At 37.1% G+C, this 56525-nt stretch carries 54 protein-coding genes, 3 tRNA genes and 1 riboswitch; of the genes, 52 read left to right on the top strand and 5 right to left on the bottom strand.

What is annotated here, in order from left to right:
• The first annotated feature begins 529 nt into the window (after positions 1 to 529).
• From C7390_RS08755 to gatB, 21 genes are all read left to right on the top strand, one after another.
• Positions 530 to 1132 (top strand): class I SAM-dependent methyltransferase, encoded by a 603-nt coding sequence (locus C7390_RS08755; RefSeq protein ID WP_116444014.1) that lies wholly within the window; start codon positions 530 to 532, stop codon positions 1130 to 1132.
• Entirely contained in the window at positions 1093 to 2280 is a 1188-nt protein-coding gene (locus C7390_RS13740; protein ID WP_172677793.1) for an HNH endonuclease domain-containing protein, read from the top strand. Before C7390_RS08755 ends, C7390_RS13740 begins: the two co-directional genes overlap by 40 nt.
• A gap of 138 nt (positions 2281 to 2418) precedes the next feature.
• Positions 2419 to 2874 (top strand): YaiI/YqxD family protein, encoded by a 456-nt coding sequence (locus C7390_RS08745; RefSeq protein ID WP_055176437.1) that lies wholly within the window; start codon positions 2419 to 2421, stop codon positions 2872 to 2874.
• A gap of 5 nt (positions 2875 to 2879) precedes the next feature.
• Positions 2880 to 3098 carry a hypothetical protein gene (locus tag C7390_RS08740; RefSeq protein ID WP_055176434.1) on the top strand — a complete coding sequence of 73 codons (219 nt, stop codon included), beginning with the start codon at positions 2880 to 2882 and terminating at the stop codon, positions 3096 to 3098.
• Between the two features lies 1 nt (position 3099).
• A complete protein-coding gene (locus C7390_RS13735; RefSeq protein WP_318295633.1) occupies positions 3100 to 3213 on the top strand; it encodes an arsenate reductase family protein in 114 nt (37 codons plus the stop codon).
• Positions 3214 to 3495: an arsenate reductase family protein gene (locus C7390_RS13915; RefSeq protein ID WP_456362882.1), complete on the top strand. Its 282-nt coding sequence runs from the start codon at positions 3214 to 3216 to the stop codon at positions 3493 to 3495.
• Positions 3496 to 4023: a GNAT family N-acetyltransferase gene (locus C7390_RS08730; protein ID WP_116444013.1), complete on the top strand. Its 528-nt coding sequence runs from the start codon at positions 3496 to 3498 to the stop codon at positions 4021 to 4023.
• Positions 4024 to 4195: 172 nt separating this feature from the next.
• A complete protein-coding gene (locus C7390_RS08725; protein WP_116444012.1) occupies positions 4196 to 5137 on the top strand; it encodes a DUF1848 domain-containing protein in 942 nt (313 codons plus the stop codon).
• 61 nt (positions 5138 to 5198) lie between these two features.
• Complete coding sequence (locus C7390_RS08720; RefSeq protein ID WP_090140241.1) at positions 5199 to 5789, top strand: nitroreductase family protein; 591 nt, start codon at positions 5199 to 5201, stop codon at positions 5787 to 5789.
• A 142-nt stretch (positions 5790 to 5931) separates the two neighbouring features.
• Positions 5932 to 6747 carry a class I SAM-dependent methyltransferase gene (locus C7390_RS08715; protein ID WP_116444011.1) on the top strand — a complete coding sequence of 272 codons (816 nt, stop codon included), beginning with the start codon at positions 5932 to 5934 and terminating at the stop codon, positions 6745 to 6747.
• A 70-nt stretch (positions 6748 to 6817) separates the two neighbouring features.
• Positions 6818 to 7261: a GNAT family N-acetyltransferase gene (locus tag C7390_RS08710; protein WP_116444010.1), complete on the top strand. Its 444-nt coding sequence runs from the start codon at positions 6818 to 6820 to the stop codon at positions 7259 to 7261.
• A gap of 444 nt (positions 7262 to 7705) precedes the next feature.
• Positions 7706 to 7781: riboswitch (cyclic di-GMP riboswitch) on the top strand.
• Between the two features lie 141 nt (positions 7782 to 7922).
• Positions 7923 to 8183, top strand: a complete 261-nt coding sequence (locus C7390_RS13725) for a hypothetical protein (protein WP_318295631.1) — start codon at positions 7923 to 7925, stop codon at positions 8181 to 8183.
• A gap of 81 nt (positions 8184 to 8264) precedes the next feature.
• The gene (locus C7390_RS08700) at positions 8265 to 11117 is read left to right on the top strand and encodes a transporter substrate-binding domain-containing protein (RefSeq protein WP_318295630.1); all 2853 of its coding nucleotides are present in this window, start codon (positions 8265 to 8267) and stop codon (positions 11115 to 11117) included.
• Positions 11118 to 11135: 18 nt separating this feature from the next.
• On the top strand, positions 11136 to 11564 hold the full coding sequence (locus C7390_RS08695) for a GNAT family N-acetyltransferase (protein ID WP_116444008.1): 429 nt from the start codon (positions 11136 to 11138) through the stop codon (positions 11562 to 11564).
• A gap of 747 nt (positions 11565 to 12311) precedes the next feature.
• A complete protein-coding gene (gene mgtE / locus C7390_RS08685) occupies positions 12312 to 13730 on the top strand; it encodes a magnesium transporter (RefSeq protein WP_116444007.1) in 1419 nt (472 codons plus the stop codon).
• Positions 13731 to 13851: 121 nt separating this feature from the next.
• The gene (locus C7390_RS08680; RefSeq protein ID WP_116444006.1) at positions 13852 to 14376 is read left to right on the top strand and encodes a nitroreductase; all 525 of its coding nucleotides are present in this window, start codon (positions 13852 to 13854) and stop codon (positions 14374 to 14376) included.
• A gap of 121 nt (positions 14377 to 14497) precedes the next feature.
• Complete coding sequence (locus C7390_RS08675; RefSeq protein ID WP_055306774.1) at positions 14498 to 14800, top strand: Dabb family protein; 303 nt, start codon at positions 14498 to 14500, stop codon at positions 14798 to 14800.
• Positions 14801 to 15424: 624 nt separating this feature from the next.
• Entirely contained in the window at positions 15425 to 17170 is a 1746-nt protein-coding gene (aspS, locus tag C7390_RS08670; protein WP_055176409.1) for an aspartate--tRNA ligase, read from the top strand.
• 101 nt (positions 17171 to 17271) lie between these two features.
• The gene (gene gatC / locus C7390_RS08665; RefSeq protein WP_022502781.1) at positions 17272 to 17565 is read left to right on the top strand and encodes an Asp-tRNA(Asn)/Glu-tRNA(Gln) amidotransferase subunit GatC; all 294 of its coding nucleotides are present in this window, start codon (positions 17272 to 17274) and stop codon (positions 17563 to 17565) included.
• 14 nt (positions 17566 to 17579) lie between these two features.
• Positions 17580 to 19025, top strand: coding sequence for an Asp-tRNA(Asn)/Glu-tRNA(Gln) amidotransferase subunit GatA (gene gatA / locus C7390_RS08660; protein WP_116444005.1), 1446 nt, complete (start codon positions 17580 to 17582; stop codon positions 19023 to 19025).
• 15 nt (positions 19026 to 19040) lie between these two features.
• Positions 19041 to 20471: an Asp-tRNA(Asn)/Glu-tRNA(Gln) amidotransferase subunit GatB gene (gene gatB, locus C7390_RS08655; RefSeq protein WP_116444004.1), complete on the top strand. Its 1431-nt coding sequence runs from the start codon at positions 19041 to 19043 to the stop codon at positions 20469 to 20471.
• Between the two features lie 424 nt (positions 20472 to 20895).
• Here the strand turns inward: gatB and C7390_RS08650 are convergent, their stop codons facing one another.
• A complete protein-coding gene (locus C7390_RS08650) occupies positions 20896 to 21267 on the bottom strand; it encodes a PilZ domain-containing protein (protein ID WP_318295629.1) in 372 nt (123 codons plus the stop codon).
• Between the two features lie 224 nt (positions 21268 to 21491).
• Here C7390_RS08650 and C7390_RS08645 point away from each other — a divergent pair, with 224 nt between their 5' ends.
• The 17 genes from C7390_RS08645 to C7390_RS08565 all read left to right on the top strand — a co-directional run bounded on the left by C7390_RS08645 (position 21492) and on the right by C7390_RS08565 (position 36861).
• Positions 21492 to 22361: a phosphoribosylaminoimidazolesuccinocarboxamide synthase gene (locus C7390_RS08645; RefSeq protein ID WP_022502777.1), complete on the top strand. Its 870-nt coding sequence runs from the start codon at positions 21492 to 21494 to the stop codon at positions 22359 to 22361.
• Positions 22362 to 22403: 42 nt separating this feature from the next.
• Positions 22404 to 23831, top strand: a complete 1428-nt coding sequence (gene purF, locus C7390_RS08640; RefSeq protein WP_116444002.1) for an amidophosphoribosyltransferase — start codon at positions 22404 to 22406, stop codon at positions 23829 to 23831.
• Between the two features lie 204 nt (positions 23832 to 24035).
• Complete coding sequence (locus C7390_RS08635) at positions 24036 to 24710, top strand: HD domain-containing protein (RefSeq protein WP_116444001.1); 675 nt, start codon at positions 24036 to 24038, stop codon at positions 24708 to 24710.
• A gap of 142 nt (positions 24711 to 24852) precedes the next feature.
• Entirely contained in the window at positions 24853 to 26283 is a 1431-nt protein-coding gene (gene purB, locus C7390_RS08630) for an adenylosuccinate lyase (protein WP_055176397.1), read from the top strand.
• Between the two features lie 306 nt (positions 26284 to 26589).
• A tRNA-Val gene (locus C7390_RS08625) sits at positions 26590 to 26662 on the top strand.
• A 50-nt stretch (positions 26663 to 26712) separates the two neighbouring features.
• A tRNA-Met gene (locus C7390_RS08620) sits at positions 26713 to 26786 on the top strand.
• 578 nt (positions 26787 to 27364) lie between these two features.
• Positions 27365 to 29140, top strand: coding sequence for an ABC transporter ATP-binding protein/permease (locus tag C7390_RS08615; protein ID WP_116444000.1), 1776 nt, complete (start codon positions 27365 to 27367; stop codon positions 29138 to 29140).
• A gap of 2 nt (positions 29141 to 29142) precedes the next feature.
• Entirely contained in the window at positions 29143 to 30849 is a 1707-nt protein-coding gene (gene cydC, locus C7390_RS08610; RefSeq protein WP_318295628.1) for a thiol reductant ABC exporter subunit CydC, read from the top strand.
• Positions 30850 to 30854: 5 nt separating this feature from the next.
• Positions 30855 to 31232, top strand: a complete 378-nt coding sequence (locus C7390_RS08605) for a nitrous oxide-stimulated promoter family protein (RefSeq protein ID WP_022502772.1) — start codon at positions 30855 to 30857, stop codon at positions 31230 to 31232.
• Positions 31233 to 31234: 2 nt separating this feature from the next.
• On the top strand, positions 31235 to 32017 hold the full coding sequence (locus C7390_RS08600; RefSeq protein ID WP_116443999.1) for a ZIP family metal transporter: 783 nt from the start codon (positions 31235 to 31237) through the stop codon (positions 32015 to 32017).
• A 99-nt stretch (positions 32018 to 32116) separates the two neighbouring features.
• Positions 32117 to 32671, top strand: coding sequence for a 2-C-methyl-D-erythritol 2,4-cyclodiphosphate synthase (gene ispF / locus C7390_RS08595; RefSeq protein ID WP_022502770.1), 555 nt, complete (start codon positions 32117 to 32119; stop codon positions 32669 to 32671).
• Between the two features lie 108 nt (positions 32672 to 32779).
• The gene (gene epsC, locus C7390_RS08590) at positions 32780 to 33448 is read left to right on the top strand and encodes a serine O-acetyltransferase EpsC (protein WP_022502769.1); all 669 of its coding nucleotides are present in this window, start codon (positions 32780 to 32782) and stop codon (positions 33446 to 33448) included.
• A gap of 41 nt (positions 33449 to 33489) precedes the next feature.
• Positions 33490 to 34908 carry a cysteine--tRNA ligase gene (cysS, locus tag C7390_RS08585; RefSeq protein ID WP_090140256.1) on the top strand — a complete coding sequence of 473 codons (1419 nt, stop codon included), beginning with the start codon at positions 33490 to 33492 and terminating at the stop codon, positions 34906 to 34908.
• The gene (locus C7390_RS08580) at positions 34893 to 35348 is read left to right on the top strand and encodes a Mini-ribonuclease 3 (protein ID WP_022502767.1); all 456 of its coding nucleotides are present in this window, start codon (positions 34893 to 34895) and stop codon (positions 35346 to 35348) included. The genes cysS and C7390_RS08580 overlap by 16 nt, the downstream gene beginning before the upstream one ends.
• A gap of 23 nt (positions 35349 to 35371) precedes the next feature.
• Complete coding sequence (gene rlmB / locus C7390_RS08575) at positions 35372 to 36112, top strand: 23S rRNA (guanosine(2251)-2'-O)-methyltransferase RlmB (protein ID WP_022502766.1); 741 nt, start codon at positions 35372 to 35374, stop codon at positions 36110 to 36112.
• The gene (locus C7390_RS08570; protein WP_022502765.1) at positions 36109 to 36720 is read left to right on the top strand and encodes a sigma-70 family RNA polymerase sigma factor; all 612 of its coding nucleotides are present in this window, start codon (positions 36109 to 36111) and stop codon (positions 36718 to 36720) included. The genes rlmB and C7390_RS08570 overlap by 4 nt, the downstream gene beginning before the upstream one ends.
• 69 nt (positions 36721 to 36789) lie before the next feature.
• Positions 36790 to 36861: transfer RNA gene (locus C7390_RS08565), tRNA-Thr, on the top strand.
• 296 nt (positions 36862 to 37157) lie between these two features.
• Here the strand turns inward: C7390_RS08565 and C7390_RS08560 are convergent.
• Positions 37158 to 38024 carry a C39 family peptidase gene (locus tag C7390_RS08560; RefSeq protein ID WP_022502764.1) on the bottom strand — a complete coding sequence of 289 codons (867 nt, stop codon included), beginning with the start codon at positions 38022 to 38024 and terminating at the stop codon, positions 37158 to 37160.
• Between the two features lie 68 nt (positions 38025 to 38092).
• Positions 38093 to 38326, bottom strand: a complete 234-nt coding sequence (locus tag C7390_RS08555) for a hypothetical protein (RefSeq protein WP_116443998.1) — start codon at positions 38324 to 38326, stop codon at positions 38093 to 38095.
• A 532-nt stretch (positions 38327 to 38858) separates the two neighbouring features.
• Here C7390_RS08555 and C7390_RS08550 point away from each other — a divergent pair.
• Positions 38859 to 40154: an adenylosuccinate synthase gene (locus tag C7390_RS08550; protein WP_116444030.1), complete on the top strand. Its 1296-nt coding sequence runs from the start codon at positions 38859 to 38861 to the stop codon at positions 40152 to 40154.
• An 85-nt stretch (positions 40155 to 40239) separates the two neighbouring features.
• On the opposite strand, the gene C7390_RS08545 is transcribed toward C7390_RS08550, so the two are convergent.
• Positions 40240 to 40443, bottom strand: a complete 204-nt coding sequence (locus C7390_RS08545) for a hypothetical protein (RefSeq protein WP_116443997.1) — start codon at positions 40441 to 40443, stop codon at positions 40240 to 40242.
• Positions 40444 to 40625: 182 nt separating this feature from the next.
• Between C7390_RS08545 and C7390_RS08540 the strand changes: the two genes are divergently transcribed.
• The 13 genes from C7390_RS08540 (at position 40626) to C7390_RS08480 (ending at position 55311) form a co-directional block, all read left to right on the top strand.
• Complete coding sequence (locus tag C7390_RS08540) at positions 40626 to 42152, top strand: amino acid adenylation domain-containing protein (RefSeq protein WP_116443996.1); 1527 nt, start codon at positions 40626 to 40628, stop codon at positions 42150 to 42152.
• Positions 42145 to 43377: an alanine racemase gene (locus C7390_RS08535; RefSeq protein WP_116443995.1), complete on the top strand. Its 1233-nt coding sequence runs from the start codon at positions 42145 to 42147 to the stop codon at positions 43375 to 43377. The genes C7390_RS08540 and C7390_RS08535 overlap by 8 nt, the downstream gene beginning before the upstream one ends.
• A 268-nt stretch (positions 43378 to 43645) precedes the next feature.
• A complete protein-coding gene (locus C7390_RS08530) occupies positions 43646 to 43870 on the top strand; it encodes a phosphopantetheine-binding protein (RefSeq protein WP_022501495.1) in 225 nt (74 codons plus the stop codon).
• Positions 43871 to 43993: 123 nt separating this feature from the next.
• On the top strand, positions 43994 to 44761 hold the full coding sequence (locus tag C7390_RS08525) for a hypothetical protein (protein WP_022501494.1): 768 nt from the start codon (positions 43994 to 43996) through the stop codon (positions 44759 to 44761).
• A gap of 17 nt (positions 44762 to 44778) precedes the next feature.
• Complete coding sequence (locus C7390_RS08520; RefSeq protein WP_022501493.1) at positions 44779 to 45285, top strand: SEC-C metal-binding domain-containing protein; 507 nt, start codon at positions 44779 to 44781, stop codon at positions 45283 to 45285.
• An 86-nt stretch (positions 45286 to 45371) separates the two neighbouring features.
• Complete coding sequence (locus C7390_RS08515; protein ID WP_022501492.1) at positions 45372 to 46118, top strand: class I SAM-dependent DNA methyltransferase; 747 nt, start codon at positions 45372 to 45374, stop codon at positions 46116 to 46118.
• 120 nt (positions 46119 to 46238) lie between these two features.
• Entirely contained in the window at positions 46239 to 47114 is an 876-nt protein-coding gene (hslO, locus tag C7390_RS08510; RefSeq protein WP_022501491.1) for an Hsp33 family molecular chaperone HslO, read from the top strand.
• Between the two features lie 100 nt (positions 47115 to 47214).
• A complete protein-coding gene (locus C7390_RS08505) occupies positions 47215 to 48888 on the top strand; it encodes a glutamine--tRNA ligase/YqeY domain fusion protein (protein WP_116443994.1) in 1674 nt (557 codons plus the stop codon).
• Between the two features lie 34 nt (positions 48889 to 48922).
• Entirely contained in the window at positions 48923 to 49648 is a 726-nt protein-coding gene (locus C7390_RS08500) for a DUF2225 domain-containing protein (RefSeq protein ID WP_172677792.1), read from the top strand.
• On the top strand, positions 49641 to 51626 hold the full coding sequence (locus C7390_RS08495; protein ID WP_022501488.1) for an LTA synthase family protein: 1986 nt from the start codon (positions 49641 to 49643) through the stop codon (positions 51624 to 51626). Before C7390_RS08500 ends, C7390_RS08495 begins: the two co-directional genes overlap by 8 nt.
• Positions 51627 to 51719: 93 nt before the next feature.
• Positions 51720 to 51917, top strand: coding sequence for a cold-shock protein (locus C7390_RS08490; protein ID WP_022501487.1), 198 nt, complete (start codon positions 51720 to 51722; stop codon positions 51915 to 51917).
• A gap of 180 nt (positions 51918 to 52097) precedes the next feature.
• Positions 52098 to 52967, top strand: coding sequence for a YhfC family glutamic-type intramembrane protease (locus C7390_RS08485; protein ID WP_022501486.1), 870 nt, complete (start codon positions 52098 to 52100; stop codon positions 52965 to 52967).
• Positions 52960 to 55311 (top strand): HAD-IC family P-type ATPase, encoded by a 2352-nt coding sequence (locus C7390_RS08480; RefSeq protein ID WP_116443993.1) that lies wholly within the window; start codon positions 52960 to 52962, stop codon positions 55309 to 55311. The genes C7390_RS08485 and C7390_RS08480 overlap by 8 nt, the downstream gene beginning before the upstream one ends.
• 174 nt (positions 55312 to 55485) lie before the next feature.
• Here C7390_RS08480 and C7390_RS08475 read toward each other — a convergent pair whose 3' ends face one another.
• Positions 55486 to 56490 (bottom strand): ABC transporter substrate-binding protein, encoded by a 1005-nt coding sequence (locus C7390_RS08475; protein WP_318295627.1) that lies wholly within the window; start codon positions 56488 to 56490, stop codon positions 55486 to 55488.
• Between the last annotated feature and the right edge of the window lie 35 nt (positions 56491 to 56525).

The following is a 56525-nucleotide window of genomic DNA, read 5'->3' as shown; positions in this document are numbered from 1 at the left end:
GATGTAAACACAGTAAACCAGCTATTGACATATTCAAAGCAGGCAGAGGCAGGAATACACCAAAAAGCAATACAGATGTTGCTTGGAGCAGGAAAACACACTTATTACAACAGTATCCATTTCAAGTGCATTTTTGGGGAATATGAAGCAGGGACATAAAAGATAGTAAATGTGATATGTAACATATAGTGTATTTAATACATATACAGCAGTATTGTAGATATTATCAGAATAAAGAGAAATAACTGAAATCCTATGTTTATAAATTGAGAGATGTCTTAATTATAAACATAGGATTTTGTTATATGGCAATACAATAGAAGAGTGTCAGGAAATACTTAGTGAGCAGGGGTGTAATGCTGATGAAAATAGCATCATGGAAATGTAGTAGTACTTTTAAATTAAAAAGGCTCTAAGATTTGATGTGAATTTTATAATGAATTATGTTTCCATATTTTTAAAGCAGCCTTTAGTGTAACTGGTATTTGTGTTATAGTAATGATAACAAAACATCAGGAAGTAAGAAAAAATGAGTGATAATAATACATTAGATTACTACAACCAGCATACAGCAGATTTTGTCAATACAACTCAAAATGTGGATTTCCATGAAATACAGGAACCTTTCCTATCGTTTTTGCCTGCGAAAGCAAAAATATTGGATTTTGGATGCGGTTCAGGAAGAGATACTAAGTATTTTATAGATAATGGATATGAAGTTGATGCAATGGATGGTTCAAAAGAATTATGTAAGGCAGCAACAAAGTACACAGGTATTCAGGTACAGTATATGCTTTTCGAGAATTTTAATGACAGTAATATATATGATGGTATATGGGCATGTGCATCAATTCTTCATTTAAAGAAATGTGAATTGTCGGATATGATAAAAAGATTATATAAGGCACTTAAGGAAGATGGTGTGATATATATGTCTTTTAAGTATGGCGATTTTGAGGGCGTAAGAAATGGAAGGTATTTCACATATCTTACAGAGGAAAGTTTTGATATGTTGATGGAGCCTATAAATGGATTTAAGAAAGAAAAAATCTGGGCAACAGGTGATGTAAGAGAAAACAGGGGTACGGAGCAATGGCTGAATATTATACTTCGCAAGGTGACAACCATTTAATAGTTGAACAAAAATATTACAACATGCTGGATATAGAAGGATTTTCACAGATGATGAAAGATCCGTCATATTGTTATAAGTTCTACTGGCTTGAGGCTATTGTTCATCTGATTTCAGAAAATGTTTATCAGACAACATTTGATGAGATAATAGATGAAATGATATCAAATGCATGGTATTCAGTAAGAGAGTTCCATATACATCTTAGTGGAATACAATCTGATGGAATGGTAAGGGACGGGCTTGAAAGGGCAGTAAATTTGTTATCTGAATACAGCAGCTTACCTGCTAATGCATCAAAAGTAGAAATAAAAAATGCAATCAAAGAATACAATAATGAACTTAAGGCGGTAAAGGAACAGCTTACAAATATGGTTCCTTACAGGGCTTTGTCAGGATTCTTTTCAAAAAGTGATGAGCCTGCGGACTGGGGAAGTGTAAAAAGACTGACTGCATATATTAAAAAGATCAATCAGATGATTGTGCCATTACCTTATATTCTTGGAGACAGCAGCAAATTAAAAAAAGAAGTATATTTTAATCCTGACTGGGTTTTAATGATACAGGATAATACAGTAAATATACTTGGCTGGATTCAGTATGAAAAGGTTAAATGGCTGCAAAACAACAATCCGGAAGTACCGGGATTAGTATATAAACTGGCACCTATGGATGAAAAGATGCGAAAGTTACCGCATGTAAGAAAACTTTGGGAAGGAATACTTGATGTATGTGAGGTAAGAGATGTATTTACAGGTAAACTGGTAGATGAAAAACAATATGACATAGATCACTTTATACCATGGTCATTTGTAATGAATGATGAGTTGTGGAATCTGATGCCAATGGACTCTTCACTCAATTCCTCTAAGAATAACAAGCTTCCTAAGTGGGAACCTTTCTTTGAAGTATTTGCTGGCAATCAGTTTATTATGTATGAAAAAATATATGAAAAGCCGGAATTACATAAACTCTTTGAAGCTTGCTACAGAGATAATCTGCATTCTATATGGGCTGTAAGGGAACTGTATACTGCAGGAAAAGGTAAACCGGAATTTTGCCACATATTAGAAAAGAATATGCAGCCGGTATATGATTCTGCGAGACGTCAGGGATATGAAATTTGGAATAGGGACAAAGTACAATAATATTTGAAAGTACGAGATAGACCAAATTACAGATGAAGAAATCAATATAGTTTTGAGTTATTTGAGGATGCTTATATTAAGAGATGGTATAAGCTGTCAACTGATTTAAAAATCGATTAATTGTTAAAAGAGGTAATAATGCACATATATGTAGATGCGGATGCATGTCCTGTCATACGGATAGTAGAGAACATAGCTAGAAAATACAATATAGAAACAACGCTTATATGTGATACTAATCATATGCTTACATCCGATTATAGTGATGTAGTAACAGTAAGCGCAGGGGCTGATGCAGTTGATTTTAAGCTGGTTAACTTATGTACGCGTGATGACATAGTTGTTACACAGGATTATGGGGTTGCAGCTATGGCGTTGAGTAAGGGTGCATATGCAATTCATCAGTCAGGAAAGTGGTATACTACCGACAACATAGATCAGATGCTTATGCAGAGGCACATAACTAAATGTGCGAAAAGAGCAAGCAGTAAAAACCATATAAAGAGACATAAAAAGAGGTCAAATGAGGATAATATTCATTTTGCAGAGTCGTTTGAAAAACTTGTGCTGTTGGCACAGACAAAGAAAGGGTAATGTAAATGGGATTATTTAGTAAGAAAAAGATAGTGCATTCTTATGATAAAGATAGCAAAAGACCAGTAATTAAGGCCAGTATATGCACTGGTGAACAGGTAGCTGGATTTAAGGATATTCATACAGGTAAGATAGAAGAGGTTATGCTGATTAGGAGTGAGGCAGACCTTGATAATTTCAAGAAAATGTATGGAATTAACGAAAAAATAGAAAAGGAATATTAAGATGAACATTCAGATATTTGGAACTAAGAAATGTAATGATACAAAAAAGGCAGAGCGTTTCTTTAAGGAGAGAGGTATTAAGTACCAGTTTATTGATATGAAAGAAAAAGGGTGAGTGTCGTCCGGTGGACGACTTGCTACGAACCGACCGAGCCGGAAGGCGAGACTGAGCAAGGGCGAATTTAATTCAGTTGCTCAGGTTAATGGTGGACTGGAAAATATGATTAACTGGGAAAGTAAGGATAAAGATACCCTTGCACTTATCAAATACACGGCAGATGAGGATAAATTAGAAAAGGTGCTTGAAAATCCACAGGTTATAAAAACGCCGGTAGTAAGAAATGGCAGGGCATCAACTCTTGGATATCATCCTGATATCTGGAAAGTGTGGGAATAAATGGAATTTGGGTTAGCAGATATAGAAGATTTTAATGAAATACAGAAACTTTACTGGAATCTTATTAATAAAAGCAGTAATGAGCCTTCATTTCCTGGCTGGAAATGCGGTGAACATCCGTCAGATGATTTTATAATGGCAAGTATTGTGCAAAAGGAAATGTATGTAATAAGAGATGAAGGACAAATAAAAGCATGTGCGGTATGTAACTGTATATCAAATGATGAATATGAAAAGGTAAAGTGGCAGGTTACTGACAGAGGAAGCAATGTCTTAGTTATACATGCACTTGCGGTAGGATATGAGTATCGTGGCTGTGGTACAGGCAGTAGGCTGCTAAAAGATATACTTGCTGTGGCAAGGAATAATAAATATGAAGCGATACATTTAGATGTCATTGACAATAACGAAGCTGCCAAGAGATTTTATAAAAAGGCAGGATTTAAGTATATTTGTACTCAGAACATTTTCTATGAAGTAGTAGGAAACAGGAATTTTGAGATGTATGAATATGTGATTATTGTATGAATTTTAGAAGTTCATATAACAGGAAGTTGTGTGGTGAGGATATATGGTATTGAAGAATGATATATGAACAGCAGAGCAATATTCTGTATATTGAATGAAAAACAGAGCGTATATAAATAAGAGGGCAATGTGCAGAGAAGAGATACAGATAGAATATTAAGAGGTTACTGAAATGATTATTCAGACAGGAATGAGAACAGATATTCCAGCATTTTATCCAGATTGGCTGATGAACAGAATACAGGAAGGATATGTCTTAGTTAGGAATCCGTACAATCCTGTGCAGGTGACAAAATATAGTCTTTCTAAAGAGGTTGTAGATCTGATTGCTTTTTGCACGAAGAATCCGGAGCCTATGCTTATACATATGGATACATTGAAGCAGTATGGGCAGTACTGGTTCGTTACAATTACACCATATGGAAAAGAGATAGAGCCTAATGTACCAGATAAAAAAATAGTGATGGATAGTTTTAGGCGCTTATCAGACATCGTAGGGATAGACAGCATCGGCTGGAGATATGATCCAATTATGGTTGATGCCACACATACGGTAGAATGGCATATTTCTGAGTTTGAAAAAATGGCAGCGACATTGAGTGGATATACAAGAACATGTGTAATAAGTTTTATAGATATTTATAAAAAGGTGGAACGCAATTTCCCAGAGGCAATGGAAGTAAGTCATAATGATAAAATCACGATTGGAAAAGCCTTTATTGAGATTGCGTCACGATATGGTATGACTATAAAACCTTGTGCAGAGGGAAATGAACTGGCAACATATGGAGCAGATTGTTCTGGCTGTATGACAGTGGATACCTTTGAGAAAGCACTTCATAACAGATTAGAGATTCCAAAGGGAAAGGTTAATCAGAGGAATGGGGCTTGTGTCTGTGTGCTTGGTGTGGACATAGGTGCGTATGATACATGTGGACATTTATGTAAATATTGTTATGCAAATGCAGATAAAGCATTAGTGAGAGCAAACATGAAAAAACATAATCCGGAATCTCCATTCTTAATCGGTGAGAGTATGCCAGGAGATGTTATACACGAAGCGATACAGAAAAGCTGGATTGACAGGCAGCTACGGTTTGATTATTTTTATTAGATTAAGTGTCCTTACAGGATACAGATATTCATATAGAATAAGTGAGAAAGAGTAAAAAATTATGATAAAGGAAATAGAAGATAGAAGAAGCATAAGAAAATATAAACCAGATAGAGTTAATAAAACCATGATTGAAGATATGATATACAGCGCTACACTTGCTCCATCTGCTAAGAACAGACAGCCATGGAAATTTATCGTATATCAGGGAGATGAAAAAGACAAATTGGTTGAAGTAATGCAGCAAGGTATTAATGCAGAAAAGATCAGCCATGAACTAATGCCAGAATGGGTATTTGCAATACCAGATGCTGAGAATACTGTAAGAATCATGCAGGAGGCACCATGTCTAATTGCTGTGCTTAATACTAATCAGAAGACACCATTTTCTGGCATAGAAAATGAAAAGAGAATTGTAGAAATCTGTGACTCATTATCTATAGGTGCTGCCATTCAAAATATGATACTTACAGCAACAGGGTATGGATTAGGTACTTTGTGGATTGCAAATACATGCTTTGCATACAATGATCTTGTTGATTTTATTGGAACTGACTGCCAACTGACTGGATTGGTTGCGGTTGGAATTGCGGATGAATCTCCAGATAAAAGACCAAGAAAACCATTTGAAGATATAATTGAATTCAGGTAGATGAGAGATTTCTCAGTTTAAGAAGTTTATGGGGTCTGTCTCCAAGACACTCCAAGACACGTTAATTTGAATTGTTTATTTTCATAAAATGTGTTACAATCAAGTTAGTCGCAACTAATTGTATTGTAAAAAAGGTAAATGTATGAGTGAAAGAATAAAACCTACTATCAGTGGCAGTGCTGAGACAATGCTCCAGAGCTTTTATGCCAGAGCCCAATATTCCAAAAGTAAACATAATAAATTCTATGATGCAAAGGCGGTAGAATTAGTCGACAAAATTGATTATGATTTTTCTACAGCGGCTAGGGATTCTACGATGGGGAAAGGGGTAATTGCCAGAACGGTAGTTTTTGATGAATTAGTAAAGAATTTTATAGAGAAAAATCCTGATTGTACGGTGGTTAATATTGCCTGTGGTCTGGATACGAGATTTTATCGCATGGATAATGGTAAAATCACCTGGTACAATCTGGACCTGCCAGAAACGATAGCAATCCGCAATCAGATTTTCGAGGAATCAGGACGTGTTTCTACGATAGGAATTTCTGCACTTGACCCTGCATGGTCAAAAGAAGTAAAAGTGCGGGGGAAAATGCTTTTTATCATTGAAGGATTATCAATGTATCTGACAGCAGAAGAAAACGGTAAGATATTAAAAATAATAAAGGACAACTTTGATAATGCATGTATTCTTATGGAATGTCTGGCAAAGGCATGGGTAAAGAAAGAAGGAATAGAAAAATCCATACAGCAAACAGGCTCAAAATTTGTCTTCGGTGCAGATCATTTTGAAGACCTTGGGAATATGACAACAGGGTATCATAAAATAAAAGATGATAATATTCTTCGTGGCATGGAGTTATTTTCATCTGCATACAGACTTTTGGCGTTATTACCTATTGCAAAAAAGGTTACGCAGAAGATTCTGGTATTTGAAAAGGACGAACAAAGCCTGTGAAAGAGTCTTTATACGTGAATGTAAAACCACACGTCTGATGTTAAAATTGAAATTTGACGGAGTAATAGATATGAAAATCCGAGAAGTGAATGAGAATAAAAAGCAATTTATAGCATTATTGTTATTAGCTGATGAGCAGGAAAATATGATTGATCACTATCTTGAAAAAGGTACTATGTATGTACTTGAAGATGGTAATGTAAAAGCTGAATGTGTCGTTACTGATGAAGATAATGGAATACTTGAAATTAAAAATATTGCAGTTGATCCTCAGAATCAAGGACAGGGCTATGGGAAAGCATTGATTGACTTCCTTGTAAGTAAATATGCAGATGAATATTCTATTTTGCAGGTTGGAACAGGTGACAGCCCGTTGACCATACCGTTTTATGAAAAATGCGGATTTGTCCGATCTCACAATATTCCGAATTTCTTTACGGACAATTATGACCACTCAATTTATGAGTGTGGTGTACAGTTAATAGATATGGTATATTTGCAAAGATGTTTATAACTTCCAGTTTACCAAGCCCTTTGAGAGAGGAGAAATCCTTTTCTCAAAGGGCTTTTTAATTTTACCGACATTCGTAAACTACAAGTAAAAGCCAAAACTTCATATACTCTAATCACAGAGGAAGTGGAGGTTTTGATATGAGTAACAGCTTAGCGGAAGTACATCCCGAATTGATTGCCTATTGGTCGGAAAAGAATTTGCCGTTGACTGTTGTTTAGCACATTAAATGTTACTCCATTCCTCATATTAAATGGGGTAAATATTGTCTAAGTAAGAGAAGCTATGTCACTTTCGTCCTGAATTATCCTGAAGTTATCCGGCTTTTTATATGCGGGTTCATTCCCCAGCTCCTTAACAAGTTAAAACGGTAATGTTTTTCTTGTGCACAGTAGAGCACTATAGTATAATGAAACCAGTTTTTTTGCATAAGTTTAAAAGCTATAATAAGGAAATCGGCAAACCAGATGAAAGTCTGGGACGCAAAGCTACAGGGCCTTTAAAATGGCAGCCAGTTGTATGAAATGACGTGCACTGTCTGTTTGACAGTGTTTTTTTTACGGAGTTATTTCACAGACGTAACAATAATGATTTTATCAGGAAAGAAATAGGCAAAGTATGAAAAAGGCAAAACGTTGTCTGATAGCAGTGGTGTCAGTATTCCATGGATCTTGGTGAAGACTGGTCTAATAATGAAATCATCCAGGCTGTGGCAATCGGTGAGTTTACAAACCTGGATGGTATTGAATGGCGAAACGGTGCAGAGACTGAAGCGGATGAATTTTTGATGCGTTTACCCGTGCGGAAAGTTCCATTACAAACAAAATACAGGGAACCGGACTTGGTATGGCTATTACTAAGAATCTGGTTGAGGAAATGGGAGGTACCATTGATGTGGTCACTGAACAGTGACAAATGGATTTGATGCGGCAGTGCAATTTTATTAAACCAGGAGGTTGACAGGGAGATGTATAGAGAAATATATTTGACAGACAGGAGATTTAATATGATTTCGAGAGCAAAGAAATATGTGGCAGTATTACTGGCTTTTGTATGCGTGTGTATGATATTTTCTCCACAGACTGCATATGCAGCCGAGGACAGTTCGCAGCATGAAACTGTCAAAGTCGGTTTCTTTGCCATGGATGGTTATCATGTGGTGGATGAAGAAGGCAACCGCAGCGGGTATGGCTATGATTTTCTTCGGCTGATGGCCCGTTATTGGGATGTAGATTACGAATATGTCGGATATGATAAGAGCTGGGATGATATGCAGCAGATGCTTGAAGATGGCGAGATTGATATGGTAACATCTCCCAGCAAAACACCGGAAAGAGAAGAAAAGTTTGATTTTTCACGTCCGATCGGAACCAATAATGGGATTCTGACCGTGCGCAGTGACAACAGCACGATTGTGGATGGCAATTACAGTACTTACAACGGTATGCGTGTGGCACTTTTTAATGGAAGCTCCGAGATAAAGAGTTTTGCGGATTTTGCAGGCAACAAAGGATTTACATATGATCCATTTTATTTTGATACGACAGCAGAGATGGAGGAAGCTCTTCAGAGTGGAAATGTTGATGCTATTGCTGCTAGTTCTCTGAGAAAAACAAACAATGAGCGTATCGTGGATAAATTTGACAGCAGCGATTTCTATGTCATGGTTAAAAAAGGTAATACAGAATTGCTGAATGAGATCAATTATGCAATCGACCAGATGAATGCAGTTGAGGGCGACTGGAAAACGACACTTTATAATAAAAATTATGAAAGCATAGAAACTAAGAATCTGGAATATACCAAGAAAGAAAAAAGTATTATTTCACAGTATTCCAAGGACAATCCGCTTCATGTTCTGTGTGATCCGACCCGTTATCCATATTCTTATAATGAAAATGGTGAGATGAAGGGTATTATCCCGGATCACTTCCGTAAAATTGCAGACTATGCCGGGATTTCCTATGAGTTTCTTACACCTGCCACCAGAGATGAGTATATTGCCTATCAGAAAAATAAGGATATTACAGATATTAGCATCGATGCACGCCTGGAAACAGATAACTATGCTGAGACGAAAAAATGGGGGATTACTGCACCTTTCATTACGATGCAGCTGGCAAGGGTGACACGGCGTGACTTTGATGGAAAAATTAATGTTGTTGCTACTGTTGACCAGACAGTAGCAAATTCAATTGCAGATGCAATGGCACCCGATGCAGAAAAACTGATGTGCAGTACCCGACAGGAAATGATGGAAGCTGTCCGTAAGGGTAAAGCAGATGCTGCCTTCGTCTACTATTACATGGCACAGGCGTTTGTGAACAGTGACACTACGGGAACCATGACATATACTATGCTGGAACAGCCTACATTCACCTACCGTATGGTAATTTCATCAAATGAGAACCATGCGCTGGCTGGTATTCTGACGAAAGCAATGTATGCCATGCCCAAAAATCTTGTTGAAGATCTTGCAGCACAGTATACCACATACAAAGCAACAGATCTGACATTTGTTGACTGGATCCGTCTGTATCCTGTTGTTACTGTTTTGGTTCTTCTTATTTTTGGATTGCTGCTGACTACTATGGCTGTGACAATGGCGCATCTTAGTGCAAGAAAAAAAGCTCAGAAGGCGGAACAGAAGAAAACTGAGGAAATGGCGGAACTGGCAGAGCATGCACAGGCTGCAAACAAGGCAAAAACAGCATTTCTGTCACATATGTCCCATGATATGAGGACACCGATGAATGCAATCATAGGATTTACCGGTATTGCAATGAAAAACAATCCGTCAGACGAAGTGAAAAATTGTCTGGAAAAGATTGACGAAAGCTCAGAGCATTTACTGTCGCTGATCAATGATATATTAGATCTGACCAGCATCGAAAGTGGAAAAGTGAATTACAATCCGGTACCGGCGGATGTGAAAAACATTACAGATTCTGTATTGGATATTACAAAAGGCTTTCTTACGAACAGGGATATCAACTTTAAGATTCAGCGTGAAGAAGCAAAGATTCCAAATGTACTTGCGGATCCTGCACGCCTGCGTGATGTGCTGGTCAATATTCTGAGCAATGCCGTGAAATTCACTCCGGATGGAGGGACGATTACATTTGAAGCCCAGTGTCAGGAAAAGGGTGGGGATGGATATATAAATATGCGTTACCGCATTTCGGATACTGGTATTGGCATGAGTGAGGAATTTACAAAAGAAGTTTTTGAGGAGTTTGCACAGGAAGATTCCGATGTGAGAACGCAGTACCATGGAGTTGGACTGGGGATGGCTATCGTAAAGAAGTATATATATATGATGGGTGGAACCATTTCCGTGCAGAGTAAAAAGCATAAGGGAACTACATTTACTGTCGATATTCCTTTGGAAATTACAGATAAGGAATGTAATAAGTCAGACACAGGTTTTTCTGAAAAGGTAAATCTTACAGGTGTGAATGTCCTTCTTGCAGAGGATAATGAACTGAATGCAGAGATTGCTACCGTGCAGTTGGAAGAGTTCGGGATGAATGTAGAAAGAGCTGTGGATGGAAAGAATGCCGTTGAGATTTTCAGAAATCATCCGGAAGGCACATTTGATGTAATCCTGATGGATATCATGATGCCTGAAATGAATGGTTATGAAGCTGTAAAAGTAATCAGGGCAATGAATGACAGACCGGATGGAAAAAACATTCCTATTATAGCAATGACAGCTAATTCATTTGCAGAAGATGTTCAGGCATCACTGGATGCAGGAATGAACGCGCATTTGTCAAAGCCGATTGTGATTGGTGAAGTTATAAAAACGATTTTAAGGTATGTAGATACTTCCACTTTTGGAACAAGAAATAAGTAGTAGTTAGGAGATAGAGAATTGGTAAGACAATACAGCGATAACGATATAGACGCAGTGATGCAGATATGGCTTGATACGAATATTCAAGCACATCATTTCATACCGTCCGATTACTGGCGTACTAACTGCAATATGGTAAGAGAAATGCTTCCTCACGCAGAAATATATGTACATGAGGATGACTGTACAAAGCAGATAGATGGCTTCATTGGATTGAATGATGACTATATCGAAGGTGTTTTTGTAAAAGAAACAATGCAATCAAAAGGTATCGGAAAACAACTTCTAAATCATGCAAAGGAATTCAAATCAAAATTAAAATTAAGTGTCTATCAGGAAAATGAGAAAGCAATCAAATTTTATTTACGTGAGAAATTTAGTATTCAATCCGAAAGTGTAGACGATAACACAGGCGAAAAGGAATTTATAATGGTATGGAATCGGTAGATTCATATTTGTCTGATTCGCAATAATTTAATAAAGTAAACCTCCAAACTGATGTAAGATAAAATTAATCAGTTTATTGGCCACATAATGGTTTACAGATGCATCAATAGCGCCAGCCCCTAAACCATATGGAACTGCAAAATGGTTTTGGTTACAGAATGCTTGCTGAGGCAATCAAAGCAGACCTGCAATATCGTATCAGTTGTCCGGTACTTCTTATCTGTGGCGAAAAGTATAAAGCGGGTTCAGCAAAAAGATATAATAGAAAATGGCATCAGAGGTTTCATTTCCGGCATTATTGCAGTCATATCGGTATTGGTAATATTAGCAGGAACCTATATGACGTCAAGTGAAATTAAAAACTGTAAATGAATAATGCTTGCAAAGAATGTAAGTATGTCCTGGTTGATTGTAACTAGTATATGAGAGGTATATGATAATATTTTACAATGATTTTAGTTGACAGTCAGAAAATGAGATTATACAATTAATTCGACAAATGTTAAGAGTATATATTGGGTATATTAGATTGGTGTGTTCAATATATTTTCTTAATATACAATATATTAAAAGTGAGGTGACGATAATGGACGGGCATGATAGTCCTCGAATAGGGAACAATGACATAGATTATAAGCCGACAAAGCTATTGTCTGCGTTTCTTAAGGGACGTGTGCAATAGTCTGTTAAAGTCGCGTATTTTCTAATCTTAGTCATTGTTCTTGCCATAATGAAAGGAGAATAATGATGAATAAGATTCTATCAAATGTAGTTATACATAAGGATTATAGCAAGGATATTGTTAGAGTCCTTAGAAGTAGTAAATCTGATGAATTAATCCGCAGGAAGTTATCTAAATATCACGAGAATGATATAGCAGATGCAATTAAGCTTTTGGACAAAGATACAAGAATAAGGCTTTACAAGATTCTTGGTGTAGACTGGACGGCAGAGATTTTCTCATATCTGGAAGATACACCTGAATACATTGAAGAATTTATGACAGAATTATCTGTAGATGAGGCGGCAGATGTCCTTGAAAAAATGGATGCTGATGATGCTGTAGATATTCTTGATAATGTATCAGAAGAAGAAAGACAGGCACTTATATCACATATGGAAAAGGATGCCAAAGATGATGTGTGTCTGATTTATTCATATGACGATGATGAGATTGGTAGTAAGATGACTACTAATTTCATATGCATAAACAATAAGCTTACAATAAAGGAAGCTATGAAAGAGCTTGTTGCACAGGCAGAAGAAAATGATAACGTCAATACAATATATGTGGTTGATGATAATAACATATATTATGGTGCAATAGATTTAAAAGATCTTATTGTAGCAAGAGATTACCAGAAGCTTGAGGATATAATAAGTACATCATATCCATATGTATATGCTCACGAAAAGATGAGCGAATGTATCGAAGATTTAAAGGATTACAGCGAAGATTCAATTCCAGTATTAAATAAAGACAAAGAAATAATAGGTGCTATCACATCTTCTGATATCATAGAAGCGGTAGATGAAGAGATGAGCGATGATTATGCAAAGCTTGCCGGTTTGACAGAGGAGAATGACCTTACAGAGGGGCTTTTTGCAAGTATGAAGAAAAGGCTTCCATGGCTTATTCTGTTACTGTTACTTGGTATGGGAGTATCATCTGTAGTTGGCATATTTGAAAATGTAGTGTCACAGCTTGCGATTATTGTATGCTTCCAGTCACTCATACTTGATATGGCAGGAAATGTTGGAACACAGTCACTTGCCGTTACAATCAGAGTTCTTATGGACGAAGATATATCAGCTAAGCAGAAGCTTGAATTTGTGTTAAAAGAGATGAGAATTGGTTTTGCTAATGGCTTACTGCTTGGTTCTATGGCATTTATATTACTTGGAATATATATTACCCTTGTTAAGGGCAAGCCAGTACATTATGCATTTGCAATATCGGGTTGTGTAGGTGTATCATTACTGCTAGCAATGCTTATATCAAGCCTTATTGGCGTGCTTACACCAATGTTCTTCCATAAGATAAAGATAGACCCTGCTGTAGCTTCTGGTCCACTTATAACAACAATTAATGATCTTGTTGCAGTTGTTACATATTATGGACTGGCTGCGGTTGTGCTTATCGGTATGCTTCATATAACAGGATAAATGATATATAAATGATACCAGAATTGTGGAAGTGCGTAGCACGGAACAATTCGTAGGTATCAAAGTCGGGGGCTTTTGACCCCGACATCATATAAATATAATTATAGAAAGGAAGCGCACTATGAGTGATATATTAGATGTTATTAAGACAAGAAGAAGCGTAAGAAAGTATAAAAATGATATGGTTCCTGCGGAGATTATAGATAAAATTATTGAAGCGGGAACATATGCGGCTACAGGAATGGACAGACAGTCGCCAATTATACTTGCAGTTACTGACAAGGAATTAAGAGATAAGCTTTCTAAGATGAATTCTAGAATAATGGGAAAGTCAGAAGATTTTGATCCATTTTATGGTGCACCAGTTGTGCTTGTTGTTCTTGCTGATAAGAGTATGCCTACATATATATATGATGGTACTCTGGTTATGGGGAATCTTATGCTTGAGGCACACGCACTTGGTGTGGATAGCTGCTGGATACATAGAGCTAAGGAAGAATTTGAGAGCGAAGAAGGCAGAGAGATACTTAAATCACTCGGCATAGAAGGTGATTATGAAGGAATCGGACATTGTATACTTGGTTATGTAGATGGAGAAGAACCTCAGTGTCACCCAAGAAAAGATAACTGGGTATACAGAGCATAGTTTTTAATATTTTGATGAAATTATACATTTAATAGTTTTGCAAATTGATATTTAACAGATAAAAATGCAGGAAAAAGAAATGGAAGAATAAAGAAACTGATAGAAAAGGAGATTAAGATATATGGTTAAACACGTTATATTGTGGAAGTTAAAGGAAGAACTTACAGCAGAAGAGAAGGAAAATGTAAAGGCAGGTATTAAGGAAGGTCTTGAAGGACTTGCAGGAAATATACCGGGTCTTGTAGATATAAAGGTTAATATCAATGGTTTAGCAACATCAACAGTAGATGTTATGCTTGATACAACATTTACAGATGCAGATGCTCTTAAGGCATACAGCACTAATCCGCTTCACGTTGCCATAGCAGATGGAAAGGTACGTCCATATACGGCAGTAAGATCCTGCCTTGATTATGAAGTGTAGAATTAATTATTGAATAGACTTCAGAAATTGAATCATAATAATTTTTAAAAATGGAAAAATAAAGTTATAGATTGACATGATTCATAAGGATATGCTATTATTTATCTATATGAATATATTAAAGACTGGGAAAGAGACTTCTTTTCATGGAACCTGACAGGAAAGTGATGCCACCGACTGAAAGCATACACAGGGAATTGTCAAGAGGAACACTCTGGAGTTGAATATCTGAATTATATCAATGCCCTTGGAATATGTTATGAAATGCGTATGCATGCAGCTGTTATAGACAGGCAGGTGATATATGTAGGTTATTACGTTGTACGCGTTAAGTACTTAAAGAGGAATGATAAGAAGCCTGAGTGGTTAAGTTATTGAAGACAAGTTTCTAGATGACAGCTATTCAGAGGCGGATTTCGTTCAATGCGGGTGGTACCGCGGATAATTATGTATTATTCGTCCCGGAATGCTGGTAAGGCATTCCGGGATTTTTTGCGTGCAGATAACGATTGCCACTAAGTTATATCGTTACAGCCTTTGCAGAAAGCAGGAACAATATATTTATCAGCTGCAACAAGACACACATTAACAATATAAAGCAATCAGAAAGGAGCTATTATCAAGATGGCAAACATTTACAGAGATGTCACATTACAGAATGTAAGTGAGAACGACATTGGAAAGCAGATGAAGGTATCAGGATGGGTTGAGAACATTCGTGATCACGGTGGAGTTTCATTCATCGATTTAAGAGATATGTACGGAGTATTACAGGTAGTTATCCGTGAACCAGAACTCTTAAAGGGTATTAAGAAGGAAGAATGTATCAGTATCGATGGTATTATGGAGCAGAGAGATGAGGAAACTTACAATCCTAAAATTCCATCAGGAACTATTGAACTTGAAGCTAAGAAGATTACAGTATTAGGACAGGTTTACCAGCAGGTTCCATTTGAAATCCAGACATCTAAGGAAGTAAGAGAGGATGTAAGACTTAAGTACAGATACTTAGACTTAAGAAACCCTAAGGTTAAGGATAATATGGTATTCCGTTCAAAGGTTATCTCATTCCTTCGTCAGAAGATGACAGATATGGGCTTCCTTGAAATCCAGACACCTATTCTTTGTGCTTCATCACCAGAAGGCGCAAGAGATTATATCGTTCCATCAAGAAAATATAAGGGCAAGTTCTATGCACTTCCACAGGCACCACAGCAGTACAAGCAGCTTCTTATGGTATCTGGTTTTGATAAGTATTTCCAGATAGCTCCTTGCTTCAGAGATGAAGATGCAAGAGCTGACCGTTCACCAGGAGAATTCTATCAGCTTGACTTCGAGATGAGCTTTGCTACTCAGGAAGAAGTATTTGCAGTTGGTGAAGAAGTGCTTACAGAGACATTTGCAAAGTTTGCACCAGAGGGTTCAGTTGTAACACAGGCTCCTTATCCAATTATAAGCTACAAGCAGGCTATGCTTGAATTCGGTTCAGATAAGCCAGACCTTAGAAACCCACTTAGAATTATAGATTTGTCCGATTTCTTCAATAAATGTACATTCAAGCCATTCCAGAATAAGACTGTAAGAGCTATCAATGTTCACGCTAAGCTTTCAAAGGGCCAGCACGAGAAGCTTCTTAAGTTCGCTACAGGAATTGGTATGGGTGGACTTGGTTACCTTGAGGTTCTTGAAGACCTTTCATATAAGGGACCAATTGATAAGTTCATTCCAGAAGAACTTAAAGGCGAAATCAGGGAACTTGCAGGACTTCAGGCAGGAGATACTATTTTCTTTATCGCTGATAAGGAAGATAAGGCTGCATTCTTTGCAGGACAGATTCGTAACGAACTTGGCACACGTCTTGATTTAATAGAGAAAAATGCATACAGATTCTGTTATGTAAATGACTTCCCTATGTTTGAAAGAGACCCAGAAACTAAGAAGATTGGTTTCACACACAATCCATTCTCTATGCCACAGGGTGGTCTTGAAGCACTTAATACTATGGATCCACTTGATATTCTTGCTTATCAGTATGATATCGTATGTAATGGTGTTGAATTATCATCAGGTGCTGTGCGTAACCATGATATGCAGATTATGGTTAAGGCATTTGAAATTGCCGGATATGATGAAGAAGTACTTAAGGCTAAGTTTGGAGCACTTTACAACGCATTCCAGTTCGGTGCACCACCACATGCAGGTATGGCACCAGGTGTTGACCGTATGATTATGCTTCTTAGAAATGAAGAGAATATCCGTGAGGTTATTCCATTCCCAATGAGTGGTACAGCACAGGATCTTATGTGTGGAGCACCTAATGAGGTAACAGAACAGCAGTTAAGAGAGGTTCATATTAAGGTCAGGGACTAATGGAAAAAATCCACTAATAAAAACAAAACAAAGATTTTTCCATACAGGATTTGCGCGTGAGGGCACAAACCTGTCTGACATAATAGAAAGGATGATATGTTATGGCTAATGTGATTAGTGATGAAACTATCGAATATGTAGGTATTCTTGCTAAGCTTGAGCTTTCTGAGTCGGAAAAAGAGGATGCCAAGAAGGATATGGCAAGTATGCTTGATTATATAGATAAGCTTGGCGAGCTTGATACAACAGGCGTTGAGCCTATGTCACACGTATTCCCTGTTAATAATGTTATGAGGGAAGATGTTGTTACTAACGGCGATGGAAGCAAGGCTACACTTGCCAATGCACCAGAAGCTAACGAATATGGATTTATAGTTCCAAAGACTGTTGAATAAGAAAGGGAAATGCTATGAGTTTATTAGATTGTACAGCCGTTGAACTTGCTGCAAAGATTAAGGCAGGTGAAGTGACAGCGGTAGAAGCTATGCAGGCTGTTGTTGCCCAGATTGAAAAGTCTGAAGACAAGCTTAACTGCTATGTGACATTTGACAAGGAAAAAGCATTACAGGCAGCAGCTAAGGCTGACGATGATATCAAGGCTGGAAAGCTTACGGGACCTTTAGCTGGTGTACCTTTTGCTATTAAGGATAATATGTGTACAGAAGGCATGCTTACAACATGTTCTTCTAAAATACTTGGTAACTTTGTTCCAACATTTTCTTCTGAAGCAGTTATAAGACTTCAGGAGGCAGGTGCAGTTATTATCGGTAAGACTAATATGGATGAGTTCGCCATGGGCTCAACAACAGAAACAAGTGCATTCGGAGCAACTAAGAATCCAAGAAATACAGAGCACGTTCCTGGTGGTTCATCAGGTGGTTCAGCTGCAGCAGTTGCAGCAAATGAATGCTTTGCGGCACTTGGTTCAGATACAGGTGGTTCTATAAGACAGCCTGCATCTTACTGTGGTGTTGTAGGTATGAAGCCTACTTATGGTACTGTCTCAAGATATGGACTTATAGCTTATGGTTCATCACTTGATCAGATAGGACCATTATGTAAGGATGTAACAGACTGTGCTACTATTATGGAGGTAATAGCAGCAAAGGATGATAAGGATTCTACATCAGTAAAGAGAGAAGATACAGCATTTACAAAGGCTTTAGTAGATGATGTTAAGGGACTTAAGATAGGTATTCCAAGAGATTACTTTGGAGATGGACTTGATCCTGAGGTTAAGGAAGCTGTTATGTCGGCAGCTAAGGTGCTTGAAGAAAAGGGTGCCATAGTTGAAGAATTCGACTTAAGCCTTGTAGAGTACGCTATACCTACTTATTATACAATAGCTGCCGCTGAGGCAAGCTCTAACCTTGAAAGATTCGATGGCGTTAAGTATGGTTACAGGACAAGTGAGTATGAAGGTCTTCACAATATGTATAAGAAGACACGTTCAGAGGGCTTTGGACCTGAGGTTAAGAGAAGAATAATGCTTGGTTCATTCGTACTCAGCTCAGGCTATTATGATGCTTACTATTTAAAAGCATTAAGAGTAAAGGCTCTTATTAAGAAAGCATTTGATGAAGCATTTGCAAAGTATGATGTAATACTTGGACCTGTTGCACCAACAACTGCACCTAAGATAGGCTCATCTTTAGCAGACCCTATCAAGATGTATCTTGGCGATATATATACAATATCAGTTAACCTTGCAGGTCTTCCAGGAATAAGTGTACCTTGTGGAAAGGACTCTAAGGGGCTTCCAATAGGTGTACAGCTTATAGGTGACTGCTTTAAGGAAAATAATATAATACGTGCTGCATACTCATATGAGCAGGCACGAGGAAGATTTGAATAAGGAGGAGGTCAGGCAATGAAAGATTATGAAGTAGTTATTGGTCTTGAAGTTCACGTTGAGCTTGCTACAAAGACTAAGATATTCTGCGGCTGTTCAACAGCATTTGGTGGAGCACCTAATACACACACATGCCCTGTTTGTACAGGTATGCCAGGCTCTCTTCCAGTTCTTAACAAGAAGGTAGTAGAGTATGCTATGGCGGTTGGTCTTGCAACTAACTGCTCTATAACAAGAGACTGCAAGTTTGATAGAAAGAATTATTTCTATCCTGATAATCCACAGAATTATCAGATATCACAGCTTTATCTGCCTATATGCCGTGATGGACATGTAGACGTAAAGCTTGAAGATGGAACAGAAAAGTCTATAAGAATCCACGAGATTCATATGGAAGAGGATGCAGGTAAGCTTATACATGATGAGTGGGAGGATGTATCCTATGTAGACTATAACCGTTCAGGTGTGCCTCTTATAGAAATCGTATCTGAGCCAGATATGAGAAATGCAGAAGAGGTTATTGCTTATCTTACTAAGTTAAGAAATACTATCCAGTATCTTGGAGCATCTGACTGCAAGTTACAGGAAGGTTCCATGAGAGCTGATGTCAATCTTTCTGTAAGAGAAAAAGGCAGCACTGAATTCGGTACAAGAACAGAAACTAAGAATCTTAACTCATTTTCAGCTATCCAGAGAGCTATTGAGGCTGAAACAGCCAGACAGATAGATATAATTGAAGCTGGTGGACAGGTTGTTCAGGAAACAAGAAGATGGAATGATGATAAGGAATATTCTTATGCTATGCGTTCTAAAGAGGATGCACAGGATTACAGATATTTCCCAGATCCAGACCTTGTACCAATCCACATAAGCGAAGAATGGCTTGATACTATTAAGGAAGCACAGCCAGAGTTTAAGGATGAGAAAATGCTTCGTTATAAGGAAGAGTTCGGAATTCCTGATTATGATATCAATATGATTACAGATTCTAAGAAGCTTGCTGATATATTTGAAGAAACAACAGCCTTATGCAATAAGCCAAAGAAAGTATCTAACTGGCTTATTACAGAGACTATGCGTATTTTAAAGGAAAAGAATATGGATCCTGAGGATATCACATTCTCACCTAAGAGTCTTGCAAGAATTATTGAGCTTGCAGATGAGGGCTCTATTAACAGTAATGTTGCTAAGGAAATATTCGAGAAGATATTTGACGAGGACATTGATCCAGATAAGTATATTGATGAAAATGGACTTAAGCAGGTTAATGACGAAGGTGCACTTAAGGCAACAGTTGAGAAGGTTATAGCTGATAATCCACAGTCAGTAGCTGATTACAGAGCAGGTAAGGAGAAGGCTATTGGATTCCTTGTAGGCCAGACTATGAAGGCTATGCAGGGTAAGGCTAATCCGGGTATGGTTAATAAGCTTTTAAAAGAGTTGCTGTAGATTTTGGGAATATGTTTAACAAAGACGATGTGGGAAGAGGCAAGGTGCAGAGTGCGGCGGACGGCGGACGGACGATTTGAGAAATCGGCGGAAGCAACAAAGACACGTTTGCACTGAGTGTCGCTCGCAGCGGTACTAAAGCGCTAAAGGACAGCGCTTAAGTGCCGGCGGCTCCCCATCGTCTTTTTATGCTTCCGCCGGTTTCTCCAATCTGTGTGTTGGCGGACTGCGATGTTGCGGGGCTGGAGTGGTGAACATATTTTGTTAAATGTATTTGGAGATAGACAGATAAACAGAAAGAGAGGGGTGTACCGCCTCTCTTTTTTGATGAAAATATACTAAAATATATATTTGGATTTATATGTTTGGGGTTATTCTGTGTGGGTTATTCCACTGTTTAGTGTGAATTATTTCACTTGGGTTATTAGGCTTGTGGGGGCTCGGTGTGTGAGCTGTAGTTGTCTACAGTGTCACCTGTGACGGGTGACATTCCTACGAATTCACAGCCGTATGCGTAGAGGTCTGAGTTATCTACTGGCTGACAGCGGATGATTTTGACAACACAGTTTATTGGGTCTTTTTCATCATCTAACTGTAACACAGCATCAAAATAGAAATCTAAAGGTAAAATGCTTTTTGAGCGAAAGCCGATTCCACCTTTTGATATATCAGTTATATTTATAGGTGAGTCGAGATTTCTTATATTGATGTAATCCTGCTTAAAAAGCTTAGACACATTTAATGTTAAATTCGCCTTGTGGCGGTTATAGCGTCTTTTTTCAATTCCATCATTCATAGTACAATCCTCCATCTACAATTGCGTATAATAATAATCTGAATACATAAAAAAGTTGAATAAATAAAACATATTGTATAAAGATTTTCTATAATAATACAATTTTTAAGAATAATATGCAAGTATTGTCTATTGATTTTGGTAGTGTACTGTTATATAATTTTTAGTTGTTGAGTGTATAATTAAATTCACTATTACTATAATTTAAAAGGATGGATGCGATCATGGAAAAGTTTAAGTTACTTTATGAAGGCAAAGTAAGAGAAGTGTATGATATAGGAGATAAGCTTGTTATAGCGGCAACAGATCGTATATCAGCATTTGACCACATTTTAAAGAATAAGGTCACAGATAAGGGTGCAATTCTTACTCAGATGTCTAAATTCTGGTTTGATTATACTAAGGATGTTATTCCTAATCATATGATATCTGTTGATGTTAATGATATGCCGGAATTCTTCCAGAATGAAAAGTATGCAAGAAGAAGTATGATGTGCAAGAAGTTAACTATGCTTCCAATCGAGTGCATCGTCAGAGGATATATAACAGGAAGTGGCTGGGCAAGCTATCAGAAGAATGGTACAGTCTGTGGAATTAAGCTTCCGGAAGGTCTTGAAGAGTCAGAGAAGCTTCCTGAGCCAATCTATACACCAAGTACTAAGGCTGAGGTTGGTGACCATGATGAGAATATCTCATTTGAGCAGAGTATTGAAGTGTTAGAGAAGAAGTTCCCAGGTAGGGGGCTTGAATATGCAACTAAGATTAAGGATGCTACAATAGCACTTTATAAGAAGTGTGCAGAATATGCTTTAAGCAAGGGAATTATTATTGCTGATACTAAGTTTGAATTTGGTCTTGATGAGAATGGCGAAGTTGTAATCGGTGATGAAATGCTTACACCAGACAGCTCACGTTTCTGGCCATTAGAAGGATACAAGAAAGGACAGGGACAGCCATCTTACGATAAGCAGTTCGTTAGAAACTGGCTTCTTGCTAACCCTGATAGTGATTATCTTCTTCCAGATGATATCATTAACAAGACAGTAGAAAAGTACAAAGAGGCATATAAGCTTCTTACAGGTGAAGATTTCTAATTTAATTACATTGCTAATACGAATACTAAGACAGAGGTATATATGAACGACAGTTATATTGATGACAGAAAGCTTCACGAAGAATGTGGAGTGTTTGGCGCATATGACTTCGATTGCGGAGATGTTGCGTCAACGATATATTATGGCTTGTTTGCATTACAGCACAGAGGACAGGAAAGTTGTGGTATCGCTGTGAGTGATACAGAAGGCCCTAAGGGAAAGGTCCTTTCCCACAAGGATATGGGACTTGTGAATGAAGTGTTTAATTCTGAGAATTTAGAGAAGTTAAAGGGTAACATCGGTGTTGGACACGTCCGTTATTCTACAGCAGGAAGTTCTACAAGAGAAAATGCACAGCCACTTGTATTAAATTATGTTAAGGGTACGCTTGGAATGGCACATAATGGTAATCTTCTTAATGCGGTTGAGTTAAGGGAAGAACTTTCATATACAGGTGCTATATTCCAGACTACAATTGATTCAGAAGTTATTGCGTATTTAATAGCGAGAGAAAGACTTAATACACCTACGGTAGAAGAAGCTGTTAAAAATGCTATGAAGAAGATTAAGGGTGCATACTCGCTTATAGTGATGAGTCCTAGAAAGCTTATCGGAGCAAGAGATCCATTTGGTTTCAAGCCTCTTTGTATAGGAAAGAGAGACAATACATATTTCTTATCATCAGAGACCTGTGCACTTGATACAGTAGGTGCTGAGTTTATAAGAGATGTATTACCAGGAGAGATAGTTACAATAACTAAAGATGGGATACATTCAGATACATCACTCTGCCAGAAGAATACAGCAAGGTGTATATTTGAATATATATATTTTGCAAGACCTGACAGCAGGATAGATGGTATGGGAGTATATGAATCAAGAGTTAATGCTGGTCGTATACTTGCAAAGACACATCCAGTAGAAGCAGATTTGGTTGTCGGTGTTCCAGAATCAGGAAATCCAGCAGCACTTGGTTATTCTATGGAGTCAGGTATTCCTTATGGTAATGCTTTTATAAAGAATAATTATGTCGGAAGAACATTTATTAAGCCAAAGCAGGAGCAGAGAGAGTCTAGCGTTAAGGTTAAACTTAACGTGTTGAAAGAGGAAGTCGCAGGCAAGAGAGTGGTTATGATAGATGATTCTATTGTAAGAGGAACAACAAGCCGCAGAATTGTTAATCTTTTAAGACAGGCGGGGGCTAAGGAGGTACATGTAAGAATAAGTTCTCCAGCATTCCTTCATCCTTGCTATTTTGGTACTGATATACCATCAGAGGATCAGCTTGTAGCATCAGGAAGAACGGTTGATGAAATCTGCAAGTACATAGAAGCAGATTCTCTTGGCTATCTTGAAACAGATAAATTAAGTGAAATGATATGTAATCAGACAGGCTTCTGCGATGCCTGCTTTACAGGTAATTATCCAATTGAACCACCAGAAATAGATATTCGTGGCGAGATGGGTTAAAATAACCGGATTGGGAGGGTAAAGCCCTCCCTTTTTGTGTAATAGGGAATCACGGTAGAATTTACTGTTACGTAAAAAAGCACTATATGCCGATGATATACATTCATGCGATGATATGGTTTGTCACAAACGACTATGCTTGCTATTGGAATATGCTTTGCACGTTTTTTAAAATTTCAATATTAATACCGGGGAGAATAATTAATGAAGAATAGCGGTCAGGATAATAATTACAAGATTAATAATAATCAAGACGATAAACAGAATAATAATCAAGAGAATAATAATCAGGACAGATTAATTAAACAGATTAAATTTATAGAGGAGATTGATAAAGAGAAACTTATAGGAAGACAGACATATCTTGCAGATGCTTCAAGGAAAGAAAATGATGCTGAACACGCGTGGCATATGGCAATTATGGCGGTGCTGTTAAGCGAGTATTCTAATGAAAAGATTGATGTGTTAAAGACTATGACAATGCTTCTTATACACGATATAGTAGAGATTGATGCTGGTGATACTTACGCATATGATGAGGATGGCAAGAAGACACAGAGACAGAGAGAATTAACTGCTGCAGATAGAATATTCGGGCTTCTTCCAAGTGACCAGGCTGAATATATGAGAGGGCTTTGGGACGAATTCGAGGAAAGAAAGACACCTGAGGCAAAGTTTGCAAGGACACTTGATAATATACAGCCTGTAATGCTTAATAATGCTTCTGGTGGAAGAAGCTGGGAAGAAAAGTGTGTCCATTTAAATCAGATACTTAAAAGGAATGAGAATACTAAAGATGGTTCAGAGACTTTGTGGGATTATGCGTATAACAATTTTATCAAGCCAAATGTTGAAAAGGGAAAAATAAAAGAGGACTGACATCATATTGAATGAATAGAATATATATGGTACAATCTAATAAGTAGTGTTCAGTATATTCTATATATGCTGTATTGATGGTTAATAATAGCCGGCTACAATTATAAGAATTATGACAATTTAAGAAAGGCGGATTGCAGGAATGAACGACAGATATCAGACACCACTTGCAGAAAGATACGCAAGCAAAGAGATGCAGTACATTTTCTCTCCAGATATGAAGTTTAAGACATGGAGAAAGTTATGGATTGCATTAGCTGAAACAGAGGCAGAATTAGGACTTCCAATCACACAGGAGCAGATTGATGAACTTAAGGCTCATCAGGATGACATTAACTATGAAGATGCGAAGAAGCGTGAGAAGGAAGTACGTCACGATGTTATGTCACATGTATATGCTTATGGTCTTCAGTGTCCTAAGGCTAAGGGAATAATTCATCTTGGTGCTACATCTTGTTATGTTGGTGATAATACAGATATCATAATTATGACAGAGGGCTTAAAGCTTGTTCGTAAGAAGCTTGTTAATGTTATTAACGAACTTTCTAAGTTTGCTGACAAATATAAAGCACAGCCTACACTTGCTTTCACACATTTTCAGCCAGCACAGCCAACAACAGTTGGAAAGAGAGCGACATTATGGCTTAATGAATTAGTTATGGATTTAGAAGATCTTGACTATGTATTATCAACAATGAAGCTTTTAGGCTGTAAGGGAACAACAGGTACACAGGCTTCATTCCTTGAATTATTCAATGGAGATCAGGATAAGATTCGTCAGATAGATAAGAAGATTGCCACAAAGATGGGCTTTGAGGCGTGTGTTCCAGTATCAGGACAGACATATTCAAGAAAGGTTGATACAAGAGTTCTTAATGTTCTTGCAGGCATTGCTGCATCAGCACATAAGTTCTCTAATGATATAAGATTATTACAGCACCTTAAGGAAGTTGAAGAACCATTTGAGAAGTCACAGATAGGTTCATCAGCTATGGCATATAAGAGAAATCCTATGAGAAGTGAACGTATGGCTTCACTTGCAGATTATGTACTTTGTGATGCCCTTAACCCAGCTATAGTATCAAGCACACAGTGGTTTGAAAGAACACTTGACGACTCAGCTAATAAAAGACTTTCTGTACCAGAAGGCTTCCTTGCAGTTGATGGAATACTTGATCTTTACCTTAATGTTGTTGATGGACTTGTTGTATATGACAAGGTTATTATTAAGCATATGATGGCAGAGCTTCCATTTATGGCTACAGAGAACATTATGATGGATGCAGTTAAGGCTGGTGGAGACAGACAGGAACTTCACGAAAGAATAAGAGAACTTTCAATGATAGCTGGCAAGAGAGTTAAGCAGGAAGGTCTTGATAATAATCTTCTTGAGCTTATTGCAGATGATCCAATGTTTGGAGTTACTCTTGAAGAGCTTCAGGCTAAGCTTGACCCAATTAAGTATGTTGGACGTTCAAGAGAGCAGGTTGATGAATACCTTGCAGATGTTATTAAGCCAATACTTGATGATAACTCAGATATACTTGGTCTTACGGCTCAGATTAATGTATAAATCGTATATATCAGATAAATGTGTATATAAGTAACATTGTCAGATTAAATAAGAACTATAATTATAATAATGACTGCCACATTAAATGTATATGAATATGTGGCAGTTATTATTTTGTATATTGAATGCACTGGTATAAAAGTCTGTAAGTGCCGCAAAACAAGCCATTTTTTCTACAGATAATAAAAAAAGAAAAAAATGTATTTTTTTTGCGTTTTTTTGAAAAAAGTAGTTGACAAATAGTGCATTTTAATATTATAATAGCGAAGCAGTGTTCGTGAGACACGAAACACTAACAAAGCGAACGGGATCTTAGCTCAGCTGGGAGAGCATCTGCCTTACAAGCAGAGGGTCACAGGTTCGAGCCCTGTAGGTCCCACTTAGGACATTAAGTCCTAATGTATGTGGTTTGCATACAATATAATATATGGCGAGATAGCTCAGTTGGCTAGAGCACACGGTTCATACCCGTGGTGTCGTGGGTTCAAATCCCTCTCTCGCTACTACTGTAAAAGAACGCGTTTGCGTTCTTTTTTTTATGTAATTTTATTACAAAAATAGTGGTTTAATTGTGTAGTATCTGTGGACTGATTGTGAAATGTGCACAAGTAAAATACGTTGTTATTGTAAATATCGGTGAAATTACATAAAACATCTTGAAAAATCAAATACAATATGCTATTTTAAATACACCATTACAAATACTTTTTACAAGATTATTTTTTTTCATATCGAATTCATCAATTATTTTAATTATAGGTGAATTCTCCCTCCTTTCATCATAGCATAAGCAGCTATGAATTTTGCCCCTTATGAGAGAACGGCTCATAAGGGGATTTTTTTATGTAATAGGAAATTCTATTAGAATTTCCTATTACATAAAAGGCACTATGTGCCGATGATGAGCACTCGCACGAAGAAGTAGTTTGCCGCAAGCGACTATGCTCGGCGCAGGAATGTGCTTTGCACATTCCTTTTATTTATAAAATGGTAATACTTTGCATCTTGACATAATGCGTGATATTAAGATAAATTATAATTAAGTTTAATAACACTAACTGTAATTAGAGAGGACGTATCGATGATAAAGAAACAATTAATTCAGACAATACCTGAGAGTAAAAAATATATAGCAGGAAATGTCATATTCCAATGGCTGGCTCTGGTTTCTAATATTGTGCTTATGACGATAATAACAACATTTATTGCGGGCCTTATAGACGGTGGCAGTGGAATAGGAAAATATAATTTTTCTAGTATGGCAGCTATGGTGATAAGTCTTATAGTATGCGTTATTGTAAGGGCAGTTTGTAATATTGGTTCATCAAAGATGAGCTATCTGTCATCTAAGACAGTAAAGAGAAATTTAAGACAGATGATATATGAAAAGCTTCTTCGTATGGGAGCATCATATAATGAGAAGGTTAAGACATCAGAACTTGTACAGGTTACAGTTGAAGGTGTAGACCAGCTTGAAACATATTTTGGAGCATATATGCCCCAGTTTTTTTATGCTATGCTTGCACCGCTTACATTATTTGTTTGCATATGCACTATAAATGTGGTTTCGGCAGTAGTTCTGCTTATATGCGTACCACTTATACCAATATCAATTGCATTTGTGCAGACCTGGGCCAAGAAGCTTTTATCTAAATACTGGTCACAATATACAGCTCTTGGCGACACATTTTTGGAAAATCTTGAAGGGCTTACAACTTTAAAGATATATCAGGCAGATGATTATAAGAACATACAGATGAACGAGGAGTCAGAAAAGTTCAGAAAGATAACAATGAAAGTGCTTACAATGCAGCTTAATTCTATTACAATAATGGATTTTGTTGCATATGGAGGAGCAGCTCTTGGAATTATTCTTTCTGTGACGCAGTTTAGTGATGGTAATATTAATCTGGCAGGCTGTCTTCTGATTATACTTTTATCAGCGGATTTTTTTATTCCAATGCGACAGCTTGGCTCATTCTTTCATATAGCTATGAATGGAATGGCGGCAAGTGATAAGATATTTAATTTTCTTGCACTTGAGGAAGAGGATAAAGGAAGCAATGAGTTTCCGGCCAATGAAAATATAGAATTAAAAAATGTACATTTTTCGTATGAGAAAGACAGGGAAATTCTTAAAGGTGTTGATATGACATTTTCTGATAAGAGCTTTACAGCGATTGTCGGTGAGAGCGGCTGTGGTAAATCAACGCTTGCAGGAATACTTATGCACCGCAATAAGGGTTATATAGGAGATATCAGGATTGGAAGTGAGAAGCTTTCTGATATAAGCGAGGCTTCACTAATGCAAAATGTTACATATATAAGCCATCAGAGCTATCTGTTTAAAGGTACGATAAGGGATAACCTTATTGTTGCTTATCCGGAAGCGACAGATGAGCATATGTTAGATGTTCTTAAAAGAGTTAATCTATATGACTTTGTTATGTCTGAGGGCGGACTTGATATGAAGCTTAATGAACAGGCTTCTAATCTTTCGGGTGGACAAAGGCAAAGACTTGCACTTGCAAGGGCACTTATGCATGACAGAAATATATATATATTTGATGAGGCAACTTCTAACATTGATATGGAGAGCGAAGACGATATTATGAGAGAGGTGCTTAATCTTGCAAAGACTAAAACAGTGATTCTTATATCTCACAGACTTGCTAATGTAGTTAATGCAGACAATATATATGTGCTTGAAGCTGGCAGAGTTGCAGAGGCTGGAAAGCATAATGAGCTTTTAGCAAAAAATGGAGTATATTCAAGATTATGGAATGTACAGTATGAGCTTGAGAATTATGGTTTTAAAGATGATGTTGAAAAAAGAACATCAGGAAATGAGGCATAAATATGGGCAAGGTGGATAATAATAAGCATATTGTTAATAGTTCAGACGGAAAATCCGGACGTAGTGGATTAAATGTAATGTTAAGGCTTATAGGTCTTGTAAAACCGCTTGCTGGTTATATGGCGGTGGCAATTCTTATGGGACTTGCAGGACATTTATGTGCTTCTTTTATAACAATATTCGGTGGTTATGCAATACTCGATGTATCAGGGTATGATACAGGACTCACACTTGGTGTGATATTCGTGTGCGTAATTGTGTTCGCACTTGTAAGGGCAGGTTTCAGATATGCAGAACAGTCGTGTAATCATTTTATAGCATTTAAGTTACTTGCAATAATAAGAGATAAAGTATTCAGGGCATTAAGAAAGCTTTGTCCAGCAAGGCTTGAGGGCAGGGACAGAGGCGACCTTATATCTATAATAACTTCGGATATAGAGCTTCTTGAGGTGTTCTACGCACATACAATATCACCTATTGCGATAGCTGTATTGTATACAATAATTATGTGTTGTTATATAGGCTCATTTCACTGGTCGCTGGCACTTATTGCACTTATAGCATATATATGTGTAGGTGTTGCGATACCGCTTATTGCATCTAAGGCAAGCGGAGATGATGGTTTAAGATACAGAACTAAGTCGGGAGAACTCAGCAGCTTCGTGCTTGAAAGCCTAAGAGGTGCTTCTGAGACAATACAGTATGGCAATGGTGCTAAACGACTTGAACTTATGAATGGCAGGTCGGATGATTTATCAGAAGATGCAAGAAGAATGAAGAATGTGTCTGGTGTTAATACAGCGGTTACTAATGTGTGTATACTGGTATTTGACATAATTATGCTTCTTGCAGGTGTTAAGCTTTATTATGCCGGTATTATAGGCTTTGATGGTGTACTCCTTACTACTATTGCATTATTCTCATCATTTGGACCGGCAGTGGCGCTGGCGGCGTTAGGAAGTACATTGCAGAGTACATTTGCGGCAGGTAACAGAGTTCTTGATATATTAGATGAAGAACCGGTTATAGAGGAACTTACGGGTAATAAAGAAATTGAATTTGAAGGTATTAATGCGGAAGATGTTACATTTGCCTATGGAGAAGAAACTATACTTGATAATTTCAGTATTGATATTAAGAAGGGTGAAATAACTGGAATAATAGGAAAGAGCGGAAGCGGAAAGTCAACGCTTCTTAAGCTGTTTATGCGTTTCTGGGATACAGATAAAGGAAGAATAAGTATTTCAGGCAGTGATATTAAGAATATTAACACTTCTAACTTAAGGGATATGGAAGGTTTTATGACACAGGATACACATCTGTTTCACGACAGCATAAAGAACAATATAAGAATTGCAAAGCTTGATGCGACAGATGAAGAAATTGTGAATGCCTGCAAGAAAGCTTCCATACACGATTTTATACAGTCGCTTCCACAGGGCTATGATACACCTGTAGGAGAATTGGGAGATACACTTTCGGGAGGAGAGAAACAGCGTATAGGACTTGCGAGGGTATTTCTTCATAATGCACCTTTAATACTCTTAGATGAGCCTACAAGCAATCTTGACAGTCTTAACGAGGCGGCTATCCTTAAATCGCTTAATGAGGAAAGACAGAATAAGACGGTTGTGCTGGTGTCACACAGACAGTCAACTATGAGAATTACGGATAAGATATATTCCGTAGAGAATGGGCGAATGAGTTAATAATTATGAAAAAGACAGATATTAATAAAAAGAGAGAAAAAGAGAAGCAGATGGTTTCTTATATGATAGCGTTATATTGTAAGAAAAATCATCATAATAAATATAATAAGGGCAGTATCAATAAAAATGGCTTGTGTGCTGAGTGTCAGGAGCTTGCTGAGTATGCAGGATTAAGAAGTGATAAATGCCCATTTATGGAAACTAAGACATTCTGTGCTAACTGCAAGGTACATTGCTATAATCAGGAGATGAGGGGAAAGATAAAAGCAGTAATGAGATTTTCAGGACCGAGAATGATGTTTCATCATCCGGTTGCGGCTATTCATCACATTGTTTCAACAATGCGTGAGAAGAAAAGGCTAAGAAAGGAAAGTGAATATTAAATATGAGAATTGAGGCGGTATATGGGGTGTTAATTCCTTTATTGGGAACAACACTAGGAGCAGCTTGTGTGTTTTTTATGAGGAAGAATATGAAAGATGGGATACAAAGAAGCCTTACAGGCTTTGCATCCGGAGTTATGGTTGCAGCTTCTGTATGGAGTCTGCTTATTCCGTCAATTGAACAGTCAGAAGGTATGGGAAGATTTGCGTTCGTGCCGGCACTTGTCGGTTTATGGGCTGGTATGCTGTTCTTGCTGCTGCTTGATAATATAACGCCTCATCTGCATATTAATAGTGAGGTTTCGGAAGGACCAAGAACTAATCTAAAAAAAACGACTATGCTTGTCCTTGCAGTGACAATTCATAATATACCTGAGGGGATGGCAGTTGGTGTTGTGTATGCGGGCTTTCTGCTTGGCAATTCAGGAATTACAGCAATGGCGGCACTTGTGCTGTCGGTTGGAATAGCAATTCAGAATTTCCCAGAGGGAGCTATTATATCAATGCCGCTAAGAGCTAACGGGCTTGGCAGGGGAAAGTCATTTCTGTATGGATTTCTGTCAGGCGTGGTTGAACCTGTAGCTGCATTCGTAACGATACTGGCAGCAGGAATAATTACACCTGCAATGCCATATCTTTTAAGCTTTGCGGCAGGAGCTATGATATATGTTGTAGTAGAAGAACTTATTCCGGAGATGTCACAGGGGAGGCATTCTAATATTGGAGTAATTGCATTTGCGATAGGTTTTGGAATAATGATGATGTTAGATGTGGCATTAGGATAAATGTGTATTAGGAACTTGTAAATGTTACTAAAATGTGGTTTACTTATAAGGATATGATATTGATAGGCTTATGCGTACTGAGAAAGGTATGGTTATTAGATGAGAGTTGGATTAGGTTATGATGTTCATAAGTTAGTTGAAGATAGAAAGCTTATAATCGGTGGAGTAGAGATTCCTTATGAGAAAGGATTGTTAGGCCATTCAGATGCAGATGTATTATTACACGCAATTATGGATGCACTTTTAGGTGCTGCGGCACTTGGAGATATAGGAAAGCATTTTCCAGATACAGATGATGCTTACAAGGGCATATCAAGCATTAAGCTTTTAGAGGAAGTTGGTGTGCTTCTTGATAAGAATAATTATATAATCGAGAATATAGATGCTACAATTATTGCACAGAAGCCTAAAATGCGTCCTTATATAGATACTATGAGAGAGAATATTGCAAAGGCATTAAAGATTGATGTCAACTGTGTTAATGTAAAGGCGACAACAGAAGAAGGTCTTGGCTTTACAGGAACAGGTGAGGGCATATCCTCACAGGCTATATGCAGTCTTGTGTCAGTGTCTAATTATATATATGGTGATTCGGATATGACTAACTGTTGCAGCGGCTGTAATGGATGTGCTGCAAGAAGAACACAGGAGTAAGTCTGGTCACAGGATTACAATTGAGTAATTATTAGGAATTCAGCATATCTGATTGTGATTAAATATCATATAATAGATTAAGATTAATTAGTTAGGAAGTTATCAGATATGAAATATTTAGATTTTATAAAGCAGGAAATGGCTGTCATTATGGATAGGGATCCTGCGATTAAAAGTAAAATGGAAGTGTTCCTTTATCCAAGCTTCTGGGCATTGTTAAAGTACAGAAAAGCCCATAAGCTTTATAAGAAAGGGCATTTCTACAGAGCAAGAAAGCTGTCACAAAGAACAGCAAGAAAGACAGGAATAGAAATCCACCCAGGTGCAACTATTGGCGAAGGGTTATTTATTGACCACGGACATGGTGTTGTCATCGGTGAAACTGCTATTATAGGAGATAATGTAACACTCTATCAGGGAGTTACGCTTGGTGGAACAGGCAAAGAGCAGGGCAAACGTCATCCGACACTTGGAAGCAACATAATGGTTGGTGCAGGTGCTAAGGTATTAGGTTCTGTGACTATAGGTGATAATTGTAAGATAGGTGCAGGTTCAGTAGTGTTAAAAAATGTGCCACCTAACTCAACAGTTGTAGGTGTCCCTGGCAGAGTTGTTATGAGAGGTGATGTAAGAGTGCTTGAAGATCTTGACCAGATACATCTTCCAGACCCGGTTATGAGCGATATAGAATATCTTAAGGAGCAGAATAAGAAGCTTAAGAAACGTATCGCACATCTTGAAAATCTTGTTAATGAGCCAAGAAATATAGAAGAATAGAAGATTAATTTTACCGACATAAAGAAAGGATCAAAGTTATTATGAAGATTTATAATACACTTTCAAGAAGTAAAGAAGAATTCGTGCCATTAGAAGAAGGCAAAGTTAAAATGTATGTATGCGGACCAACAGTGTATAACCTTATACATATTGGTAATGCAAGACCTATGATAGTGTTTGATACAGTAAGGAGATATCTTGAGTACAAGGGATATGATGTTAATTATGTATCTAACTTTACAGATGTGGATGATAAGATTATTAAGAAGGCTATAGAAGAAGGAGTTACAGCAGAAGAAATCTCTAAGCGTTATATTAAGGAATGTAAAAAGGATATGGCTGGAATGAATATTAAGCCAGCAACAACACATCCTCTTGCTACACAGGAAATTGACGGTATGATTGATATGATAAAGACACTTATCGATAAAGGTTATGCCTATGAGAAGAATGGTACTGTATATTACAGAACAAGACGTTTTGAGGGTTATGGAAAGCTTTCTAAGAAGAATATAGATGATTTAGAGGCTGGACATAGAGATGATGCACACAAGCTTAAGGTATCAGGTGAAGATGAGAAGGAAGATCCACTTGATTTCGTATTATGGAAGCCAAAGAAGGACGGAGAGCCTTATTGGGAGTCACCTTGGAGTGAAGGACGTCCGGGCTGGCATATAGAGTGTTCTGTAATGTCTAAGAAGTATCTTGCAGATGAGATAGATATTCACGCAGGCGGTGAGGATTTAATATTCCCGCATCACGAGAATGAAATTGCACAGTCAGAAGCTGCTAACGGAGTTCCGTTTGCCAAGTACTGGATGCACAATGCATTCCTTAATATTGATAATAAGAAAATGTCTAAGTCATTAGGTAATTTCTTTACAGTAAGAGATATTTCAAAGGAATATGATTTACAGGTATTAAGATTTTTTATGCTTTCAGCACATTACAGGAATCCTATTAATTTCAGCCATGACCTTATGGAGGCAGCCAAGAACGGTCTTGACAGAATAATCACAGCAGTTACTAATCTTACACATCTTGAAAAGAGTGCTAAAGATAGTGCTATGACAGAAGATGAGAAGAAGGTAATAGATTCAACTAAAGACATTTATGGTAAATTTGAAGCTGCTATGGATGACGACTTTAATACAGCTGATGCAATATCAGCAGTATTTGAATTAGTTAAGCTTGCTAATTCTAATTCATCAGAGGACAATACTAAGGAATATATAACAGCACTAAAGGAAAGTATTGTTACACTTGCGGATATATTAGGACTTAAGGTTATTAAGGAAGAAGAACTTCTTGATGAAGATATAGAAGCACTTATCGCTGAAAGACAGCAGGCAAGAAAAGATAAGAATTTTGCAAGAGCTGACGAGATAAGAGATGAACTTATGGCTAAGGGGATTATTCTTGAGGATACAAGAGAAGGTGTCAGATGGAAGAGAGCATAAAAGATAACCTGACAAGTGATATATGGGATGTACTTGGACTAAAAAGTGTAAGTCCAAGACAGCTTTCCCCACTTGTTCTTGCGTATATAGGTGACAGTATATTTGACTTAGTAGTAAAGACTAAGATAGTTACTGCTGGCAATACACAGGTTAATAAGATGAACAGGGCTGCAAGCAGTATTGTCAAGGCTGAGTCACAGTCTAAGATGATAGGTTATCTTGAAGATAAGCTTACTGAGGAAGAAGGAAGTGTATACAAGAGAGGCAGAAATGCCAAATCCTACACATCAGCCAAGAATGCTTCCATAAGTGATTATAGAAGGGCGACAGGCTTTGAGGCACTTATGGGTTATCTGTATTTGTCAGGACAGTATGAAAGAATGTGCGAGCTTATTAAAGATGCACTTGACTGGCTTGAAAATGATAATAAACAGGCATAAAAGAAAGGTTAGAATTCATAAATATGAGATATAAGGAATTAACATTTGAGGGGCGTAATGCAGTCATTGAGGCATTTCGTTCTGGAAAGACAATTGATAAGCTGTTTATTCTTGATGGTTGTCAGGACGGTCCTATAAAGAGTATTGTAAGAGAAGCTAAGAAGACTTCAACAATAATTAACTATGTGGACAAGGAAAGACTTGACAGACTTGCCAATACAGGACACCATCAGGGCGTTGTTGCAATAGGTGCAGCTTACGAATATGCAGAAGTTGAAGATATATTAGAAGCTGCAAGAAGCAAGGGCGAAGCACCATTTATATTTGTTCTTGATGAGATTGAAGATCCACATAATCTTGGTGCAATAATAAGAACAGCTAATCTTGCAGGAGCACATGGTGTTATTATCCCTAAGAGAAGAGCTGTAGGGCTTACAGCGACAGTAGCCAAGACATCAGCAGGTGCAATTAATTATACACCAGTAGCCAAGGTTACTAATATAGCTAACACTATTGAGGCATTAAAGAAAGAGGGCTTGTGGTTCGTATGTGCAGATATGGGCGGCGAAACTATGTATAACCTTGATTTAAAAGGACCGATAGGCCTTGTTATAGGCAATGAAGGCAATGGCGTAAGCCGTCTTGTAAAAGAGAAATGTGATTTTGTTGCCTCAATTCCTATGAAGGGAGATATAGACTCTCTTAATGCTTCGGTTGCGGCAGGAGTTATGGCGTTTGAAATAGTAAGGCAGAGAATGGTATGAAGCATTATGAGTTGTACAAAGATGAAGAACTTGTAAGTATGTATCGTGACGGAGATGCAAGAGCTGTGGACGAGATTATGGAAAGATATAAGAATCTTGTTAGAAAAAAAGCGAATGCTATGTATATAGTCGGCGGGGATAAAGACGACCTTATACAGGAGGGAATGATAGGACTTTATAAGGCAGTCACAACATATGATGAGCTAAAGGCAGCTTCGTTTGCTACATTTGCCTCACTATGTATTAACGGACAGCTTATGAATGCAGTAAAAGCTTCTAATGCCAAGAAAAATACCCCTCTTAATTCCTATGTATCATTTGATACGCCAGCGAACAAATCAGACGATGAGTCAGATATGAAGCTTGTGGATACATTAGTACACGACAGTGAACAAAATCCAGAAGCACTATACATTGACAGGGAAGTAACAGACAATCTGGAAGAAAAAGCCTTCGAGTCATTGAGCCCGTTCGAGAAACAGGTAGTAACACTCCTTATGGAAGGCAACGACTATATAAAAATAGCCGACCAGCTAGGCAAGACACCCAAATCAATAGACAACGCAATACAGCGTTCAAGAAACAAGATAAAAATAATTGTAGATTAGCTATAAATATACTTGATTAATCATTACAAAAATGATATAAATAAAATTGCTGTAAAATACAGCAGTTATGCTATTGTAGCTCAGTGGCAGAGCACTTCATTGGTAATGAAGAGGTCGGGGGTCCAATTCCCCTCAATAGCTTGCGCGAGTAACGAGTACAATACCACCGTCACATAATTCACATACGTGAATTACGCAACGGTGGTATTGTACTAAATAACAACAGACAACAGGCTGACATTCTAGCCCAGCTTGTCCAGTGTCAAGAGAACCAAAAAAATTTTCCACCGGGATATGCTTGCATACATCGGTGGAAAATCTTTTTTGGTTCTCAAAGGCGCAGAGCGCCGCGCCAGACAATGCGAAGAATTGGCTGTTTGAATATCTAAATCAAGTATATGCTTTAAGCCGCACGCAGACAGTCAAATTAAGTAAAATCACCTAACCACCACCGCCTGATAATAATACTTCTGATAATAAGTAACAAATTCCTCCATTGACCTCTCCACAATCCCATAAGTCGGGTCAGCCAATGTCACGACCCCTCTGTCAATATCATATCCGGAAAGTGCTGCACAATGCTCATTGCGAGGCCATGTAAATACAGTCCCATCATCAAGTGTTACATCATTATACTTAACATCGGGGTCATTATAATTATAGCTTGTCCATACAATAACAGGATGTCCAAGTGACAATTCGGTAAACAGATCCTCAACCGGTGAGTAACTCATTATGTATGCTGAATAAGACGAATTCTGGCTCTTTAAAAATGAGTTGGCGGCATTAGCAATAGCAGGAGCGAAACAGCCGCTGCCTGTTGTCTTCCACGGAGAACCCCAGAAATATTCAACGAAACACCCTTGCGTTACAGTGTCACGCATATCAAGATAATTTCTTGCAAGAGTTTCTTTATCAATGCCATAGCCAAGATAATTAAGCACCTCTGTCAATGATGTTATCTCACAGCCTGTTGGAAGTTCAGGATACTGGCTCACAAAAGGAATATCAAGGCTGAAAGAATTAGGATATTCGTAATTCTCTGCAGCTCTTGTAGTGTGTTCAAGTATTGCTGATTTAATTCTTTCAGGGTCAACAGAAAGAGTTTCAAGTGTGCTGTCAACATTTAACACAACAGTGTTGTCGTCCTCCTTTTGTTTGTGGTTATCACGGTAATATATGCCAATAACCAGACACAGGGCAGTAATAGATATAAGAAGTATAAAGGTTGTTAATATATTTTTTCGTTTCTTGTTATTTTTTTTGTTCTTTTTGTTCTTAGCGGCTTTATTGTTACCTGCCATATATAAAATCCTTTTCTTTTATTAATAATTAATGCTAATTTCTTAATATATGTAGTTCCTTGGTGGTTTTATATCCGATTGTCATCATATAATGCACACCACGCACTGAGCACGTTAAGACAGTCTTTATTAAGCGTGTAGTCCGTTCGTGATACAGTTTTCTCGCAGTTGTTGATTGGCAATCTTAAATATGAGGTCTGTCCAGTTACAGCAAGAATATGAAGCAATTCTTCAATTTCACCATTGTTAAGAATTTGTTCAAATGAAGATGGAGAAAAATATTTGTTATTACGATTACGCATTAGCCACCTCCGTATACAATTATGATAATAGGTAATTGTGAAACTCAGTATTACACTTGTAAATATGTGAAAAATCAACAAAATCAACAAAGACACGCTTTTGCTACTTGTCGCTCGCAACGGTACTAAGTGACTACAATACAGTCGCTAAGTGCCGGCGGCTCCAAAATGTCTTCTTATGATTTGTTAATTTTTCACTATGCAGCCGTCTATATAACCGAGTTTCGCAAACGCCTACAATTATGATAATTATATATAAAAATGCCTTAAAGCTCAATCGTAAAACAGCAATCATTCTAATTTATGGTGTGACTAATTATAATTTGATATGCAGAATACATATGAAGTTCAAGAACATATTATTATAATGAACTTGCTTGTTTTTCAGAATAATTAAACTACTTTTGTAAACTTCTTTCATAAACCCATTGATTGAAACTGCCAACTTGTGTTATTATATCAGTTGTGGTTTTCTGTTTACAGGCCACTAATGTTATATGCTATATTAGGAACTAGCAGAATGGAGGAAGCTATGGTAAAAGCTATTGTTGGTGCGAACTGGGGAGATGAAGGTAAAGGTAAGATTACAGATATGCTTGCCGAAGAATCTGATATCGTTGTAAGATTCCAGGGAGGAAGTAACGCTGGACATACAATCATCAATGATTATGGTAAGTTTGCATTACATCTCCTGCCATCAGGAGTATTTTATAATCATATTACAAGTGTAATCGGTAATGGTGTTGCATTAAATATTCCATACCTTGTAAAGGAACTTAAAAGTCTTACAGACAGGAATGTTCCAATGCCTAAGATTCTTGTATCAGACAGAGCACAGATTATGATGCCATATCATATAGATTTTGATACATATGAAGAAGCCAGACTTGCAGGTAAGTCATTTGGTTCAACTAAGTCAGGAATTGCTCCATTCTATTCAGATAAATATGCTAAGATTGGTTTTCAGGTAAGTGAATTATTTGGAGATGAGAATACCCTTAAAGAGAAGATTGCCAATGTATGTACATTAAAGAATGTAATGCTTGAACATCTTTATCATCAGCCACTTCTTAATGAAGAAGATATATTTAATACACTTATGGAATACAAAGAGATGGTTAAGCCATATGTATGTGATACATCAGCTTATCTTCATCAGGCACTTAAGGAAGGCAAGAAGATTCTTCTTGAAGGTCAGTTAGGTTCACTTAAAGACCCAGACCACGGAATATATCCAATGGTTACATCTTCATCAACACTTGCTCCTTATGGTGCTATTGGTGCTGGTATTCCAGCAGCTTCAATTACAGATGTTGTAACAGTTGTTAAGGCATACTCATCAGCAGTAGGTGCTGGTGCATTTGTAAGTGAGATATTCGGAGAGGAAGCTGACGAGTTAAGAAAGCGCGGTGGTGACGGCGGCGAGTTCGGTGCTACAACAGGACGTCCAAGAAGAATGGGCTGGTTCGATGCAGTTGCTACACGTTATGGTGTGCGTATGCAGGGAACAACAGAAGTTGCTCTTACAGTAGTTGATGTGCTTGGATATCTTGATGAAATTCCTATGTGTGTAGGCTATGAGATAGATGGAAAGGTTACTAAGGACTTCCCAACTACTTCAGAGCTTGAGAAGGCTAAGCCAGTATTAAAGACACTTCCAGGCTGGAAATGCGATATAAGAGGAATTAAGAATTACGAAGATCTTCCAAAGGAATGCCGTGATTATGTAGAAGTTATCGAGAAAGAGATAGAAGCACCTATAACAATGGTATCGAATGGACCAGGAAGACACGAGATTATTCACAGAGTAAGCTCATACAGCAAATAATTAATAATAACAATAATGCCGTATCTGTAGTCATTAAGATTATCAGATACGGCAAATTTGCGTTAAATAGATTGGTTATATATAATTAATGGTTTCGTGCGGACAGATATTTGTACATAAGCATCATAGCGTAGGCTACGATGGGAAGAACAATATCTGTAAAGATAAGACCTTTGAATAAAGTATGTGCTGTTTCATTATCAATAAATGCTGTGATTAAGGTTGTAAGCAGTAATATGCCCCACGCTATAACTATTATAAGTGCGGCGGCTTTTTTGAATTTTTTCATAAATTATCCTCATTTCTAATGGATTTAATAATATAGAAATGTTATCATATTTTTATTATATATAAAAGGGATATAATTATTAACTATATATAGTTATGTATAAAGAAATATAATTATATGAGTGCTGTGATTATCAGGCGGCTCATAGATGTGAGAGAAAGGTATTAACAGAGGTAGTGATTATGACAAAGAATGTATTGGATTATTTGTATACATCTAAAGAAAAGTTTCCATTAAAGACGGCAGTGGCTGATAATGTATCATCAATGACATATACAGAACTTGTAGATAATGCGACAACAATAGCTGTTGCACTTCTTAAGTACACAGGAACAAGAAGGGCAGTTCCTATATATATGGATAAAAGCTGTGTTGCACTTGCGGCATTTATGGGTGTAGTAATGACAGGCAATTTTTATGTGCTTTTAGAGCCAGCACATCCGGCAGAGAGAATTCACAGCATACTTGATACTCTTCAGGCGGATATTATTGTTACTAACAGAAAGAATGAGAAGAAGGCTGCAAAGCTTGAGTTTACAGGCAATATTGTATACATTGAAGACCTGCTTGAAGCACAGGTTACAGATGAGGACAGAAAGAAGCTTTCGGATATTAAGGCAAATGCTCTTGATATAGATCCATTATATGCAATATTTACATCAGGTTCTACAGGAGTACCTAAGGGAGTTGTTGTAAACCACCGTTCGGTTATAGATTTTATAGAATGTTTTACAGATATATTTGGAATAACAGACAAGGATGTAATTGGTAATCAGGCACCATTTGACTTTGATGTATCAGTTAAGGATATATATTCAAGCTTAAAATGCGGAGCAACACTCCAGATTATACCAAAGAGTATGTTCTCATTCCCGACAAGGCTCTTAGACTACCTTGATGATAACAATGTTACAACTCTTATATGGGCTGTATCAGCGTTATGTATAATAACTACACTTAAGGGCTTTGATTATAAAGTGCCAAAGGCAATTAATAAAGTTATATTCTCAGGTGAGGTAATGCCTATAAAGCACCTTAATATATGGAGAGAATATTATAAGGATGCGTTATTTGCCAACGTATATGGTCCTACAGAGATTACCTGCAATTGCACATATTATATTATAGACAGGGAATTTGCCATTGATGATGTCCTTCCAATGGGCAAGGCATTTCCTAATGAGAGAGTATTCTTATTAGATGAGAATGATAAACTTATTAAGAATAGTGAAGCTGATAAGACAGGCGAGATATGTGTATCAGGAACAGCGGTTACAATGGGTTACTTTAACAATAAAGAAAAGACAGACAGTGCATTTGTCCAGAACCCACTTAATGGCAGTTATAATGAAATTATATATAGAACTGGTGATTTGGGATATTATAATGATAATAAGGAAATGTGTTTCTCGTCAAGAAAGGACTTCCAGATAAAGCACAATGGACACAGAATTGAATTAGGAGAGCTTGATATGGCTATTAATTCAATGGATAACATACAGAGAGCCTGCTGTATATACCAGCAGGAGGAGAATAAGATATACGCTTTTTATGAGGGGGAGCAGGATAATAAGTCACTCACTCATTATCTTTTATCCAAACTTCCTAAATTTATGATTCCGGAGGTTATGATTAACGTAAAGTCAATGCCTCTTACTAAAAATGGAAAGATAGACAGAAAAGCTTTAATGGAGGAATATAATGCTTAGTACAGAAAAAATTATTGAGATAGCGGACCAACATTCAACACCATTGTATATATTAGATAAAGAAGCACTTGAAAATAGAATTAATGAGATAAAGGCTATATTAGGAGAAGGGGTTACACTCTGCTATGCTATGAAAGCTAATCCATTTTTTGTAGATGCATTTAAACATCTTAATACTAAGTATGAGGTGTGTTCACCGGGAGAATTTGCAATATGCGAGCGAGAGAAGGTCAATATGAAAGATATTGTATTATCCGGTGTTAATAAGGAGAAAGCTGATATATGCCACGTTTTAAATGATTGCGGCGGAGTTGGTGTTTATACAGTAGAGTCAAAGGAACAGTATAGCCTTTTATCAGAATGTGCAAGGGAAGCTGAAGTTACAATAGATGTGCTTTTAAGAGTAACAAGCGGCAACCAGTTCGGACTTGATGAGGAAGATATTAAGGATATTGTTAAGAACAGGGAGAAATATCCAGAACTTAATATTCGTGGTGTACAGTGTTATACAGGTACACAGAAGAAAAAGTTCGATATTATAAAGTCAGAAATAGAGTGGCTTGACGGACTTTGCGACAGCCTTTATGCAGATTATGGCTTTAAAGCAGAAGAATTAGAGTATGGTCCGGGACTTCAGGTATCATATTTTGGCGATGCGGCATATGATAATAAGTATGATATGTTAAAGGAGCTTGCAGCTTTACTTGAAAATTACAAGGCAAAGTACAGCATAACACTTGAAATGGGCAGATATCTTGTAGCTGAGTGTGGTATATATGTAACAGGAATTGCCGATATTAAGAAGAACAAGGGACAGCAGTATGTAATAGTTGATGGCGGCATTAACCATGTTAATTATTATGGACAGGCTATGGCTATGAAGATACCGGCATATTCATATGTAAAAGCAGATGGAACAGTAGTTAAGGATAGAAATGTAATGTCAAAGCTTAACGGAACAGATGATGAGAAATGGACAATATGCGGTTCACTCTGTACAGTTGCAGATCTCATTGTTAAGAATCTTCCAATTGGCACACCGGAATGTAATGACAAGATAATATTTTACAATATCGGAGCATATTCAATAACAGAGGGTATATATCTTTTCTTAAGCAGGAAGATGCCTGTTATAACAGCCTGCAATAAAGACGGAAGCGTGGAAGTGTACAGAGATGTAATATGTTCAGACAGAATTAATTCAAGACAGAATTTATTGAGTTAAATTTACTGGATTAAATATGGCTGATACGAAATAATCTGTATGGGATATTGCAGCTTATACAATATATGATAATAATTTATATAAAATATGCTTGACTTAATATATACATATGTTATATTTTGTATCTGATAGGATTCCTGTTTTTAGTGAGGGCAGAGTGCTTAATTGTAGCTGCCTTATATTATAATGGAATTATTTTAGATGGTGGAAGTTAACAATTTAACTATTCATGACGATATTTTTATTAAGAAAGGCTAGGTTTTTTATAATGGATCAGTTATTGGATATTTTGACAGAGGTTAATTCAGATGTGGATTACGAAACATGCGATACACTCGTAGATGATGGAATTTTAGATTCTTTTGATATTGTATCAATTGTAGGTGAATTAAATGACACATTTGATATCAATATTACTCCTGTTGATATTGTACCTGAGAATTTTAATTCAGCAGAAGCTATGTGGGATATGATTCAGCGTCTTTCTGAGTAATTAACATAATATATGGCTGTTCTTAGAGCGTGGTACGTTTAAGGATAGTCATTAATAAGTTAATTGAAGTTAGTATGTATGTAAGGCACGGAGGCCGAAGTCAGCAGACAAGGAGGAATGGTTATGGCAACAATTTCAGCTTATACTTCCAGTTCAATTTCAACATTGTTTTCTGGTCTTAATTCAAGCAGCAGTAACAACAGCTTTGGAATTGGAAGTCTTGATCTTAGTACTTACAATTCAATTAAGACAGGTGCTTACAAGCAGTTATTAAAGTCTTATTATGCTAAGAATCCTGTTTCATCAAACAGCAGTTCATCTAAGACAGATAACAGCAGTGCAACAACAATTTCATCACAGAAGATTAATGCGACTAAGACTAAGGATGCTTCAAAGGCAGTTGTTAATGATGCAACTGATTTAAGAAAGACATCTTTATGGCAGAAGAAGTCTGTTACTAATGAAGATGGAACAACAGAGAATAAGTATGACGCAGATGCAATCTATAAGGCTGTATCAGCATTTGTCAAAGATTATAATTCTATGATTGATGCGACAGGTGACTCTTCTGATACAAGTGTATTAAGAACAGCATCTAATATGGTTAATACAACCAAAGCTAATTCCAAGGTATTAAAGGAACTTGGAATAAGCGTTGACAGCAATAACAAGCTCGTTATTGACAAAGACACATTTATGGCAGCGGATATGTCAGTTGCTAAGTCGGCATTTGCTGGTGCAGGCTCATTTGGACAGTCTGTTGCTAACAGTGCAGCATCTATATACAGTAGTTCGGCTACTACATTAGCTAAGTTACAGACACAGAACCTTTATGGCTCTGATGGCAGCTACAGCTATGTTTCAGCTTCTGTATATAATCAGTTTACTTAAAAGAGAGGTTAAATATAATGGCATTATTAGATACATGGAGAAATCTTGCTTACCAGACAGAGATGGATAATAAGACAGCTAACGAATTCTGGGGAAGCTATTTTACACAGGAAAAGGCTATATATGAGCAGATTCTTGCAGATCCGGATACAGTAGTTAAAGGAACTGTTAAAGAACTTGCTGATAAGTATGGAGTGGAAGTGCTTCTTATGACAGGATTTCTTGATGGAATCAATGACAGTCTTAAAACTCCTAATCCAATTGAGACAATGGAAGAGGATACAGAAGTAAGTCTTGATTATGACAAAGAAAAACTTTACTACAATATGGTTGCTTGTAAGGCAGATTGGTTATATGAGCTTCCACAGTGGGATAACCTTCTTGATGAAGCTACAAGAAAAGATTTATACAAGAAGCAGAAGTTATCAGGAACTATCGTTAAGGGCAAGAAGATTGGACGTAATGATCCATGTCCTTGCGGAAGCGGTAAGAAGTACAAACAGTGCTGTGGAAAGAACGCTTAATTGGTAATAAACAGTTTGTCGGTTAACCTGCAGGTAGTCTTAAGACTACCCGCAGGTCTTTTGAATTTATGCGAATTGGAGATAATATGGAAGCATATACAGGATTTGCCTATGTCTATGATGAGTATATGGACAATATACCATATGACGAATGGGAAGAGTATTTAGTAGAATTATTAAAAGAGAATGGTATAGACAAAGATAATACAGTTATAGACCTTGGCTGTGGTACAGGCACAGTGACAAGAATGTTGGATAAAGAGGGGTATAACTGCATAGGAGTAGATTTATCTGAGGATATGCTTTCTATAGCAAGTGACAAGACATATGACAGCGGACAGCAGATAATATACAGTTGTCAGGATATGAGGGATTTCGAAGTTCCATATGAGACAGATGCATTTATAAGTATTGGTGACTCAATGAATTATATAACAGCTAATGATGATTTGTGTGATGTGTTTAAATGTGTAAAGAAAGGCCTGAAACAGGGAGGAGTATTTATATTTGATTTAAAGACAATACATTTTTTTAAGGATATATTAGCTGATAATACATATGCTGAGAATAGGGAAGATTCAGCGTTTATATGGGACAATTATTATGATGAGGAAAGCTCTAACAATGAGTATGAGCTTGCCGTATTCGTAAGAAATGAAGATGGAACATTTGACAGATTTGAGGAAGAACACTACCAGCATGGTTTTACTTTGGGAGAAGTAGCTGATGCTGTAAAAAAAGCGGGACTTAAAATCAGGAATGTATATGATGCATTTTCACATAATGCACCTGATGATAATTCCGAAAGGCTGTATTATATAATAGAAAAATAGCTGCGTGCCATTATGCACGCATATAAGCAATAAAGTATTATATAACAAAAGTAATAATGAGTTATGTAATACGCAGATAGTGAATCGTGCACTGAAATATGCACAGGAAAGAGGAATGTTATGAAAGACTATATAGTAAGAGCAACAGCCGCTAATGGACAGGTAAGAGCATTTGCGGCTACTACAAGAGGTGTTGTTGAAACAGCAAGAAAAGATCATAATACAAGCCCTATAGCAACTGTGGCACTTGGAAGACTTCTTACGGGTGCAGCTATGATGGGAATAATGATGAAGAATGATTCAGATATACTTACTGTCCAGATTAAGGGAAATGGACCAATTGGTGCGATGACAGTAACAGCAGAGCCTAATGGACATGTAAAGGGCTTTGTTGCCAATCCGGAGGTTATGCTTCCATTAAAGAATGGACATATGGATATAGCCGGTGCAGTTGGTATCGGTGTTTTAAGTGTAATTAAGGATATTGGCTTAAGAGAGCCTTATGTTGGAGATACTATTCTGATAACAAGTGAGATAGCTGATGACCTGACATACTATTTTGCAACAAGTGAGCAGGTTCCATCATCAGTAGGACTTGGTGTTCTTATGAATAAGGACAACACAGTAAGGGAAGCTGGCGGATTTATTATACAGCTTATGCCTAATGCAACAGATGAGTTTATAGATAAGCTTGAAAAGAGAATTAAAGAGATTAAGTCGGTTACTAATATGCTTGATGAGGGCATGACACCAGAGGATATATTAGAGCATATATTAGGAGATATGGATTTACAGATACTTGATACAGTTCCTACAGAATTCTACTGCAACTGCTCTAAGGAAAGAGTAAGTGCGGCTGTAATAAGTGTTGGTAAAGAGGAGCTTCAGAAGATGATAGATGAGGGCGAACCAATAGAGGTAAACTGCCATTTCTGTAACAGCCACTACAAATTCAGCGTTGATGAGTTAAAGGATATGCTTATTAAAGCAAGATAATGAATATAAATCAGCTATTTCTTGAATTTATTATATAATTGCTGTATTATTAATTTAATATGGATTGATTAAGCAGGAACTGTTTAGGAGGAACTTACTAATGGATAACGAGACTGTTTCAAAGAATTTTATTGAACAGATTATTGATAAGGATATTGAGGAGGGACATTGCCAGAAGGTAGTCACAAGATTCCCACCAGAACCTAATGGATATCTTCATATAGGACATGCCAAATCAATATTACTTAATTATGGACTTGCCAAGGAATATAATGGTCAGTTTAATATGAGATTTGATGATACTAACCCAACAAAGGAAAAGGTTGAGTTCGTAGACTCTATTAAGAAGGATGTTGAATGGCTTGGTGCTAAATGGAATGGAGATGTTCTTTTTGCATCTAATTATTTTCCACAGATGTATGAAGCTGCTATCAGACTTATCAAGAAGGGAAAGGCTTATGTAGATGACCTTTCAGCAGAGGAGATAAGACAGTATAGAGGAACACTTACAGAGCCGGGCAAGGAAAGTCCTTACAGAGAGCGTTCTGTAGAGGAAAATCTCAAGCTTTTTGAAGAGATGAAGGAAGGTAAGTATGCAGACGGAGAGAAAGTATTAAGAGCTAAGATTGATATGGCTTCTCCTAATATCAATATGAGAGATCCTATTATATACAGGGTTGCTCATATGACACACCACAGAACAGGTGATGAGTGGTGCATATATCCTATGTATGACTTTGCACATCCTATTGAGGATGCTGTTGAGGGAATAACACACTCTATCTGTACACTTGAGTTTGAAGACCACAGACCATTATATGACTGGGTTATTATTGAGACAGGATATAAGACATCACCAGAGGAAAATCCTAAGCAGATTGAGTTTGCCAAGTTATATCTTACTAATGTAGTAACAGGTAAAAGATATATTAAGAAGCTTGTAGAAGATGGTGTTGTAGACGGCTGGGACGACCCAAGGCTTGTATCTATAGCTGCTTTAAGAAGAAGAGGTTTTACACCAGAATCTATAAAGATGTTCGTGGACCTTGTAGGTGTTACTAAGGCACAGGGTTCAGTTGAATATCCTATGCTTGAATACTGCATAAGAGAAGACTTAAAGCTTAAGGTTAAGAGAATGATGGCTATTCTTGATCCTGTTAAACTTGTTATTGACAACTATCCAGAAGATCAGGTTGAATATATGGACGTTGCCAATAATCAGGAAAATCCAGAAATGGGAACAAGAAAAGTACCATTTACTAAAGAATTATACATTGAAAGGGAAGATTTTATGGAAGAACCTCCAAAGAAGTATTTCAGAATGTTCCCAGGCAATGAAGTAAGACTTATGAATGCTTATTATGTAACATGCACAGGCGTTGATAAAGACGAGAATGGCAATATTAATTGTATTCATTGTACTTACGATCCAGAGACAAAGGGCGGCAATTTTGCTGGAAGAAAAGTTAAAGGAACTATACACTGGGTATCAGCATCAAGGGGAATAAATGCTGAGGTAAGATTGTATGATAATATTGTAGACGAAGAAAAGGGTGTATACAATGAAGATGGTTCTATGAACATTAATCCTAATTCACTTACAATTCTTAAGAACTGTGTATTAGAGCCAGAGCTTGCTAATGCCAGGCCAGAGGACAGATTCCAGTTTGTAAGAAATGGATATTTCTGCGTTGACAACAAGGATTCAAAGGGGAATGTATTGGTGTTCAATAGAATAGTTTCATTGAAAAGCTCATTTAAACTTCAGAAGTAATTAATGCCATTATAATGGCAGTATGGGTAATGATATGGAAATCAAAGATGAAAAGTCTTATATATTTGATAAGACGATGAAATGCAATGTATGTAACAAAGAGTTTACTACTAAGCAGGTAAGAACTGGCAAAGCCAGATATACAGGAACTAACGACATACTTAAGCCATTGTATACAGGAATAGATAGTACGAAGTATGATATTATTATGTGTCCTCATTGTGGCTATGCGGCAGTTCCGAGAACTTATGGAAAGCTGACACCTAAACAGAGGCAGCTAATCAGAGATAATATTGAAGGTAAATTCAAGGTTACATGGAAGGAAGAGGACAGCTATTCTTATGATGTAGCGATAAGACGTTGTAAAATGGCACTTCTTACGGAGATGATAACAGGTACTAAGATAAGTGAAAGTGCGTATCTTTGTTTAAGATTAGCGTGGCTTTATGATGGCAGGATTGAAGAACTTAGAAGCCAGAATGCCAGTGAAGAAATAATTAACCAACACCTGAAATCCCAGCAGGAGTATATTCAGGATGCCTATAAAGGATTTAAGGAGGCAGTTCAGACACAATACCCTCCTATATGTGGTATGGATGAGAATACAATTAATTATCTGCTCGCCAGCCTTGGCATAAAATGCAAAGATTATGGTACAGCAAAGCAGTTTGCCTCATCAATAGTAACATCCAGGTCTGCACAGGCAGGTCTTAAGGAGAAGGCAAGGGGATTGTTAGGACAGATTAAAGCAAATGAATAGAATTAAGACAGTGTTTCAAAAGCTATGGTCATATGAGACATTTCATATATTCATGTATTCAATTGCACTAAATGCAGTGATTGAATGTCTTAATAACAGAGGATTAACAGGACTTTTGAAGATATTCACAAGTCCTGTTATCTTTCTTATGAACACCTTGATAATAATGACTACATTATCAATAGGGTTGTTCTTTAAGAGAAGAATATTTGTATATGTGCTTATGGCTGTATTGTGGATTATATTAGCATTTATTAACTTTGTAGTGTTGTATTCACGAAAGACACCATTTACAGCAATGGATATATATCTTATAAGTGATGCCATAAAGGTCATACCGCTGTATATTAATGTATTCCAGATGATACTTATAGTAGTCGGGATAATCGCAGTTATATCGGGGCTTGTAATGTTGTTTAAAAGAACAAAGGTGTATACACAGGAACTGCCATTATATAAGCAGTTATTACATTCAGGCTTTAAGTTTGCAGTGATATTCCTGCTTACATATGCGGTTGCGGCAAGTCTTATAATTAATGGATATGTACAGACACATTTTGGCAATCTTGCACAGGCATATAAGCAGTATGGATTTGTGTATTGCTTTACAAGCAGTATTAAAGACCGTGGAATAAGCAAGTCCAAGGAATATTCAGAAGAATATATTGATGGAATAAAAGATGAGCTTGATGAAAATGTACCTGACGCATCAGAGACTTCACCTAATATAATATTTGTACAGCTTGAATCATTTTTTGACCCTAAGCTTGTAAAGGGTGTTACATTTTCAAGTAATCCAACACCTAATCTTGACAGGATAATGAAAGAATATTCGTCAGGATATCTGTCAGTGCCTTGCTTTGGTGCAGGTACGGCTAATACTGAATTTGAGGTTCAGACAGGTGTTAACCTTGATGATTTTGGACCAGGTGAATATCCTTACAGGACAGTTATGCAGTCAAAGACGTGTGAGTCAGCCGCTTATGATTTAAGAAAGCTTGGCTATTCAACACACGCAATCCATAATAATGATGCAACATTTTATGACAGATATAAGGTATTCTCACATCTTGGATATGATACTTTTACATCTATTGAATATATGGATAGTGATTATCAGAAGACGCCACTTGGCTGGGCTAAGGATAAAATGCTTACAGCACAGATAAAGAAGGCTCTTGACTCAACAGAAGGAGCAGATTATATATTTACTATATCAGTTCAGGGACATGGAGATTATCCAACGACAATGCCAGAGGGCTTTATTCCAGGAATAACAGTTTCAGGATTTTTTGATGAAGAGGAACAGGTACAGTTCGAGTATTATGTTAACCAGATTCACGAGATGGATACATTTATAGGTGAACTTACTAATATGTTATCCAGAAGAAATGAAGAAACCGTACTTGTTATGTATGGCGATCATCTTCCAACATTTAATTTCACTAATGATACTATGGAGAATGGTGATATATACCAGACAGAGTATTTTATATGGTCTAATTATGGTTTAGAGAAGAAAGATATTGATCTTCAGGCATATCAGCTATCAGCTGCAGTGTTTGACAGGCTTGGAATATCAGAAGGTTATATTATGAAGTTCCATCAGGCAAAGCATAATGATGCTGATTACCTTAAGAAGTTAAAGGTACTTGAATACGATATATTGTATGGTGATAAACAGATATATGACGGAAAAGTTCCTTATGTAGCCACAGATTTAAAAATGGGAATTGACGATATTACAATAGATGAAGTGTATGATTATAAGGATTATGTATGTATAAGCGGTAAGAATTTCAATGATTTCAGCACTGTATACATTAATAATAAAGAGCAGGAAAATGCAGAGCTTATAAGTAGTACAATGATAAGAGTACCTAAACGCAGTATCAAATCAGGAGATGAAATAGCAATAGCCCAGAGAGGCAATGATAAGATAGAGCTTGGAAGAACCACATATATTGTGCCAAATTAATTAGAATTATAATAAATAAATTGACACTAACAATTGAAAATGTTAATATGAAAAAGGTGTAATCACCACATATTAAATTTGGAGGTACTTGAAATGAAAGGTACAGTAAAGTGGTTCAATAACCAGAAGGGTTACGGCTTTATAAGTGATGAGTCTGGAAAGGATGTTTTTGTTCATTATTCAGGACTTAATATGGAAGGTTTCAAGTCTTTAGAGGAAGGTGCTGCTGTTGAGTTTGATGTAACAGAAGGTGCTAAGGGTCCTCAGGCTGTCAACGTAACAAAATTATAATCCGAATGGTTTGCAGTGTGCCTTTTCCTGATTTATATATAGATTTTTGAAAAGATATATTGTTATACAATTAAGATTATTAAAGAGCAGTCGCTTCTGGGTGGCTGCTCTTTTGTATATAGTGGAGATGATTATTATAATTTTTTTTATATATAGTTAATTGTATAAGAAGTGCATTGTATGTTAGAATTAATAACAGATAAATATTACGGAGGAATTATTGTGGAAGAATATGGTATCAGTTTAGAAAATGGAATACCTGCAGGAGCAGAGAATATGCTGTCAGCAGGCGGAATTCTTTTATTATCGGCATTTATAGTGCTTACTATAGTTGTCATTAAAAGGTGGAATGGACGTTTTGTTAATGTGCTGGCTGGTGCATTTGCATACTCAATATTTGTATTTATATGCTGTAACCTGATTATGTCAGCACTTGCACTTATCCCATCAATAGATGAAGCATTTACTAATAACAGTACAGCATATACAGTTGTATATTCAATTCTTGCGGCTGTTGCAATGACATTTGCAAGATATGTATTGTGCAGGTTTATGAATGGGAGATTTGAAAGAAAAGGCGATATATATTTATCAGGTATAGGTCTTGCTTTAGGTGATGGAGTTCTATATGGACTTACAGTCATATCTACAATGTCAATAGCCACAGCTATTAACAATGAGGGGATTGATGCAATGATGGCAGGACTTACACAGAATGATACAGAAACATTTTACCAGACACTTGGTAATCTTGTTAATGCACCATCATATTTGTGGTTATTAATGGGAATAGCCTTCACACTTGATGTTATTCTTTCTATAGCACTCAGTGCTGCTATACAGGCATATGTTAAGGGTGTGGCTTCTTATATGACAGGCTGTTATGTTGCAATAATACAGTTTGCAAGTTATATATCATTCCAGATATTTGATTACAGTTCGCCAGTATCAATAATAGTCTGCTTTGTTATTAAGATGGTTATAGATATTGCGGCAATAGCATATGTGTTCAAGGTTGTTGTCAGGGAGATGAATTACGCTAATGACTGATATAGTAACTGGTTTAACAACAGAAGAGGTAAATAAATTAAAAGAGCAGGGTTTAGATAATATTCCTGTAGGCAATCAGTCTAAGACAATAGGACAGATAATCGCAGGAAATGTATTTACATATTTTAACTTTGTATTTGCGGTATTTGCAGCACTTTTAATTCTTGTAAGGTCATATATTAATATGACCTTTTTGCCTATTATATTGCTTAATACTATACTTGGTATAGTACAGGAAATAAAAGCCAAGATAGTATTAGACAGGCTTACTGTTGTTAATGCCCCTAGAACTAAGGTTATAAGGGACAGTGCTGTATCAGAGGTCGATTCAGTTACACTTGTTAAAGGCGATGTATGTATATTCACAGCAGGCAACCAGCTCAGTGCCGATGCCATACTTGCAGAGGGCTGTGTCAGAGTTAATGAGGCGATGGTAACAGGTGAATCTGACGAAGTTATTAAAAATAAAGGAGACATATTATTATCAGGAAGTTATATTGTATCAGGAGAATGTAAGGCAGTTCTTACGCAAGTAGGCCATAAGGCGTATGCGGCAAGACTGGCATTGGAAGCCAAGGCAGGGCGTAAGAAAAAAAAGACCGATATGATGAAATCTTTGGATAATCTTGTCAAAATAATTGGAGTTGTAATAGTTCCACTTGGAATTATTATGTATGTGCAGAGCCATTTCTTTCTTGGGCATACTATAAAGAATAGTGTTGTATCTATGGTTGCCTCACTGGTAGGAATGATTCCGGAAGGTCTGTATCTGCTTGCCAGCGTGGCTTTAGTAGTCAGTGTCAAGAAGCTAGCCAGGAGCAATGTATTAGTACATGAGATGAATTGTGTGGAGACACTTGCAAGGGTTAATGTGTTGTGCGTTGATAAGACAGGTACAATTACAAGACCGGATATGTCTGTAAGTGATGTTGTATTTTTAAAGGACAATGTAGGAAAGCTTATTGCAGGAGTTGCCGGCAATATGGATGATGATAATGAAACGATGAAAGCGATAAAGGATTATTACCATATTACGGGCAGGGATAATAGTGCAGAGAGAGTATACTCATTTTCTTCACAGAACAAATACAGCGGAGCAGTATTAGATGGCAGATGTTATATATTCGGTGCACCTGAATATGTACTGCTTGATACATATGCAGAATATGAGGATATATTTGAAAGATATTCAGGACACGGAGAAAGAATACTTGTATTTGGCGAGTGTGTGGGTGACCCTTGCGGTAATATTATAGAAGAAGCAGTTAATCCTTATGCTTTTATAATATTGGAGAATGAGATAAGGGATACAGCCAAAGAAACATTTGGATACTTTGCTTCGCAAGGTGTGGATATAGTTGTTATATCCGGAGATAATCCGGTCACAGCTTCAAAGGTGGCTGTGAGGGCAGGAATTAACAATGCAGAGAATTATATAGATGCAACGACACTTAAGAGCAGACAGGATATAAGGGAAGCGATAACTAAGTATACTGTATTCGGAAGAGTTGTTCCAAGCCAGAAGAAGGAGATTATAGAAGCCTATAAAGAAAGCGGCAAGGTTGTAGCTATGACAGGAGATGGAGTTAATGATGTGCTAGCGTTAAAATGTGCTGACTGTAGTGTGGCTATGGCATCGGGAAGCGAGGCAGCAAGCAATGCGGCACAGGTAGTTCTTTTAGACTCAGATTTTTCCAAAATGCCTCAGGTTGTGCTTGAGGGCAGGCGTGTGGTTAATAATATACAGAGGTCAGCTTCTCTATTTCTTGTTAAAAATATATTCTCGATATTAACGACAATATTTACACTTATAGCGGCTAACCTTTATCCGCTTTATCCAACTCAATTGTCACTGCTTGGAGCATTTACAATTGGAACACCGGCATTCTTTCTGGCATTACAGCCTAATAAGAATATAATACGTGGGGATTTCCTTACGAATGTCATTATAAAGGCACTGCCCGCAGGAATAACTGATTTTATTATGCTGGCGGTGATATCGATACATGGTGCAGTTATTGGAATGAGCAATGAGCAGATATCAACAGTTGCAATAATAGTACTTCTTATAATCGGAATGATGTCACTTATAAGAATATGCAGGCCATTTGACTGGCTGAGGGCATTGGTATGTATTGCGATGGGGGTTGGAATTGCAATATGTCTATTATTCTTTAAGAAGATATTTGCAATCGCAGCTATCAATATGGTAATGCTTAATATGATTATTGTGTATGCAGTTGTTGCAGTTGGACTGTTTGTACTGATGTGCAGGATTGTAGGCACAGTAATAGAATATATTGAAGGTCATAGCAGAAGATTTAGAAAGCTTCTTAAGGGGTAGCTGCAAGATTTATAAAGATTGGTGGAGCTCTTGGTTGTATCGGATTGAATATATAAAATGTATATAATATGCAAAGATATATAATATGCAAAAGATATATAATGTATAAAATGTATGGATTATGCCGCTGTGGCTGGATTATAATCCATACATTTTTAATTTTAAAAGGCAGATTTATTTTCCAGCCGCCTTTTTAGAATAGTCAGTTGTTACAAGCTTTTCATAAGGCACATCACTGCCAAGCTCGCCAGACTGCTTTAATATGTCTTTAAGAAGCTCAAAGCTTTTCTTTTCAAAGATAGTGTCGCCCTTCCATGTATCCTGCGTCTTGTAACGGTCAACAATGGTTGTTATAGTATCAAGGTCGGTTTCAGGAAACTGTGGAGCGATAACTTCTGCGATTTCACTGCTGGTGTGGGAATTGACGTAGTCAAGGCCTTTCTGGATAGCGTTAGTAAAGCCTTGGATTACATCAGGGTGTTTTTCAATAAAGCTTTTGTTAGCACAGTAGGCAGTATAAGGAACATATCCGCTGTCAGTACCAAGAGAAGCTACTACATAGCCTTCCTTCTGCTGTTCAAGGAGCGTTGCAGAAGGCTCAAATTCTACAGTGTAATCAGCTATTCCTGATGTGAAAGCGGCTGCTGTAGAACCAAAGTCAACATTTTGAAGTATTGTAAGGTCATCTACAGGAGATATTCCATTTTTATTAAGGATATATTCGAAAAGCATCTGAGGCATACCGCCGGCTCTGCCACCAAGAACTGTCCTGCCTTTAAGATTATCCCATTTAAAATCAGTTTCATTATCGCGGGATACAAGAAAATTGCCTGCACGTTGGGTAAGCTGGGCGAAGTTGACAGCGTAGTCGGTAGAACCTTCCTGATATACATATATAGAACTTTCTGAACCCATAAAACCGATATCAGCTTCTTTTGATACAAGAGCGGTCATTACCTTATCAGCACCAAAGCCTGTGACAAGATTAAGGTCAATGCTCTCATCTTCAAAATATCCAAGCTCAATAGATACATATTGTGGTGCGTAGAATATAGAATGGGCAACCTCGCTGAGTGTAATCTTAACTGTAGAATTATCGGTATCTTTTCTGCACGCAAATGCACTCATTATCATCATTACACATAACAGCATAGCAATGACACGTTTGATTGTCTTCAATAAAATCCTCCATTCTAAATGTATAAAACACATTT

Origin of the sequence: Bacteroides galacturonicus (genome assembly GCF_003096855.1) — a bacterium.
Classification (GTDB): domain Bacteria; phylum Bacillota; class Clostridia; order Lachnospirales; family Lachnospiraceae; genus Lachnospira; species Lachnospira rogosae.
Note: the sequence above shows the minus strand (reverse complement) of the source record. Positions and strands in the feature narration are given on the sequence as shown.

What these genes read in the sequence shown, in the direction of transcription:
- C7390_RS13725 (WP_318295631.1), top strand. Translation starts at nt 7,923, where the DNA reads ATGGATCTTGGTGAAGACTGGTCTAATAATGAAATCATCCAGGCTGTG.
- C7390_RS08525 (WP_022501494.1), top strand. Translation starts at nt 43,994, where the DNA reads ATGGCAACAATTTCAGCTTATACTTCCAGTTCAATTTCAACATTGTTT.
- mgtE (WP_116444007.1), top strand. Translation starts at nt 12,312, where the DNA reads ATGAATAAGATTCTATCAAATGTAGTTATACATAAGGATTATAGCAAG.
- C7390_RS08480 (WP_116443993.1), top strand. Translation starts at nt 52,960, where the DNA reads ATGACTGATATAGTAACTGGTTTAACAACAGAAGAGGTAAATAAATTA.
- C7390_RS08650 (WP_318295629.1), bottom strand. Translation starts at nt 21,267, where the DNA reads ATGAATGATGGAATTGAAAAAAGACGCTATAACCGCCACAAGGCGAAT.
- purB (WP_055176397.1), top strand. Translation starts at nt 24,853, where the DNA reads ATGAACGACAGATATCAGACACCACTTGCAGAAAGATACGCAAGCAAA.
- C7390_RS08495 (WP_022501488.1), top strand. Translation starts at nt 49,641, where the DNA reads ATGAATAGAATTAAGACAGTGTTTCAAAAGCTATGGTCATATGAGACA.
- C7390_RS08745 (WP_055176437.1), top strand. Translation starts at nt 2,419, where the DNA reads ATGCACATATATGTAGATGCGGATGCATGTCCTGTCATACGGATAGTA.
- C7390_RS08725 (WP_116444012.1), top strand. Translation starts at nt 4,196, where the DNA reads ATGATTATTCAGACAGGAATGAGAACAGATATTCCAGCATTTTATCCA.
- C7390_RS08600 (WP_116443999.1), top strand. Translation starts at nt 31,235, where the DNA reads ATGAGAATTGAGGCGGTATATGGGGTGTTAATTCCTTTATTGGGAACA.
- C7390_RS08700 (WP_318295630.1), top strand. Translation starts at nt 8,265, where the DNA reads ATGATTTCGAGAGCAAAGAAATATGTGGCAGTATTACTGGCTTTTGTA.
- hslO (WP_022501491.1), top strand. Translation starts at nt 46,239, where the DNA reads ATGAAAGACTATATAGTAAGAGCAACAGCCGCTAATGGACAGGTAAGA.
- C7390_RS08740 (WP_055176434.1), top strand. Translation starts at nt 2,880, where the DNA reads ATGGGATTATTTAGTAAGAAAAAGATAGTGCATTCTTATGATAAAGAT.
- C7390_RS08645 (WP_022502777.1), top strand. Translation starts at nt 21,492, where the DNA reads ATGGAAAAGTTTAAGTTACTTTATGAAGGCAAAGTAAGAGAAGTGTAT.
- C7390_RS08545 (WP_116443997.1), bottom strand. Translation starts at nt 40,443, where the DNA reads ATGAAAAAATTCAAAAAAGCCGCCGCACTTATAATAGTTATAGCGTGG.
- C7390_RS08490 (WP_022501487.1), top strand. Translation starts at nt 51,720, where the DNA reads ATGAAAGGTACAGTAAAGTGGTTCAATAACCAGAAGGGTTACGGCTTT.
- C7390_RS08500 (WP_172677792.1), top strand. Translation starts at nt 48,923, where the DNA reads ATGGAAATCAAAGATGAAAAGTCTTATATATTTGATAAGACGATGAAA.
- C7390_RS08570 (WP_022502765.1), top strand. Translation starts at nt 36,109, where the DNA reads ATGAAGCATTATGAGTTGTACAAAGATGAAGAACTTGTAAGTATGTAT.
- C7390_RS08680 (WP_116444006.1), top strand. Translation starts at nt 13,852, where the DNA reads ATGAGTGATATATTAGATGTTATTAAGACAAGAAGAAGCGTAAGAAAG.
- ispF (WP_022502770.1), top strand. Translation starts at nt 32,117, where the DNA reads ATGAGAGTTGGATTAGGTTATGATGTTCATAAGTTAGTTGAAGATAGA.
- C7390_RS08635 (WP_116444001.1), top strand. Translation starts at nt 24,036, where the DNA reads ATGAAGAATAGCGGTCAGGATAATAATTACAAGATTAATAATAATCAA.
- C7390_RS08715 (WP_116444011.1), top strand. Translation starts at nt 5,932, where the DNA reads ATGAGTGAAAGAATAAAACCTACTATCAGTGGCAGTGCTGAGACAATG.
- aspS (WP_055176409.1), top strand. Translation starts at nt 15,425, where the DNA reads ATGGCAAACATTTACAGAGATGTCACATTACAGAATGTAAGTGAGAAC.
- C7390_RS08605 (WP_022502772.1), top strand. Translation starts at nt 30,855, where the DNA reads ATGAAAAAGACAGATATTAATAAAAAGAGAGAAAAAGAGAAGCAGATG.
- C7390_RS08710 (WP_116444010.1), top strand. Translation starts at nt 6,818, where the DNA reads ATGAAAATCCGAGAAGTGAATGAGAATAAAAAGCAATTTATAGCATTA.
- C7390_RS08530 (WP_022501495.1), top strand. Translation starts at nt 43,646, where the DNA reads ATGGATCAGTTATTGGATATTTTGACAGAGGTTAATTCAGATGTGGAT.
- C7390_RS08485 (WP_022501486.1), top strand. Translation starts at nt 52,098, where the DNA reads ATGTTAGAATTAATAACAGATAAATATTACGGAGGAATTATTGTGGAA.
- gatA (WP_116444005.1), top strand. Translation starts at nt 17,580, where the DNA reads ATGAGTTTATTAGATTGTACAGCCGTTGAACTTGCTGCAAAGATTAAG.
- rlmB (WP_022502766.1), top strand. Translation starts at nt 35,372, where the DNA reads ATGAGATATAAGGAATTAACATTTGAGGGGCGTAATGCAGTCATTGAG.
- C7390_RS08520 (WP_022501493.1), top strand. Translation starts at nt 44,779, where the DNA reads ATGGCATTATTAGATACATGGAGAAATCTTGCTTACCAGACAGAGATG.
- C7390_RS08720 (WP_090140241.1), top strand. Translation starts at nt 5,199, where the DNA reads ATGATAAAGGAAATAGAAGATAGAAGAAGCATAAGAAAATATAAACCA.
- cydC (WP_318295628.1), top strand. Translation starts at nt 29,143, where the DNA reads ATGGGCAAGGTGGATAATAATAAGCATATTGTTAATAGTTCAGACGGA.
- C7390_RS13740 (WP_172677793.1), top strand. Translation starts at nt 1,093, where the DNA reads ATGGCTGAATATTATACTTCGCAAGGTGACAACCATTTAATAGTTGAA.
- C7390_RS08515 (WP_022501492.1), top strand. Translation starts at nt 45,372, where the DNA reads ATGGAAGCATATACAGGATTTGCCTATGTCTATGATGAGTATATGGAC.
- C7390_RS08535 (WP_116443995.1), top strand. Translation starts at nt 42,145, where the DNA reads ATGCTTAGTACAGAAAAAATTATTGAGATAGCGGACCAACATTCAACA.
- C7390_RS13735 (WP_318295633.1), top strand. Translation starts at nt 3,100, where the DNA reads ATGAACATTCAGATATTTGGAACTAAGAAATGTAATGATACAAAAAAG.
- gatC (WP_022502781.1), top strand. Translation starts at nt 17,272, where the DNA reads ATGGCTAATGTGATTAGTGATGAAACTATCGAATATGTAGGTATTCTT.
- cysS (WP_090140256.1), top strand. Translation starts at nt 33,490, where the DNA reads ATGAAGATTTATAATACACTTTCAAGAAGTAAAGAAGAATTCGTGCCA.
- gatB (WP_116444004.1), top strand. Translation starts at nt 19,041, where the DNA reads ATGAAAGATTATGAAGTAGTTATTGGTCTTGAAGTTCACGTTGAGCTT.
- C7390_RS08730 (WP_116444013.1), top strand. Translation starts at nt 3,496, where the DNA reads ATGGAATTTGGGTTAGCAGATATAGAAGATTTTAATGAAATACAGAAA.
- C7390_RS08540 (WP_116443996.1), top strand. Translation starts at nt 40,626, where the DNA reads ATGACAAAGAATGTATTGGATTATTTGTATACATCTAAAGAAAAGTTT.
- C7390_RS08505 (WP_116443994.1), top strand. Translation starts at nt 47,215, where the DNA reads ATGGATAACGAGACTGTTTCAAAGAATTTTATTGAACAGATTATTGAT.
- C7390_RS08560 (WP_022502764.1), bottom strand. Translation starts at nt 38,024, where the DNA reads ATGGCAGGTAACAATAAAGCCGCTAAGAACAAAAAGAACAAAAAAAAT.
- epsC (WP_022502769.1), top strand. Translation starts at nt 32,780, where the DNA reads ATGAAATATTTAGATTTTATAAAGCAGGAAATGGCTGTCATTATGGAT.
- C7390_RS08550 (WP_116444030.1), top strand. Translation starts at nt 38,859, where the DNA reads ATGGTAAAAGCTATTGTTGGTGCGAACTGGGGAGATGAAGGTAAAGGT.
- C7390_RS08675 (WP_055306774.1), top strand. Translation starts at nt 14,498, where the DNA reads ATGGTTAAACACGTTATATTGTGGAAGTTAAAGGAAGAACTTACAGCA.
- purF (WP_116444002.1), top strand. Translation starts at nt 22,404, where the DNA reads ATGAACGACAGTTATATTGATGACAGAAAGCTTCACGAAGAATGTGGA.
- C7390_RS08755 (WP_116444014.1), top strand. Translation starts at nt 530, where the DNA reads ATGAGTGATAATAATACATTAGATTACTACAACCAGCATACAGCAGAT.
- C7390_RS08555 (WP_116443998.1), bottom strand. Translation starts at nt 38,326, where the DNA reads ATGCGTAATCGTAATAACAAATATTTTTCTCCATCTTCATTTGAACAA.
- C7390_RS08580 (WP_022502767.1), top strand. Translation starts at nt 34,893, where the DNA reads ATGGAAGAGAGCATAAAAGATAACCTGACAAGTGATATATGGGATGTA.
- C7390_RS08615 (WP_116444000.1), top strand. Translation starts at nt 27,365, where the DNA reads ATGATAAAGAAACAATTAATTCAGACAATACCTGAGAGTAAAAAATAT.